Annotated in this window: 58 protein-coding genes (2 of these 58 cut by a window edge); 34 read left to right on the top strand and 24 right to left on the bottom strand. The window is 63.8% G+C overall.

The features are described from left to right. Window positions 1-624, bottom strand: partial view of a flavin-containing monooxygenase gene (locus ACWTU9_RS07365; RefSeq protein WP_455857729.1) — the start only. The gene continues 1,167 nt to the left of window position 1, outside the view; the window shows 624 of its 1,791 coding nt (coding positions 1-624); it begins with the start codon at window positions 622-624; the stop codon falls past the left edge of the window. 359 nt (window positions 625-983) lie between these two features. Here ACWTU9_RS07365 and ACWTU9_RS07360 point away from each other — a divergent pair, with 359 nt between their 5' ends. The 9 genes from ACWTU9_RS07360 (at window position 984) to ACWTU9_RS07320 (ending at window position 10,274) form a co-directional block, all read left to right on the top strand. Then, complete coding sequence (locus tag ACWTU9_RS07360; RefSeq protein WP_454585975.1) at window positions 984-1,073, top strand: K(+)-transporting ATPase subunit F; 90 nt, start codon at window positions 984-986, stop codon at window positions 1,071-1,073. A 34-nt stretch (window positions 1,074-1,107) separates the two neighbouring features. Continuing rightward, window positions 1,108-2,811, top strand: a complete 1,704-nt coding sequence (kdpA, locus tag ACWTU9_RS07355; protein ID WP_455857728.1) for a potassium-transporting ATPase subunit KdpA — start codon at window positions 1,108-1,110, stop codon at window positions 2,809-2,811. 1 nt (window position 2,812) lies between these two features. After that, entirely contained in the window at window positions 2,813-3,052 is a 240-nt protein-coding gene (locus ACWTU9_RS07350; RefSeq protein WP_455857727.1) for a hypothetical protein, read from the top strand. Beyond that, a complete protein-coding gene (gene kdpB / locus ACWTU9_RS07345) occupies window positions 3,049-5,142 on the top strand; it encodes a potassium-transporting ATPase subunit KdpB (RefSeq protein WP_455857726.1) in 2,094 nt (697 codons plus the stop codon). The genes ACWTU9_RS07350 and kdpB overlap by 4 nt, the downstream gene beginning before the upstream one ends. A 12-nt stretch (window positions 5,143-5,154) precedes the next feature. Next, window positions 5,155-5,718, top strand: coding sequence for a potassium-transporting ATPase subunit KdpC (gene kdpC, locus ACWTU9_RS07340; RefSeq protein ID WP_455857725.1), 564 nt, complete (start codon window positions 5,155-5,157; stop codon window positions 5,716-5,718). Between the two features lie 67 nt (window positions 5,719-5,785). After that, entirely contained in the window at window positions 5,786-8,521 is a 2,736-nt protein-coding gene (locus ACWTU9_RS07335; protein WP_455857724.1) for a DUF4118 domain-containing protein, read from the top strand. Further along, on the top strand, window positions 8,518-9,210 hold the full coding sequence (locus ACWTU9_RS07330; RefSeq protein ID WP_455857723.1) for a response regulator transcription factor: 693 nt from the start codon (window positions 8,518-8,520) through the stop codon (window positions 9,208-9,210). Before ACWTU9_RS07335 ends, ACWTU9_RS07330 begins: the two co-directional genes overlap by 4 nt. Window positions 9,211-9,372: 162 nt before the next feature. After that, complete coding sequence (locus ACWTU9_RS07325) at window positions 9,373-9,675, top strand: hypothetical protein (RefSeq protein ID WP_455857722.1); 303 nt, start codon at window positions 9,373-9,375, stop codon at window positions 9,673-9,675. Window positions 9,676-9,797: 122 nt separating this feature from the next. Next, window positions 9,798-10,274 carry an NUDIX hydrolase gene (locus tag ACWTU9_RS07320; protein ID WP_455857721.1) on the top strand — a complete coding sequence of 159 codons (477 nt, stop codon included), beginning with the start codon at window positions 9,798-9,800 and terminating at the stop codon, window positions 10,272-10,274. Between the two features lie 3 nt (window positions 10,275-10,277). Here the strand turns inward: ACWTU9_RS07320 and ACWTU9_RS07315 are convergent, their stop codons facing one another. From ACWTU9_RS07315 to ACWTU9_RS07295, 5 genes are all read right to left on the bottom strand, one after another. Next, window positions 10,278-11,129, bottom strand: a complete 852-nt coding sequence (locus ACWTU9_RS07315; protein ID WP_455857720.1) for a citryl-CoA lyase — start codon at window positions 11,127-11,129, stop codon at window positions 10,278-10,280. Beyond that, window positions 11,126-12,304, bottom strand: coding sequence for a CaiB/BaiF CoA transferase family protein (locus ACWTU9_RS07310; protein WP_455857719.1), 1,179 nt, complete (start codon window positions 12,302-12,304; stop codon window positions 11,126-11,128). The genes ACWTU9_RS07315 and ACWTU9_RS07310 overlap by 4 nt, the downstream gene beginning before the upstream one ends. Window positions 12,305-12,307: 3 nt before the next feature. Further along, a complete protein-coding gene (locus ACWTU9_RS07305) occupies window positions 12,308-13,831 on the bottom strand; it encodes a tripartite tricarboxylate transporter permease (RefSeq protein ID WP_455857718.1) in 1,524 nt (507 codons plus the stop codon). 4 nt (window positions 13,832-13,835) lie between these two features. Beyond that, entirely contained in the window at window positions 13,836-14,372 is a 537-nt protein-coding gene (locus tag ACWTU9_RS07300) for a tripartite tricarboxylate transporter TctB family protein (protein WP_455857717.1), read from the bottom strand. Between the two features lie 242 nt (window positions 14,373-14,614). Beyond that, window positions 14,615-15,592, bottom strand: a complete 978-nt coding sequence (locus tag ACWTU9_RS07295; RefSeq protein WP_454585988.1) for a Bug family tripartite tricarboxylate transporter substrate binding protein — start codon at window positions 15,590-15,592, stop codon at window positions 14,615-14,617. Window positions 15,593-15,797: 205 nt separating this feature from the next. On the opposite strand from ACWTU9_RS07295, the gene ACWTU9_RS07290 reads away from it, so the two are divergent. Both ACWTU9_RS07290 and ACWTU9_RS07285 read left to right on the top strand, forming a co-directional pair. Continuing rightward, window positions 15,798-16,550, top strand: coding sequence for an IclR family transcriptional regulator (locus tag ACWTU9_RS07290; RefSeq protein WP_455857716.1), 753 nt, complete (start codon window positions 15,798-15,800; stop codon window positions 16,548-16,550). A gap of 335 nt (window positions 16,551-16,885) precedes the next feature. Further along, window positions 16,886-19,372, top strand: coding sequence for an EAL domain-containing protein (locus ACWTU9_RS07285; protein ID WP_455857715.1), 2,487 nt, complete (start codon window positions 16,886-16,888; stop codon window positions 19,370-19,372). Window positions 19,373-19,397: 25 nt separating this feature from the next. Here ACWTU9_RS07285 and ACWTU9_RS07280 read toward each other — a convergent pair whose 3' ends face one another. Next, window positions 19,398-20,498 carry a DUF4892 domain-containing protein gene (locus ACWTU9_RS07280; RefSeq protein WP_455857714.1) on the bottom strand — a complete coding sequence of 367 codons (1,101 nt, stop codon included), beginning with the start codon at window positions 20,496-20,498 and terminating at the stop codon, window positions 19,398-19,400. Window positions 20,499-20,615: 117 nt separating this feature from the next. Next, on the bottom strand, window positions 20,616-21,155 hold the full coding sequence (locus ACWTU9_RS07275) for a GNAT family N-acetyltransferase (RefSeq protein WP_455857713.1): 540 nt from the start codon (window positions 21,153-21,155) through the stop codon (window positions 20,616-20,618). Window positions 21,156-21,400: 245 nt separating this feature from the next. Between ACWTU9_RS07275 and ACWTU9_RS07270 the strand changes: the two genes are divergently transcribed. The 4 genes from ACWTU9_RS07270 to ACWTU9_RS07255 all read left to right on the top strand — a co-directional run bounded on the left by ACWTU9_RS07270 (window position 21,401) and on the right by ACWTU9_RS07255 (window position 25,088). Next, window positions 21,401-21,856 carry a DUF2214 family protein gene (locus ACWTU9_RS07270; protein ID WP_455857712.1) on the top strand — a complete coding sequence of 152 codons (456 nt, stop codon included), beginning with the start codon at window positions 21,401-21,403 and terminating at the stop codon, window positions 21,854-21,856. A gap of 177 nt (window positions 21,857-22,033) precedes the next feature. Next, window positions 22,034-23,011, top strand: a complete 978-nt coding sequence (locus ACWTU9_RS07265) for a tripartite tricarboxylate transporter substrate-binding protein (protein WP_455857711.1) — start codon at window positions 22,034-22,036, stop codon at window positions 23,009-23,011. 97 nt (window positions 23,012-23,108) lie between these two features. Further along, the gene (locus ACWTU9_RS07260) at window positions 23,109-23,570 is read left to right on the top strand and encodes a tripartite tricarboxylate transporter TctB family protein (protein WP_455857710.1); all 462 of its coding nucleotides are present in this window, start codon (window positions 23,109-23,111) and stop codon (window positions 23,568-23,570) included. Between the two features lie 9 nt (window positions 23,571-23,579). Next, window positions 23,580-25,088, top strand: coding sequence for a tripartite tricarboxylate transporter permease (locus ACWTU9_RS07255; protein ID WP_455857709.1), 1,509 nt, complete (start codon window positions 23,580-23,582; stop codon window positions 25,086-25,088). Here the strand turns inward: ACWTU9_RS07255 and nth are convergent. After that, window positions 25,085-25,885, bottom strand: a complete 801-nt coding sequence (gene nth, locus ACWTU9_RS07250; RefSeq protein WP_455857708.1) for an endonuclease III — start codon at window positions 25,883-25,885, stop codon at window positions 25,085-25,087. The genes ACWTU9_RS07255 and nth overlap by 4 nt on opposite strands. Before the next feature lie 22 nt (window positions 25,886-25,907). Here nth and ACWTU9_RS07245 point away from each other — a divergent pair, with 22 nt between their 5' ends. Further along, window positions 25,908-26,402 carry a DUF2244 domain-containing protein gene (locus ACWTU9_RS07245; RefSeq protein WP_455857707.1) on the top strand — a complete coding sequence of 165 codons (495 nt, stop codon included), beginning with the start codon at window positions 25,908-25,910 and terminating at the stop codon, window positions 26,400-26,402. A 10-nt stretch (window positions 26,403-26,412) separates the two neighbouring features. Here the strand turns inward: ACWTU9_RS07245 and ACWTU9_RS07240 are convergent, their stop codons facing one another. Next, window positions 26,413-27,228: a class I SAM-dependent methyltransferase gene (locus ACWTU9_RS07240; RefSeq protein ID WP_455857706.1), complete on the bottom strand. Its 816-nt coding sequence runs from the start codon at window positions 27,226-27,228 to the stop codon at window positions 26,413-26,415. Window positions 27,229-27,391: 163 nt separating this feature from the next. Between ACWTU9_RS07240 and ACWTU9_RS07235 the strand changes: the two genes are divergently transcribed. From ACWTU9_RS07235 to ACWTU9_RS07220, 4 genes are all read left to right on the top strand, one after another. Next, window positions 27,392-28,297: a methylated-DNA--[protein]-cysteine S-methyltransferase gene (locus ACWTU9_RS07235; protein ID WP_455857705.1), complete on the top strand. Its 906-nt coding sequence runs from the start codon at window positions 27,392-27,394 to the stop codon at window positions 28,295-28,297. A gap of 152 nt (window positions 28,298-28,449) precedes the next feature. Then, window positions 28,450-29,358 (top strand): ribokinase, encoded by a 909-nt coding sequence (locus ACWTU9_RS07230; protein WP_455857704.1) that lies wholly within the window; start codon window positions 28,450-28,452, stop codon window positions 29,356-29,358. Between the two features lie 5 nt (window positions 29,359-29,363). Then, on the top strand, window positions 29,364-30,815 hold the full coding sequence (locus ACWTU9_RS07225; protein ID WP_455857703.1) for an amidase: 1,452 nt from the start codon (window positions 29,364-29,366) through the stop codon (window positions 30,813-30,815). 125 nt (window positions 30,816-30,940) lie between these two features. After that, on the top strand, window positions 30,941-31,555 hold the full coding sequence (locus ACWTU9_RS07220) for a LysE family translocator (protein ID WP_454573440.1): 615 nt from the start codon (window positions 30,941-30,943) through the stop codon (window positions 31,553-31,555). 153 nt (window positions 31,556-31,708) lie between these two features. Here the strand turns inward: ACWTU9_RS07220 and ACWTU9_RS07215 are convergent, their stop codons facing one another. Then, complete coding sequence (locus ACWTU9_RS07215; protein WP_455857702.1) at window positions 31,709-32,650, bottom strand: nucleoside hydrolase; 942 nt, start codon at window positions 32,648-32,650, stop codon at window positions 31,709-31,711. 144 nt (window positions 32,651-32,794) lie between these two features. Here ACWTU9_RS07215 and ACWTU9_RS07210 point away from each other — a divergent pair, with 144 nt between their 5' ends. Further along, a complete protein-coding gene (locus ACWTU9_RS07210) occupies window positions 32,795-33,220 on the top strand; it encodes an Hsp20 family protein (protein WP_023669741.1) in 426 nt (141 codons plus the stop codon). A gap of 65 nt (window positions 33,221-33,285) precedes the next feature. Continuing rightward, entirely contained in the window at window positions 33,286-33,543 is a 258-nt protein-coding gene (locus ACWTU9_RS07205; RefSeq protein ID WP_023683072.1) for a BQ00720 family protein, read from the top strand. 132 nt (window positions 33,544-33,675) lie between these two features. Here the strand turns inward: ACWTU9_RS07205 and ptsN are convergent, their stop codons facing one another. The 6 genes from ptsN to lptC all read right to left on the bottom strand — a co-directional run bounded on the left by ptsN (window position 33,676) and on the right by lptC (window position 38,940). Then, window positions 33,676-34,140 carry a PTS IIA-like nitrogen regulatory protein PtsN gene (gene ptsN, locus ACWTU9_RS07200; protein ID WP_454573438.1) on the bottom strand — a complete coding sequence of 155 codons (465 nt, stop codon included), beginning with the start codon at window positions 34,138-34,140 and terminating at the stop codon, window positions 33,676-33,678. Between the two features lie 82 nt (window positions 34,141-34,222). Beyond that, a complete protein-coding gene (gene hpf, locus ACWTU9_RS07195) occupies window positions 34,223-34,807 on the bottom strand; it encodes a ribosome hibernation-promoting factor, HPF/YfiA family (protein ID WP_455857701.1) in 585 nt (194 codons plus the stop codon). Window positions 34,808-35,101: 294 nt separating this feature from the next. Further along, window positions 35,102-36,628, bottom strand: coding sequence for an RNA polymerase factor sigma-54 (gene rpoN, locus ACWTU9_RS07190; RefSeq protein WP_455857700.1), 1,527 nt, complete (start codon window positions 36,626-36,628; stop codon window positions 35,102-35,104). 215 nt (window positions 36,629-36,843) lie between these two features. Continuing rightward, complete coding sequence (lptB, locus tag ACWTU9_RS07185) at window positions 36,844-37,662, bottom strand: LPS export ABC transporter ATP-binding protein (protein WP_454573435.1); 819 nt, start codon at window positions 37,660-37,662, stop codon at window positions 36,844-36,846. Continuing rightward, a complete protein-coding gene (locus ACWTU9_RS07180; RefSeq protein ID WP_455857699.1) occupies window positions 37,662-38,240 on the bottom strand; it encodes an LptA/OstA family protein in 579 nt (192 codons plus the stop codon). The genes lptB and ACWTU9_RS07180 overlap by 1 nt, the downstream gene beginning before the upstream one ends. Then, window positions 38,227-38,940 carry an LPS export ABC transporter periplasmic protein LptC gene (lptC, locus tag ACWTU9_RS07175; RefSeq protein WP_455857698.1) on the bottom strand — a complete coding sequence of 238 codons (714 nt, stop codon included), beginning with the start codon at window positions 38,938-38,940 and terminating at the stop codon, window positions 38,227-38,229. The genes ACWTU9_RS07180 and lptC overlap by 14 nt, the downstream gene beginning before the upstream one ends. A 295-nt stretch (window positions 38,941-39,235) precedes the next feature. Between lptC and sppA the strand changes: the two genes are divergently transcribed. The 4 genes from sppA to lhpI all read left to right on the top strand — a co-directional run bounded on the left by sppA (window position 39,236) and on the right by lhpI (window position 41,952). Further along, window positions 39,236-40,192: a signal peptide peptidase SppA gene (gene sppA, locus ACWTU9_RS07170; protein ID WP_455857697.1), complete on the top strand. Its 957-nt coding sequence runs from the start codon at window positions 39,236-39,238 to the stop codon at window positions 40,190-40,192. An 80-nt stretch (window positions 40,193-40,272) separates the two neighbouring features. Next, a complete protein-coding gene (locus ACWTU9_RS07165; RefSeq protein ID WP_006200394.1) occupies window positions 40,273-40,557 on the top strand; it encodes an integration host factor subunit beta in 285 nt (94 codons plus the stop codon). A 54-nt stretch (window positions 40,558-40,611) separates the two neighbouring features. Continuing rightward, on the top strand, window positions 40,612-40,956 hold the full coding sequence (locus ACWTU9_RS07160; protein WP_455857696.1) for a LapA family protein: 345 nt from the start codon (window positions 40,612-40,614) through the stop codon (window positions 40,954-40,956). A 30-nt stretch (window positions 40,957-40,986) separates the two neighbouring features. Further along, window positions 40,987-41,952 (top strand): bifunctional Delta(1)-pyrroline-2-carboxylate/Delta(1)-piperideine-2-carboxylate reductase, encoded by a 966-nt coding sequence (lhpI, locus tag ACWTU9_RS07155; RefSeq protein WP_455857695.1) that lies wholly within the window; start codon window positions 40,987-40,989, stop codon window positions 41,950-41,952. On the opposite strand, the gene ACWTU9_RS07150 is transcribed toward lhpI, so the two are convergent. The 4 genes from ACWTU9_RS07150 to ACWTU9_RS07135 form a co-directional block, all read right to left on the bottom strand. Further along, window positions 41,942-42,382 carry a VOC family protein gene (locus ACWTU9_RS07150; RefSeq protein WP_455857694.1) on the bottom strand — a complete coding sequence of 147 codons (441 nt, stop codon included), beginning with the start codon at window positions 42,380-42,382 and terminating at the stop codon, window positions 41,942-41,944. The two genes, lhpI and ACWTU9_RS07150, sit on opposite strands and share 11 nt — an antisense overlap. Before the next feature lie 80 nt (window positions 42,383-42,462). Continuing rightward, window positions 42,463-42,897, bottom strand: coding sequence for an EVE domain-containing protein (locus ACWTU9_RS07145; protein ID WP_455857693.1), 435 nt, complete (start codon window positions 42,895-42,897; stop codon window positions 42,463-42,465). After that, window positions 42,894-43,274, bottom strand: coding sequence for a VOC family protein (locus ACWTU9_RS07140; protein ID WP_455857692.1), 381 nt, complete (start codon window positions 43,272-43,274; stop codon window positions 42,894-42,896). Before ACWTU9_RS07140 ends, ACWTU9_RS07145 begins: the two co-directional genes overlap by 4 nt. 87 nt (window positions 43,275-43,361) lie before the next feature. Further along, the gene (locus ACWTU9_RS07135; protein WP_455857691.1) at window positions 43,362-44,060 is read right to left on the bottom strand and encodes a helix-turn-helix transcriptional regulator; all 699 of its coding nucleotides are present in this window, start codon (window positions 44,058-44,060) and stop codon (window positions 43,362-43,364) included. A gap of 129 nt (window positions 44,061-44,189) precedes the next feature. Here ACWTU9_RS07135 and ACWTU9_RS07130 point away from each other — a divergent pair, with 129 nt between their 5' ends. From ACWTU9_RS07130 to ACWTU9_RS07105, 6 genes are all read left to right on the top strand, one after another. Beyond that, window positions 44,190-45,266 (top strand): class I SAM-dependent methyltransferase, encoded by a 1,077-nt coding sequence (locus tag ACWTU9_RS07130; RefSeq protein ID WP_455857690.1) that lies wholly within the window; start codon window positions 44,190-44,192, stop codon window positions 45,264-45,266. Window positions 45,267-45,283: 17 nt separating this feature from the next. Beyond that, window positions 45,284-46,141 (top strand): TrmH family RNA methyltransferase, encoded by an 858-nt coding sequence (locus ACWTU9_RS07125; RefSeq protein ID WP_455857689.1) that lies wholly within the window; start codon window positions 45,284-45,286, stop codon window positions 46,139-46,141. Next, window positions 46,138-46,626 (top strand): signal peptidase II, encoded by a 489-nt coding sequence (gene lspA, locus ACWTU9_RS07120; RefSeq protein ID WP_454573423.1) that lies wholly within the window; start codon window positions 46,138-46,140, stop codon window positions 46,624-46,626. Before ACWTU9_RS07125 ends, lspA begins: the two co-directional genes overlap by 4 nt. 98 nt (window positions 46,627-46,724) lie before the next feature. Further along, window positions 46,725-47,714 carry an acrylyl-CoA reductase (NADPH) gene (gene acuI / locus ACWTU9_RS07115; RefSeq protein ID WP_455857688.1) on the top strand — a complete coding sequence of 330 codons (990 nt, stop codon included), beginning with the start codon at window positions 46,725-46,727 and terminating at the stop codon, window positions 47,712-47,714. Window positions 47,715-47,814: 100 nt separating this feature from the next. Then, a complete protein-coding gene (locus tag ACWTU9_RS07110) occupies window positions 47,815-50,106 on the top strand; it encodes a response regulator (RefSeq protein WP_455857687.1) in 2,292 nt (763 codons plus the stop codon). 176 nt (window positions 50,107-50,282) lie between these two features. Beyond that, window positions 50,283-51,158 carry a GNAT family N-acetyltransferase gene (locus tag ACWTU9_RS07105; RefSeq protein WP_455857937.1) on the top strand — a complete coding sequence of 292 codons (876 nt, stop codon included), beginning with the start codon at window positions 50,283-50,285 and terminating at the stop codon, window positions 51,156-51,158. A gap of 77 nt (window positions 51,159-51,235) precedes the next feature. On the opposite strand, the gene ACWTU9_RS07100 is transcribed toward ACWTU9_RS07105, so the two are convergent. Continuing rightward, window positions 51,236-51,868: a trimeric intracellular cation channel family protein gene (locus ACWTU9_RS07100; protein WP_455857686.1), complete on the bottom strand. Its 633-nt coding sequence runs from the start codon at window positions 51,866-51,868 to the stop codon at window positions 51,236-51,238. A gap of 105 nt (window positions 51,869-51,973) precedes the next feature. Further along, window positions 51,974-52,603: a nucleotide exchange factor GrpE gene (grpE, locus tag ACWTU9_RS07095; protein WP_454573419.1), complete on the bottom strand. Its 630-nt coding sequence runs from the start codon at window positions 52,601-52,603 to the stop codon at window positions 51,974-51,976. A 240-nt stretch (window positions 52,604-52,843) separates the two neighbouring features. On the opposite strand from grpE, the gene ACWTU9_RS07090 reads away from it, so the two are divergent. After that, on the top strand, window positions 52,844-53,044 hold the full coding sequence (locus tag ACWTU9_RS07090) for a hypothetical protein (protein WP_454586023.1): 201 nt from the start codon (window positions 52,844-52,846) through the stop codon (window positions 53,042-53,044). Between the two features lie 84 nt (window positions 53,045-53,128). Then, window positions 53,129-54,151 (top strand): fatty acid desaturase, encoded by a 1,023-nt coding sequence (locus ACWTU9_RS07085; protein WP_455857685.1) that lies wholly within the window; start codon window positions 53,129-53,131, stop codon window positions 54,149-54,151. Between the two features lie 50 nt (window positions 54,152-54,201). Here the strand turns inward: ACWTU9_RS07085 and ACWTU9_RS07080 are convergent, their stop codons facing one another. After that, a protein-coding gene (locus tag ACWTU9_RS07080; protein ID WP_455857684.1) for a DJ-1/PfpI family protein crosses the window boundary here: on the bottom strand, window positions 54,202-54,635 show its 3' portion. The gene runs 187 nt beyond the window's last position; the window shows 434 of its 621 coding nt (coding positions 188-621); its start codon lies beyond the right edge, outside the window — the gene reads right to left on this strand; its stop codon occupies window positions 54,202-54,204.

Raw genomic sequence — 54,635 nt, 5'->3', positions numbered from 1 at the left:
CGAGCGGTAGCGGTTGCGCCAGGAATCGCCGGGCCGCGCATTCTTCTCGATGATGATGGTGGGCACGCCGAGCTGCCTTAGCCGCGCGCCGAGCATGATGCCGCCCTGCCCGCCACCGATGACCAGGCAATAGGGCTGCTCGGTGGCGCCGAGATCGCGCGTTTCGCGCGCCCGCGCCTCCGCCCATGTCTCGCGCTCAGGATCGGCCTTGTGACGGATGCCGAGCGGCCGCGCCGGACCCTTTTGTTCCTCGAACCCTTTGAGCTCGCGCATCGCCGTGAACAGCGTCCGGCAGCGTCCGTCCCTGAGGCGCACGATCCCTTCGCCGCGCGCGACAGACGTTTCGAAGGTGAACCACGCCTCGACAGTACCTTCATCCGACGTCGCTTCGCCCGACAGGCTCCAGTGCGAGGGCTTCGCCGTCGCCAGCGTCGTCTTCAGCATGTCGCGGATGGCGTCCCGGCCTTCCATCGTCGTGATGTCCCAGGTGAAGGCGAGCAGATCGCGCCAGTAGCAGTCGTCGACGAACAGGTTGGCGGCGGCCTCGGCGTCATCAGCTTCCAGCGCCCGCGCAAGGGCGGAAAGCCAGGTGGACGCCTGTTTCGATGGAGCCATGTCGAGCATTCTGTTTCCCTCGTCTGAGGCGCTCATTGTTTCGAAAGACGGCGCCACCGCAAGAGGCTTCTGCGACCACATTGGCGCGAAATCTTTATAGGAATTTTATATCTTTCCTCCCGGCCCCGTCTCGAACGTTTATGGCGATCGGGTCCATATTCCGTGCCAAGAAAAACGCGCCGTACGCCGTGATCCCCAGGGAAACGGTGGATCGTTTTCATGGAAATTCTGGCCGCCATCCAATGGCGCTCAAGTACAAGGAACAACAAGAATGGACATTGTCGTGATCGGGATCGACGTTTTGTTTTTCGCCCTTTCCCTCGCCTACATCAAAGCCTGTGACGCGCTTTAGACGGAAGGACCGCACCATGCTTGTCGATTACATCCTCGGTGGCGGCGTGACCTTGCTCCTGCTCGTCTACCTGACATACGCCCTCGTTCGCCCAGAACGCTTCTGATCGCTCTTGGTGCAAGGCACGGAAAGCTATTCTCATGACACTGATTGGATGGATACAGATTCTCGTCTATTGCGGGATCGTCGTTTTGCTCGTGAAGCCGCTCGGCGGCTACATGTATCGCGTCTTCAACGGCGATCGCACCTTTCTCTCGCCCATACTTGGTCCGGTTGAACGCGGCCTCTACCGCATCTCGGGAACCAGCGAACGCGAAGAGCAGCACTGGACGACCTATGCGGCAGGCATCATCTTCTTCAGCCTCGCCAGCTTCCTGGTGCTTTATGTCCTGCAGCGCCTGCAAGGCGTCTTGCCTTACAATCCGGCGGGCATGACCGCTGTCGAGCCCAACCTCGCCTTCAACACCGCCGTCAGCTTCGTCACCAACACCAACTGGCAGAATTACGGCGGCGAAAGCACGATGTCCTATCTCGTGCAGATGGCCGGCCTGACGGTGCAGAATTTCATGTCTGCCGCGGTCGGCATCGCCATCGCCGTCGCGTTGATCCGCGGCTTCGCCCGCGCGTCGGGCAAGTCGATCGGCAATTTCTGGGTCGATCTCACCCGCTGCACGCTCTATGTGCTCCTGCCGACCTGCATCGTGCTGACGCTCGTCTATGTCTGGCTGGGCATCCCGCAGACGCTGGGCCCGTATGTCGACGCCACCACGCTGGAAGGTGCCAAGCAGACGATCGCGCTCGGCCCGGTCGCCTCGCAGATCGCCATCAAGATGCTCGGCACCAATGGCGGCGGCTTCTTCAACGCCAATGCCGCGCATCCTTTCGAGAACCCCAACGCGATCTCCAACTTCCTCCAGATGCTGACGATCTTCGCTCTCGGCGCCGCGCTGACCAACGTGTTTGGCCGCATGGTCGGCAACCAGCGCCAGGGTTGGGCGATCCTGGCCTCGATGGGCGTGCTGTTCCTCGCCGGCGTCATCGTCTGCTACTGGGCCGAAGCCGCCGGCAATCCACTGGTGCATGCACTGGGCATCAATGGCGGCAACATGGAAGGCAAGGAAACGCGCTTCGGCATCGCCGCCTCGGCGCTGTTCGCGGTCATCACCACCGCCGCCTCCTGCGGCGCCGTCAACGCCATGCATGATAGTTTCACCGCGCTTGGCGGCATGATCCCGCTCATCAACATGCAACTCGGCGAGGTCATCGTCGGCGGCGTCGGCGCCGGCTTCTACGGCATCCTGATGTTCATCGTGATCGCCGTCTTCGTCGCCGGACTGATGGTCGGCCGCACGCCGGAATATCTCGGCAAGAAGATCGAGGCCAAGGAGGTCAAGATGGCGATGCTGGCGATCCTGTGCCTACCGCTGGCTATGCTCATCTTCACCGCGATCGCGGTCGTCCTGCCGAGCGCCGTAGCCTCGATCGCCAATGGCGGCCCGCACGGCTTCTCCGAGGTTCTGTACGCCTACACCTCGGCGGCAGCCAACAACGGCTCGGCCTTTGCCGGCCTTTCTGGCAACACGCCCTGGTACAACATCACCATCGGCATCGGTATGCTGATGGGCCGCTTCCTGGTCATCATTCCGGCACTCGCCATTGCAGGCTCGCTGGTAGCGAAGAAGACGGCGCCCGCCTCCGCCGGCACCTTCCCGACCGACAGCACACTGTTCGTCGGACTGCTTGTCGGTGTCATCATCATCGTCGGCGGCCTCACCTTCTTCCCGGCGCTCGCCGTCGGCCCGATCGTCGAGCACCTGGCGCTGATCCACGGACAGACTTTCTGAGATGACCATGCCCCGCTTCAGCGACATACTTCGGCACGATCATCACCCGCCCGGTAGCGGAGCGCCCGACGATAACGGAAGGGACGAGAAGCCTCGTCCTTTCCCGACGCTTTCAACCTTTCTCGGCATGGCCGCCGTGCTGATCGTGCTGTGGCTGCTGGCCACCGGCCTTCCGCACCTGTTGCCGAAGACCGAACACCCGGCGCCGTCCAACATCACCGATACAGGATCCCAAAAATGAGCCAGCCCAAATCCGCAAGCATCATGGATGCCCGCATCCTGGTGCCCGCCATTGGCGGCGCTTTCCGCAAGCTCGACCCGCGCACCCTGGTCAGGAATCCAGTGATGTTCGTCGTCGCCGTCGTCTCGCTGCTCACCACCGTGCTGTTCGTCAAGGACCTCGTCGGCGGCGGCGGCGATTTCGCCTTCACCCTGCAGATCATCATCTGGCTGTGGTTCACCGTGCTGTTTGCCAACTTCGCCGAAGCCGTTGCCGAAGGCCGTGGCAAGGCGCAAGCCGACTCGCTGCGCAAGGCGCGCACCGAGACACAGGCCAAGCTGCTTGCCGGCGAGGACCGCTCCAAATTCAGGCTGGTGCCCGGCACCGGCCTGAAGATCGGCGACATCGTGCTGGTGGAAGCCGGCGACATCATCCCGTCCGACGGCGAAGTGATCGAAGGCGTGGCCTCGGTCAATGAGGCGGCGATCACCGGCGAGTCCGCACCCGTCATCCGCGAATCCGGCGGCGACCGCTCGGCCGTCACCGGCGGCACCCAGGTGTTGTCCGACTGGATCCGCGTGCGCATATCAGCCGCATCCGGCCACACCTTCCTCGACCGCATGATCTCGCTGGTCGAGGGTGCCGCGCGCCAGAAGACACCCAACGAGATCGCGCTCAACATCCTGCTCGTCGGCATGACGCTGATCTTCGTGCTCGCCACCGCGACGATCCCGAGCTTTGCCTCCTATTCCGGCGGCTATATCCCGGTGACCGTGCTGGTCGCGCTGTTCGTCACCTTGATACCGACAACCATCGGCGCGCTGCTGTCGGCCATCGGCATTGCCGGCATGGACCGCCTGGTGCGCTTCAACGTGCTGGCCATGTCCGGTCGCGCCGTGGAGGCCGCCGGCGACGTCGACACGCTGCTCCTCGACAAGACCGGCACGATTACGCTCGGCAACCGCCAGGCGACGGAATTCCGACCGGTCAAAGGCGTCACCGAACAGGAACTGGCCGACGCCGCACAGCTGGCCTCGCTCGCTGACGAGACGCCTGAGGGACGCTCGATCGTCGTGCTGGCCAAGGAGAAATACGCCATCCGCGCCCGCGACATGGCGACATTGCATGCCACCTTCGTGCCGTTCACCGCGCAGACCCGCATGAGCGGTGTCGACATCGATGGCTCTTCGATCCGCAAGGGTGCGGTCGATTCCGTGCTTGCCCATGTCAGCCAGGCGACATCGGTCAGCCATGGTGCAAGGCCGGCCACGGAAACGCTGCGCGACCTGCAGGCGATCGCCGACGAGATCGCCAAGGCGGGCGGCACGCCGCTGGCGGTCGAACGCGACGGGCGGCTGCTCGGCGTCGTCCACCTTAAGGACATAGTCAAGGGCGGCATTCGCGAGCGTTTCGCGGAATTGCGCAAGATGGGCATCCGTACCGTGATGATCACTGGCGACAATCCGATGACTGCGGCCGCGATCGCCGCCGAAGCCGGCGTCGACGACTTCCTTGCCCAGGCCACGCCCGAGGACAAGCTGAAGCTGATCCGCGACGAACAAGCCAAGGGCAAGCTGGTCGCCATGTGCGGCGACGGCACCAACGATGCGCCCGCTCTTGCCCAGGCCGATGTCGGCGTCGCCATGAACACCGGCACGGTCGCCGCGCGTGAGGCCGGCAACATGGTCGACCTCGATAGCGACCCGACCAAGCTGATCGAGATCGTCGAGATCGGCAAGGCGCTGCTGATGACGCGCGGCTCGCTGACCACCTTCTCGATCGCCAACGACGTTGCCAAATACTTTGCCATCATCCCGGCCATGTTCGCCGTCTTCTACGTCGCGCCGGGGCAGATGACCGGCCCGCTGCAGGCGCTCAACATCATGCATCTGGCGACGCCGCAGAGCGCCATTCTGTCGGCCATCATCTTCAACGCGCTGATCATCATCGCGCTGATCCCGCTGTCGCTGAAAGGCGTCAAATACCGCGCCATCGGCGCCGGCGCCCTGCTCAGCCGCAACCTGCTCGTCTACGGCCTCGGCGGCATCATCGTCCCGTTCGTTGGCATCAAGGCGATCGACATGATCGTCACTGGCCTCGGCCTCGCTTAAGGACCCAATTCCATGCTCACCCAGATAAGACCCGCAATCGTCATGATTGTCTTTTTCACCGTGCTGACCGGCCTGATCTATCCCCTGGGTATGACCGGCATCGCGCAGGCGCTGTTTCCGCACCAGGCCAATGGCAGCCTGATCGAAAAGGACGGCAAGGTGATCGGTTCCGAGCTGATCGGCCAGGGCTTTGCCGGCGACAAGTATTTCCATGGCCGCCCGTCGGCTGCCGGCGACGGTTACAACGCCGCCGCCTCAAGCGGCTCCAATCTCGGCCCGACCAACCCCAAGCTGATCGACCGCATCAAGGGCGACGCCGAAAAACTGAAGGCGGAAAACCCCAACCAGCCGGTGCCGATCGATCTGGTCACCGCCTCAGGCAGCGGCCTTGACCCTGACATCAGCCCCGAGGCCGCCTATTTCCAGGTCGCTCGGGTGGCCAAGGCCAGGGGCATCGACGAGGCCAGCATCAAGGCGCTTGTCGACAGCCACGTAGAAGGCCGCGAACTCGGCTTCCTCGGTGAGCCGGTCGTCAATGTGCTGGCGCTCAACCTGGCGCTGGACGATACCAAGTGAGAGACAGTCTTTGAAGCCTGGCGTCGGGGATCGACACCATCCCCGGCGCCGTTCATGATCGAGCCTGATGCCGGACGACAGAAGCAACGACAACAGACCCTCTCCGGACGCACTGCTCGAGCATGCGGAACGGGAAGAGCGCGGCCGTCTGCGGATATTTCTCGGCGCCGCCCCCGGTGTCGGCAAAACCTACGAGATGCTCATGGCCGGCCGCGCCAGGCTGGCTGACGGCGTCGATGTGGTGATCGGCATCGTCGAAACCCACGGCCGTAAGGAAACCCTGGCGCTGGTCGACGGCTACGAGGTCATCCCGCGCCAGAAGGTCAGCTACAAGGACCGCGTGCTGGACGAGATGGACATCGACGCCATCCTCGCCCGCCGTCCCGCGCTCGTGCTGGTCGACGAGCTCGCCCACACCAATGCGCCGGGCAGCCGCCACCCCAAGCGCTATCTCGACGTCCAGGAAATCCTGACACGCGGCATCGACGTCTACACCACGCTCAACATCCAGCATGTCGAGAGCCTGAACGACGTCGTGGCGCAGATCACCCGCGTCAGGGTGCGCGAAACGGTTCCGGACTCCATCATCGACCAGGCCGACGACATCGAGATCATCGATCTCACGCCCGACGACCTGATCAAACGGTTGAAGGAAGGCAAGGTCTATTTCCCCAACACCGCCCAGCGTGCGGTCGAAAACTATTTCTCGCCCGGCAATCTGACGGCGCTTCGCGAACTGGCGCTGCGCCGCACTGCCCAGCGCGTCGACGAACAGCTGCTCAACCACATGCAGTCGCACGCCATCCAGGGCCCGTGGGCGGCGGGCGAAAGGGTGCTCGTCTGCGTCGACGCGCGTCCGGGCGGAGCCGCCCGCATCCGTTATGCGCGCCGGTTGGCCGACCGGCTGCGCGCCCCCTGGACGGCGCTGCATGTCGACACGCCGCGTTCGGCCGCCATGTCGGAGGAGGACAAGGACCGGCTGGCGACGCTGTTGCGCCTGGCCGAGCAGCTCGGCGCCGAGGTGACGACCATACCGGGCCAGAACGTCGCCCAGGATATCGTGCGCCACGCCACCGCGAACAACTTCACCCATATCGTCGTCGGCAGGCCGACCCGTTCGCGCTGGCGCGAACTGATCGAGGGATCGCTCACCTACGATCTGATCCGCAACGCCGGCGACATCAGCGTCCATGTCATTTCGGGAAACGAGCGCGGCAACGACGCGGCCTCGCGAAACGTCAAGACAGCGGACGAGCAGTGGCAGTTCGATGCCTGGCACTATCTCAAGGCGACGGCCTTCGTTGCCGGCTCGCTCGGCTTCGCGGCCATTCTCGACCAGTTTCTCGACGTTCGCAATCTCGCGATCATCTTTCTGATCGGGGTGCTGACGTCAGCGGTGACCGGCGGTCTGTGGCCGGCTCTGTACGCCTGTCTCGTCAGTGCCCTTGCCTTCAACTTTTTTTTCCTGGAACCGCGCTACACGCTGACGATCCGGGATCCCGAAAGCATCGTGGCGCTCGCGGTCTTTCTCGTCGTTGCCGTCATCGCCAGCAATCTGACGGCACGCGTGCAGCGCCAGGCGGTCGCCGCCCGCTCTCGGGCCCGGGCAACGGAGGATATCTACCTATTCTCCAAGAAGCTCGCCGGCGCCGGTACGCTCGACGACGTGCTGTGGGCCACCGCCTTCCAGATCGCCTCGATGCTGAAGCTGCGCGTAGTGGTGCTGCTGCCGGAAGACGGCACGATCACCGTCAAGGCCGGCTATCCCCCCGACGACACACTGGCCGAGGCCGACATCGCCGCCGCCCGCTGGGCCTGGGAGCACAACCGTGCCGCCGGCCGTGGCGCCGACACGCTGCCCGGCGCCAAGCGCCTCTATCTGCCCTTGCGCACGGGCCGCACGGCCATCGGCGTCGTCGGCCTCGACAACGACAAGCAGGGGCCATTGCTGACGCCCGAGCAGCAGCGCCTGCTCGATGCGCTGGCCGACCAGGCGGCAGTCGCCATCGAGCGCATCCAGCTGGTCGCCGATGTCGATCGCGCCAAGCTGGCGGCCGAGGCCGACCGCTTGCGCTCGGCGCTGCTGACCTCAATCTCGCATGATCTGAAGACCCCGCTTGCGGCCATCATGGGCGCGGCCGGAACGCTGCGGGAATATGCACCCTCATTGCCCGAAAACGATCGGGCCGAGTTGCTGACCACCGTGCTCGATGAATCCGAACGGCTGAACCGCTTCATCGCCAATCTGCTCGACATGACCAAGATCGAATCCGGAGCCATGGAGCCGAATTTCGCCCTCCATTATGTCGGCGATGTCGTTGGCTCTGCCTTGCAGCGGGCGCGCAAGATCATTGCCGAACACAAGACCGAGATCGACATTCCGGCCGACCTGCCGATGCTGAAGCTCGATCCCGTCCTGTTCGAGCAGGCACTGTTCAACCTTCTCGACAACGCCGCAAAATACGCGCCACCGGGGTCAACCATCCGCATGCAGGGCTGGGTCGACAATGGCTCCGTCGTGCTTCAGGTCATGGATGAGGGACCGGGCATTCCACCCGGCGACCTCGAGCGGATCTTCGACAGCTTCTACCGCGTGCGCAAGCGTGACCAGGTCCAGGCCGGCACAGGGCTCGGCCTATCGATCTGCCGCGGCTTCATCGAGGCGATGGGCGGCACGATCACGGCGGCGAACCGCAGCGACCGGCCGGGCGCCGTTTTCACGATCCGCATGCCGAGGCCGGCACAATCGCCCGGCATGGACGAACAGAGTGCGGACGGGCAAACATCTGGTGATCCGGCATGACAAATTCCAACGTCAGCATATTGGTGGTCGATGACGAGCCGCCGATCCGCAAACTGCTGCGCGTCGGACTCGGCAGCCAGGGCTATGCGGTCAGCGAGGCGCCCAACGCAAAGGCTGCGATTGAACTCGTCGATGTGGAAAAGCCGGATCTGATCTTGCTCGATCTCGGCTTGCCCGGCATGGGCGGCCTCGACCTTTTGAGCAAATGGCGCGACGACGGGCTCGACGTTCCCGTGGTGATCCTGTCCAGCCGCACCGATGAGGCCGGCATCGTCGCCGCACTGGAACTGGGCGCCGACGACTATGTCACCAAGCCGTTCGGCATGAACGAACTGGTCGCCAGAATCCGCGTCGCGCTGCGCCACAAATTTCAGCAGCAGGGCGAAAAGCCGGTGTTCCAAACCGGCGATCTCAGCGTCGATCTGGTCAAGCGCATCGTCAAGGTCGAGGGCAAGGAGATCAAGCTGTCGCCGAAGGAATACGACATACTGCGCATCCTGGTGCAGCATGCCGGCAAGGTTCTCACCCACCATTTCCTGCTGAAGCAGGTCTGGGGCGACTCCACCGACGTGCAGTATCTCAGGGTCTATGTCCGCCAGCTCCGGCAGAAGATCGAAAAGTCGCCCGACCAGCCGCGCTACATCACCACCGAGACCGGCGTGGGGTATCGGCTGCGCGAGGTTGAATGACCGGGCCTCAAGCCGGCCGCCATTGAGCCCGAGGACCGCGCCCGACAGAGCGGTCAATCGAGTGCGGGCCGGTCGCTTCCTCATGGGATTTTGCCGGCCCATGGCAGATCGGGACGAACGCCCTATATAGAGGGAGGTCATGTTTTGGACGGGAATGAACGCATGTCGGTGCTTAGCCTTTCGACAGTTCTGACGGCTGCACTGCTGGCGGCGGCGACGCTGCCGGGCATGGCGCAATCTGCCTCGGCGCAGGCCGTCAACCCCAGCGCCAACCGGCTGATCCAGCAGAACCAACTGCAGCAGTTGCGCAACAGCTTTCAACGCCAGCAGTTCCAGCAACAGCAGCAGCAATACCGCGAGCAGGATCGTCGGATCGTGCCACAACCCCGCCCTGAAGTGCCGGTCGTGAGGCAAAGCTGCCCGATTCAGATTGTCGGCAACCAGATTGTGCGTGTTTGCCGTTGATATCGGTCGCTTGCAATTTACTTAGTCGACTTATTTAATAAAAAATGCCCCATTGCCCCGCGGGCATTTTTGGGGTTTGCAGGCGGCGTGCGGCGGTGCGCCCGTCGACCGGGTTTTCAGCAATGGCAACGACGAAGAAAAAGGCGGTACGCAAGGCAAGGCGAGGCGGACGCATTCGCCAGGTCGCCGCCATCCCCTTTCGCCTGGACGAAAACGGCAATTTAGAAGTGATGCTGGTGACGTCGCGCACAACGAAGCGCTTCATCGTGCCCAAGGGCTGGCCGATGAAAGGCAAGAGCGGGCGCAAGGCCGCCACCATCGAGGCGCGGGAAGAAGCCGGCGTGCTCGGCAAGACACGCAAGGCACCGGCCGGCAGCTATTCCTACTGGAAACGGCTGGAACACAATTTCGTGCGTGTCGACGTCGTCGTCTACCTCTTGGAAGTGTCTGAGGAACTGGCCAACTGGCAAGAGGCCAAAAGCCGCCAGCGCGCCTGGCTCAAGCCGCAAGACGCGGCTTTGCTCATCGATGAACCGGATCTCACGACGCTTTTGACGAGCCTCGCGGTGCCTCTGCCCGCGGCGCCGGACCCGGCCTGAGCCTCACTTGCCCTCGTCACCTTCAGCGGGAAACGGCCGCACGGGCGTGCCGGTATAGGCCCACAGCCATTCGCGCGGCAGCGGCCCCTTGTTGCGGTCGCTCTGCTGCGACTGCTCCCACGCATGCGCCAGGATGCCAACCGAACGTGACAACACGAACAGACCGCGCGTCAGCGGCGGCGGAAAGCCGAGTTCGCCATAGATCACGGCCGTGGCGCCATCGATGTTGAGCGGGATCTTCTTGCCCTTGCGCCGTGCGACCTCCGCTTCGACAGCCTCGGCGATGTCGGCGAAGCGCCCGCTGACGACACCGCGCGCGGCAAAATCGCGCGTCACCTCGATCAGCCGCGGCGCGCGCGGATCGACCGGGTGGAAGCGATGGCCGAAGCCCGGCACATAGCCCTTCTCCTCGGCGAAGAAGCGATCGAGCCGCGCCGAGACCGCCTCATCCAGCGTCGCACCCGTGTCGAGCGCCACGGCGATGTCGCCGTAGAAGGACAGCGCCTGTTCGCCCGCGCCGCCATGGACGTCGCCCAGCACATTGACCGCCGAGGCCATGGCGCTGTTGATGCCGACGCCGCAGGTGATGGCCATGCGGGCAATGGCGATCGACGGCGCCTGCGGCCCATGATCGACGGCGGCCCCCAGCGCAATGCCAAGCAGAGCCGCCTGCTCTTCGCTTGGCAGCTCACCGCGCAGCATCAGCCAGATCGTTGCCGGGAAGCTGACGCGGCCGATCAGATCCTGGATTTCATAGCCGCGCAGCCGGATGATGCCGGGGCTCATCTCGATGATGCCGGTCTGCCACCACTCCTCGCCGCGCTCGCGGCCGGTTTTTTTCTCGAGCTCGCTCACGCCCGCCTCCTGGCGCGCGGCGGCAAGTCGGAAAAAACCTCGTCCATGTGTTCGCCGAGCACAGGTGGCGGCAGGACCGGCAAGGGCGCCGCACCATCGACCATGAAGCCGCCGCGCACGACGGTCAGCGGCTGCTCCATGCCGGGCAACCCCTGGAAACGCGTGGTCATGTCGCGCTCGACCACCTGGCGCTCGCCAAGCACCTGCGGGATCGTCAGCACCCGGCCCGCCGGTACGCCGGCGCGGTTGAATTTGTCCTCCCAGGCAGCAGCCGAGGCGCTCGCGAGCGCTGCCTCGATCAGCACCTTCAGCGCTGCGCGGTTCTGCTTGCGGGTCTCGCGTTCGGCAAAGCGCGCATCCTCGGCCAGTTCTGGCTGGCCGATCAGCCGGCAGAGCGTGACGAACTGCTCCTGCTTGTTGGCGGCGATGTTGAGCAGGCCGTCGCCGGTGCGGAACGCACCGGAGGGAGCCGCCGTTATGTTCTCATTGCCCATCGGCTTCGGCTCGACGCCGGCGGTCAGGTAGTTGGACACCGGCCAGCCGAGCGCCGACAGTGTGCATTCGAGCATCGAGACATCGAGAAACGCGCCCTTGCCCGATGTCTTCTGCTTCACCAGCGCGGCGGCAATGGCAAAGGCTCCTACCAGCCCGCCCAGAGTGTCGGCGACGGGATAGCCCACCCGCAAGGGTGCGGTCTCCGGTGTGCCGGTGATGCTCATGATTCCCGACAGCCCCTGGATGATCTGGTCGTAGGCCGGATTGTCGCGCATCGGCCCGGTCTGGCCGAACCCCGATATAGCGCAATAGACGAGACCGGGACGGACTTCCCTCAATGCCTCATAACCGAGGCCGAGCCGATCCATCACGCCTGGTCGAAAATTTTCGACCAGCGCGTCGGCCGAGGCAACCAGGTCGAGGAAGCGCTCTCGATCGGCTTCGTTCTTCAGATCGAGCATCACCGATCGTTTGCCGGCGTTCTGCGCCAGGAACGACGCGCCCATGCCGGCCTTGTTGAGCGCCGGCGAGGCGCCGAGCTGGCGCGCCAGATCGCCACCCTGCGGCGCCTCGACCTTGATGACGTCGGCGCCGAGCAGCGCCAGCTGGTAGGCGCAGTACGGCCCGGCCAGAACATTGGTCAGGTCGAGCACGCGAATGCCGGCAAGCAGATCGGTCATCTCTCAGGCATCGCCCGGCACATGCTCCGGTCCGCGCCGACGCCGATGCTCGATGAAGGCCCAGATATGCGGACCGGCCAGCCCGATAAAGGCGAGCGTCAGCAGCGTCAGCGACAGCTTGTGGGTGTAGAACACCGACCAGTCGCCATTCGAGATCGTCATCGCCCGGCGGAACTGGGTTTCGGCAAGCGGCCCGAGGATCATGCCGATGATGACCGGTGCGGTCGGGAAATCGAAGCGCCGCATCAGGAAGCCGGCGGCCCCCAGCAGATAGAGGATGATGAGGTCGATCGGCGACTGCGAGATGCCGTAGGTTCCGACGGTCGCGAACACCAGGATGCCGGCGTAGAGCTGCGGCGCCGGGATCTTGAGCAGCCGCACCCACAGCCCGATCAGCGGCAGGTTGAGGATGACCAGGATGACATTGGCGATAAACAGGCTGGCGATCAGGCCCCAGACCAGATCGGCCTGCGTCGTCAGCAGCAGCGGTCCCGGATTGATGCCGTAGCTCTGGAAGGCCGACAGCATGATCGCGGCCGTCGCCGAGGTCGGCAGGCCGAGGGTGAGCATCGGCACCAGCACGCCGGCGGCCGAGGCGTTGTTGGCGGCTTCGGGGCCGGCAACGCCCTCGATGGCGCCGACCGTGCCGAACTCCTCCTTGTGCTTCGACAGCTTCTTTTCGATGGCATAGGACAGGAAGGTCGGGATTTCGGCGCCGCCGGCCGGCATCGCGCCGATCGGGAAGCCGATGAGAGCGCCGCGCAGCCACGGCTTCCACGAGCGCCCCCACTCGGCCGCGGTCATGTAGAGCGAGCCTTTGAGCGGCACGATCTCGTCCTTGCCGGCATAGCGGCGCGAGGCCATGTAGAGCGTTTCGCCGACGGCAAACAGGCCGACCGCGGCAATGATGACATCGACGCCGTCGAGCAGTTCGTTCATGCCGAAGGTAAAGCGCGGCTGGCCGGTCTGCAGGTCGACGCCGATCATGCCGATGACGAAGCCGATGAACAGGCTGGTGAGGCCGCGCACCGACGACGAGCCGAGCACTGCCGACACCGTGATGAATGCGAGCACCATCAGCGAGAAATATTCGGCCGGCCCGAACGCCAGCGCGAACTTCACCACCACCGGCGCCAGGAAGGCGACGCCCATCGTGCCGATGGTGCCGGCAACGAACGAGCCGATCGCCGACGTCGCCAATGCCGCGCCGCCGCGACCGGAGCGGGCCATCCTGTTGCCTTCCAGGGCGGTGACGATGGTGGCGCTTTCGCCCGGCGTGTTGAGCAGGATCGACGTAGTCGAACCGCCATACATGGCACCGTAATAGATGCCGGCGAACAGGATGAAGGACGCCTCCGGCGCCACCTGGTAGGTGATCGGCAACAAAAGCGCGATGGTCAGTGCCGGCCCGAGGCCTGGCAGCACGCCGATGGCGGTGCCGAGCGTGGTGCCGACCAGGCACCACAACAGGTTCATCGGCGAGAAAGCGACGGCAAATCCGTGACCGAGATGGCTGAGAGTCTCCATCGCGTCAGCCCCTCAACGTGGTGATGATCGCATCGATCACCGTGTTCAGCTGGTTTTCGATGAAGCCGGCGCCGATGTTGACGCCGAGCGCCCTGGCGAAGCCGAAATAGGCGGCAAGCGCCAGGATCAGCCCGGTGAGCGCATCACGCAGCGTGTGCTTGCTGCCGAAGCCGTAACAGACGAGCACGAACATGATGACGGAGGCGGCGGTGAAGCCTAGCGGCTGGATCAGCACCAGATTTGCCACCAGCCCGGCAACGACGATGCCCATCGCCTTCCAGTCGGTCGGTGTTTCCTTTTCCTCCTGCGGCTGCCAGCCTCCGCGCAGCGCGGCGAGGATGAGCAGCAGCGAAAGCACGATCATGCCGGTCATGGTGATATAGGGGAACACGGTCGGCCCGACCTTTGAATAGAGCGGCGACACCGGGATCGCCAAGGTCTGCCAGGCAACGGCCGCGGCGCAGGCGAGAAGCCCGATGCCGATCAACAATTCGGGCATGGCAAGGCGCGGGGGCGCCGGCTGCTGGTCGCTGCTGCTCATCAATGTCCTCCCAATATGGCCGGCATCCTCCCGCCGGCCGCATCCGCAGTTTCACCCCCACCGCATCATATGTCCATGCGGCAGGTGAAAGTCGGAAGGGGGCGGCGCAAGCCTGCTTCGAGACGCCGCCCCCTCAAGCAATTCCAAGAAAAGTGTGAAGCGGTTTTCCGTCCGGAATTGCGTTAAAATAAAAGTTGGAGCGGATCGCCGTTTCCGTGAAACGGTGAGCCGCTCTTTAAGTGTCAGGCGAGGCCGAGATCCTTGAGGATCGCGGTGATGCGTGCGGTGTCGTCGGCGAGGAATTTTGCATAGTCGTCGCCGGTCAAAAGGATGGGCGTCCAGTTGCGGTTCTTGCACTCGGTTGCCCAGGCGTCGCTCTTGGCCATGGTCTCGATCATCGTGACCATCGCCGCCTTGTCGGCGTCGGAGACGCCGGGCGGTGCAAAGACGCCGCGCCAGTTGAACAATTCGACATCGATGCCGGCTTCCTTCATCGTCGGTGCGTCGATGCCGTCCTGGCGCTTGTCGGCGGAGATCGCCAGCAGCCTGAGCGCGCCTGCCTTGACCTGTTCGGAGAACTCGCCGTAGCCGGAAATGCCGGCTGCGACCTGGTTGCCGAGCAGCGCCGACAGCGCCTCGCCGCCGCCGGCGAACGGCACGTAGGAAAGGTTGGTTGCCGGAACGCCCACCGTCTTGGCGATCAAGCCGAACAAGATGTGGTCGGAACCGCCGGCCGAGCCGCCGGCCACCGGAACCTTGGTCGGATCCGCCTTGAGCGCGGCGACGAAATCGCCGGCCGTCTTGAACGGCGAGTCTGCCGGCACCACCAGCGCCTCGAACTCGCCGGTAAGGCGGGCGATGGGCGTGACTTCTGAAAGATTGTTGGCCGATTTGTTGGCGATGATGGCGCCCACCATGACCATGCCGGCAACCATCAGCGAATTGCCCTTGCCCTTCCACTGGCTGATGAACTGCGGCAGGCCGACCGTACCGCCGGCGCCGCCGACATTGGTGATCTGCGAACCGGAGATCAGTTTTTCACTGCGCAGCACCTGGTCGATGGTGCGTCCTGTCTGGTCCCAGCCGCCACCGGGCGCGGCCGGCACGAAGATCTGGATCTGCGGTGCATCTTGAGCGAAGGCGGGCGTCAAATGCGTTGCGACGAAACCGGCAGCGCCTGCGGCCGCGGTGCTCATCAAAAATCTGCGTCTGTTCAGCATGGGATTCCTCCAAATCACGACACCTCCTCCGGTGCCTGCCAGAAACGTAGCCTGAAAACAGACCCGCTCGGCAAAAATTCATGCAGATTTCGAAACGTTCTGTCAACAGGAACGCCGTTCTACTAGACAGAATACGGGATATGCGGCACAATCCCTTCGATCGGCTTTGATCCGAGCGGGTAACTGGAATGAAACCGTCAAGCAGATGACCGAAGCGCGATCCCAGCCGTTACAGGCCGATGGCGTCGCTGCGCTCGACCGCGCGATCGCCATTCTCGACGCTTTCGCGACCGCCGACCGCTCGCTCAGCCTGGCCGAAATCGCGGCGCGCACCGGGCTTTACAAGAGCACCATATTGAGGCTGGCGAACTCGCTGCTGCGCGGGCAGTTGCTGGAGCGGCTCGACGATGGCCGCTACCGCATCGGACCGGCCACTTTCAGGCTCGGCGCGCTCTACCAGCGCTCCGTGGTCGCGGTCGACATCCTGTTGCCGATCATGCGCGATCTCGCCGAGCGGAGCTGGGAAAGCGTGGCCTTCTATGTCCGCTCGGGTGACGCCCGCACCTGCCTCTATCGCGTCGAATCCAAACATCCTATCCGCTACACCATCCAGGAAGGCGACCTGTTGCCGTTGCTCGCGGGCTCGGGTGGCCGCGTGTTGGCAGCGTTTTCAGGCCAGCCGGGCGAGCCTTACGAGACCATTCGCCAGGCCTGCCACTATCTGTCGATCGGCGACCGCGACCCGGAGACGGCGGGCGTGTCGGCCCCGGTGTTCGGACCGGGCCGCGTTCTGCTCGGCGCCTTGACGCTCGCCGGTCCGTCAACGCGCGTCGATACGGCCTTCCTGCGTCGCATGACGCCGGCTTTGCTGGAAGCGGCCGCCCGCGCCACCCGCGCTTTCGGTGAAGACGCTTCAGCCCTTGAACGTGCGGGCGTGAAAGCAGGCAGCCCTACGTAGGGCAATCCAGCTCCGCGATGCGATCAAGCACGTGCGGGTCACATGGTGTTTCCACTCGCCCTTGCAGGCATCCGGTCCCGAATGTATTCTTGTAATTTAATCGAATACAATCCAATTTTGGCGAAAGATTGGGTCCTAACGCGGCGTCAGCAAATTCTACAGAAATAGGGCAAATAAGGAAGCAAATATCCCAGGAATTTATTGGCTGTTAATGCCGGTAGGCTAGTCAGTCAATTGTCGCCAGGTATAGGTGACATGGGGGAGAAGGCGTCACCTGACCGGCATCTGGCCGGCAGGCAATTCGCGGGAGCCATGGCTATTTCCATGGAAGCTTGATGAGGCTGTCACCAACAGACACCAGCCCCCGTCTTCTCGGGTTGGTCTGGCCATTCATCCTCGTGGTTCTTGTCCAGGCCCTGGTTGCCAGCGGCAGCCTTTACACGCTCTCCGCGGTCCGCGCCTATGTCGGCGGCGAGAGCCACTGGTCCAAGGGACAGAAGCAGGCCATCTACTTTCTCGGTCTCTATGCCGATACCGGCAAGGAAGAATTCTTCAACGAGTATCGCGAAGCCATCGCCATTCCGCTCGCCGATCGTTCGGCTCGACTTGCACTTGAGCAATCAAAACCCGACACCAATGCGGCGCGTGCCGGCTTCCTCCAAGGGCGCAACCACCCTGACGATCTGACGGGGATGATCTGGCTGTTCCAGAACTTCCGCCATGTGAGCTATCTCGACATTGCCATCCAGCATTGGACGGCTGCCGACAGCATGATCGTTGAAATCGATCGGCTCGGCACCACGATCCACCAAGGATTTGCGGAAGGTGCGGTTTCGGCCGCGCAAATCAGCACCTGGAAAGCGGAAATCCATCAGCTCAACCATCTGATCGGCCCCCTTTCCAAGGCCTTCTCCGACAGCCTCGGCGAGGGATCCCGTTTCATCAAGATGGTGCTGACGATCGCCAACCTGGTTACGGCTGGCTTGCTTATCCTGCTCGCCGTGTGGCGCACCCGCAAACTGCTGGCGCAGCGCCGAGCTTTCCAATCCGCCCTCAACGCCGAACGCGAGCGCGCCCAGATCACCCTTGCCTCGATCGGCCAGGCTGTCATCAGCACTGGAGCGGGCGGACTGTTGGACTATATGAACCCCGTCGCGGAGCGACTGCTGGCACACTCGCTCGACATGGCCAGGGGCAAGCCGATCGCATCGCTGTTCCGCTTGCTGGACAAGGATACCGGTGTCGAGGAACTCGGATTGGTGGAGCGTCTGCTGGCTGGCGAGCCACGCCGCCCCAACGTCCGCCCGCAACTGCTGCAGCGCGCTGACGGCTCGGTCGTACCTGTGGCGCTGACCGGTGCACCGCTGTTCATTTCCGGCCGTGTGGTCGGCGCGGTGCTGGCTTTCCACGACATGACGCGCGAGCAGGACTACATCGAGCGGCTCTCCTGGCAGGCTTCCCACGATGCATTGACCGGACTTGCCAACCGCCGCGACTTCGAAAGCCGGCTGGAGTCGGAAATCGCCGAATTGCGTCACAAGTCCCGTCAGCACGCGCTGATGTACCTGGATCTCGATCAGTTCAAGCTTGTCAACGATACGTGTGGTCATGCGGCCGGCGATCAGTTGCTGCGGCAGATTTCCGTTCTCCTCGGCAATGCGTTGCGACCGGGCGACATGCTGGCGCGGCTGGGTGGCGACGAGTTCGGCGTTCTGCTGTTCGATTGCAGCCCGGATCTCGCTGTCGACATCGCCGAACGCCTGCGCGCAACGGTGCAGGACCTGCATTTCACCTGGGAAGCCAGGCCTTTCAACAGCAGCGTGAGTATCGGCATGGTTCAGATCACCAATCCCGAAATCACGCTTGAAGAGACCCTGCGGGCCGCGGATGTCGCCTGTTACATGGCCAAGGAAAAAGGCCGCAACCGGGTTCAGCTGCACAGCGACAGCGATGTCGCCTTGCGCGAACGCTTCGGCGAGATGGCCTGGGTTCAACGCCTGCATGCTGCGCTGGAAGAAAACCGCTTTACGCTTCACGCCCAGGAAATCTGGCCGCTGAACGAGGCGGCCTCCGAAGCCGGCGCGCATATTGAGATCCTGCTGCGGCTGACCGGAGAGGACGGTCTCGTCGTCTCGCCCGCCAGCTTCATTCCCGCTGCCGAGCGCTACGGGCTGATGCCGTCGATCGACCGTTGGGTCGTACGCAACACCTTCGGCGTCCTGGCGGCACGCCTCGCCGATCCGTTGGCCTCTCCCATCGCAACCTGTGCCATCAATCTCTCCGGCACGAGCTTCGGTGACGAGACCTTCCTCGGCTTCTTGCGCGAGCAGTTTCTTGCCTATGGCATTCCGCCGAAAACGATCTGTCTGGAGATCACGGAGACCAGCGCCATCGCCGATCTCGCCAATGCCATGCGCTTCATTGCCGATCTGCGCGGGTTGGGTTGCCGCTTCGCCCTCGATGACTTCGGCTCCGGCATGTCGTCGTTCGCCTACCTGAAGCACCTGCCCGTCGACTATCTGAAAATCGACGGCAGCTTCGTCAAGGACATGCTGGAGGATCGTATCGACCGCGCCATGGTCGAGATGATACATCATATCGGCAAGGTGATGGGCAAGCGCACCATTGCCGAATTCGTCGAAAGCGACGGCATCATCGCGGCACTGAAGACCATCGGCGTCGACTATGCGCAAGGCTATGCGATTGCCCGGCCGCAACCTTTCAACGCCTCTGTGACGCTGCTGAATCCGGCGGCGCCGGGAAAGCGGACGGACAAGGATCGTTGGAACGGCCTTGCGCGAAAATTGCGCCAGGCCGGATGACAGGGCAAACGGTCGCCGGGTTTCGTCAGTTCGCCTTGACCAGCACCACGCGGCGGTTCTTGGCGCGGCCGGTTTCGTCGTCATTGCTGGCGACGGGCGCCATCATGCCGGCGCCGGCGGCCGTCATCCGCCCACCGTCAATGCCGTATTTCGAAACAAGCGCTGCCCTCACCGCTTGCGCCCGGCGCGAGGACAGATCGATGTTGTAGTCGAAGGCGCCCTGGTTGTCGGTGTGACCGACCACGATCACCGCCATGCCGGGCTCGTTGGTCAGAAGCGTCGAAATTTCCTTCAGAGTCGGTTCCGATTCCGGCTTGATGTCGGCCTTGTCGGTGTCGAAGAAGATGCCGTAGAGCGAGATCGAGCCGGTGGCCGACAGCGAATCCGCCATCTTGGCCGCTTCCACCACCACCATCTTCTTGTCGCGCGCCTTCGGCTCCAGCACCTGAACCACAGCTATAGTGCGGCCATTGAGTTCCTTGCAGTAGAGGTCGTCGATCAGCGAATAGGCCTGCACCGTGACATAGGCATCGCCGCCATCCTGCGGCACCTTGGCGGCGAAGAAGCGCTGGTCGTTGATGCCCGTGGTCACCGCGCAGGCGCCATTGGAAAAGGCCGCATCCTTGATGTCGCTTTCATGAAAGAAATACATCATCATGCTCATGTCGCCGCCGCCGCCGCTCGACGACCGGTCGGCAGCGCCGCCGCACTCTTCCTTCTTGCAGTCGAACAGCACTTCGCCGCCGGCGGCCTCGATCACGTCCTGATAGTTGCGCAGCACTTCGAGCGGCGAGCGCTCGGCCGGCAGCACATAGGCAATGCGGGTGAGCTGCCCTTCGACCTCGACCTTCTTGTCCGGCGCATAGATGCGATTGTTCATCGAATCGCGCGCGTCCGCATCCGCACTCGGCTTCAACGGCGACAGCGGCACGGTGAAATCGGTATAGGCGAATTTCTCGTAGGAGACGATGAACGACCCCTCATAGCGCTTGGCCAGATGATTGTCGGCCGCACCCTCGATGTCGGCGGTCGGCACCGTCGCATCGGCGCCCGCCAGTCGCACGGCTGCAAACAGCAGCAGCACCGCCCAGAAAAGCTTCAGAAGTATCGCATTGATCGCACGCATTGGCCGGCTCCCCCATGAGCAATTCCAGGAAAAGTGTGAGCGGTTCCCACAGGAATTGCGTCGCTAGATCAGGATGGCAATTTTTGCAGAACGAGGCAATTGCGTCGATGAAGTGCTTCACGTCAGCCGTTCGAGCAGGATGGTCGGCCCATCGTGATAGGTCGTTTCCAGCACCTTCGTGTAGCCGCACTTTGCGGCGACGTTGAGTGAGCCGGTGTTTTCCGGATCGATGATGCAGACGGTTCTGGCGCCGGCAAACGTTTCATCGCCCCAGGCCAGCGCCCGCTTGACGACTTCGCTGGCGAGACCCTTGCCATGCGCCTGCGGCGCCAGCGCCCAGCCGGCTTCCGGAATGCCTTCGAGGGACGGCTCGATATCGCGCTTGAGATCGTGGAACCCGGCCTCGCCGATGAAACGTCCGCTGGCCTTGTCCTCGATCGCCCAGAAACCGTAGCCCAGCAGCGACCACAAGCCGGCGTGCCTGAGGAACCTCATCCAGCTTTCCTCGCGCGTGCGCGGCTTGCCGCCGATGAAACGAGTGGTGACGGGATCGGCCCACATGACGACATAGTCGTCGAAATCATCGATCCGGTGCGCCCGCAGGATGGTCCGCTCCGTTTCGAGAACCGGAACGCCGGCTGCTTTTGGATTGCCCATGAAACTCTGCCTCCGTTGACGGTCGTCGCTTAACAGACCGACGCTCGCCAACAAGGGCCAAGGCGGATCATCATGCGGCCAGGCAAGCTTTCTCGATCAATCGAGCTTGCTGTCAGGATGTGGCGTCAATGACGCTGATGACTGGACTGGAAGCAGCCTGCCTCTGGGAATTCCGCCGAACGATGCTACCTTCCGCGACCGGTCCGGTGAGGGCCGGACTCATACCCCAACGGGAGGAGCGCGCCATGGACACCACCGATCTTGTGCTTGCCATTTTCCATCATCTGCTGGTGTTCTCGCTGGCCGGCATTATCGGCGCCGAATTCGTCCTGATCCGCGGCGATCTCTCTGCCGCCACGCTCAAGCGGCTTGCCGGCATCGACCGCCACTATGGCATCATCGCCAGTCTGATCATCATCATCGGCATCGGCCGCGTCATCTATGGCCTGAAGGGCTGGGAGTTCTACGTCTACAACTGGGTGTTCTGGGCCAAGATGGCGGCGTTCGGCATTGTCGGCCTGCTGTCGATCATCCCGACCATCCGCTTCATCTCCTGGAACCGACAGGCCAGCGCCAGTCGCGGCTTCCAGGTGCCGGCGACGGAGCTCGCCTCCGTGAAGACCTATGTGCGCGCCGAAGCCTTCATCTTCCTGCTGATCCCGGTCTTCGCGGCGGCCATGGCGCGCGGCTACGGTTACTGAAGCTACGCCAACACGAAACCCCATCTCCGCCCGTCATACCCCCCATTGATCGCAATGATTGCGGACGACTGTGTTTTGCAGTTTGCGTCAGGCGACAATCTGTTAGCCTGCCTATGTTGCACATCGCTGGCGGGTTCCGGGCAACGGTTGAAACTGATATCCTGGGAGGAGATCACGATGAGAAAATTTGTTGCCGCCCTGGCCGCTGCCGCGGCGGTCACGCTTTATTCATTCACCGCCAGCGCGCAGACCTATCCCGAGCGCACCATAACCGTGGTAGTGCCGTTTGCGGCCGGCGGTCCGACCGACACGGTAACGCGCCTCGTCGCCGAAGCCATGTCGAAGGATCTCGGCCAGCAGATCATCGTCGAGAATGTCGGCGGCGCCGGCGGGACGCTGGGCGCCGGCCGCGTCGCCAGCGCCGACCCGGACGGCTACACGCTGCTCCTCCATCACATCGGCATGGCGACAAGTGCGACGCTCTACAGGAAGCTCGCCTACGACACGCTGAATGCCTTCGAATATGTCGGCCTCGTCACCGAGGTGCCGATGGCCATCGTCGCCCGCAAGGATTTGGAGCCGACCGATCTGAAAGGGCTGGTCGAATACGCCAAGGCCAACAAGGACTCCATCACCGTCGCCAATGCCGGCATCGGGGCGGCCTCGCATCTGTGCGGCATGCTGTTCATGAGCGCCATCGGCACGCCGCTGGTCACCGTGCCTTACAAGGGCACCGGGCCGGCCATGACCGACCTTCTCGGCGGCCAGGTCGACATGATGTGTGACCAGACCACCAACACCACCAAGCAGATCCAGGGCGGCACGATCAAGGCTTATGCCGTCACCACGCCGGAACGCCTCGATGTGCTGAAGGACGTACCGACCACCATCGAAGGCGGCCTGCCCGCGGTGCAGGTCGGCATCTGGCACGGCCTCTATGCGCCCAAGGGCACGCCGGCCGCGGTCACCGACCGCCTGTCGAAATCGCTGCAGGTCGCGCTGAAGGATCCCAATGTCATCGCCCGCTTCGCCGAACTCGGCACCAAGCCGTCATCGGAAGCCGACGCGACGCCGGCGGCGCTGAAGGCCAAGCTGGAAGGCGAGATCACGCGCTGGAAGCCGATCATCGAAGCCGCCGGCCAGTACGCCGATTGATGGCTTGAACGGGGCGCTTCCGGCGCCCCGTTTTCGCTTCGACATCCGTTTTACATTTGCAGCGGCAGGCCCGCCGCGAGGGTTTGGGAGGACCGTCATGAAACCTTTCGCTATCGACAGGACAAACGGCCTGTGCGCCGCGCTGTTCATCTTTTTCGGCGCCTTTTTCGCAATACAATCTCTCGGACTTGAGATCGGCACCGCCTTCCGCATGGGACCGGGTTATTTCCCGCTGGTGCTGGCAATCGTGCTGATCGTGCTTGGCGCCATCATCCTCGTCCAGGCGGTGCGCGTCGAGGGCGAGCCGATCGGCCCGATTGCCTGGCGCGGCATGTTCTTCATCCTGCCGGCGCCGATCTTCTTCGGCCTGACGGTGCGCGGCCTCGGCTTCGTCCCGTCGATCTTCCTGACGTCGCTGATCGCCGCCTTTGCCAGCGGGCGCATGAAGCCGCTGACCGCACTTGTGCTGTCGGCCGGCCTGACACTGTTTTCGGTGCTGGTCTTCAGCTACGCGCTCGGGCTGCCGTTCCAGCGCTTCGGCCCCTGGCTGCCATTGTGAGGTGACGGGATGGACCTTCTCAAAAACCTCGAACTCGGCTTTTCGACGGCCACAACGCCGGCAAATCTCGGCTTCTGCCTGATCGGCGTCCTGCTCGGCACGCTGATCGGCGTCCTACCCGGCATCGGCGCCACCGCTACCATCGCCATGCTGTTGCCGATCACCTTCCAGATCGGCGACCCGGTCTCCTCGCTGATCATGCTTGCCGGCATCTATTACGGCGCCCAGTATGGCGGCTCGACCACCGCCATTCTCATCAACATGCCCGGCGAATCCTCCTCGGCCGTAACCGCCATAGACGGCTACCAGATGGCCCGCAACGGCCGCGCCGGGGCGGCACTGGCGATCGCCGCGATCGGCTCGTTCTTCGCCGGCACGGTGTCGACCTTCCTGGTCGCCGTCTTTGCTCCGCCGCTGACGGCGATAGCGCTGCAATTCGGAGCGGCGGAGTATTTTTCGCTGATGATCGTCGGCCTCGTCTCGTCCATCGCGCTCGCCCATGGCTCGATCGTCAAGGCGCTGGCGATGGTCGTGCTCGGCCTGCTGCTCGGCATTGTCGGCACCGACATCTACACCGGCACGCCGCGCTTCACGCTCGGCATCCGCGAATATGCCGACGGGCTGAACTTCGTCGCGGTGGCGGTCGGCGTCTTCGGCGTCGCCGAGATCCTGCGCAACCTCGAAAACGAGCATGAGCGCTCGGTGATGATCAAAAAGGTCTCCGGACTGATGCCTACCCGCGACGACTTCAAGCGCATGGCCGCGCCCATCGTGCGCGGCACCATCATCGGCTCGGCGCTCGGCATCCTGCCTGGCGGCGGAGCGGTGCTTGCCGCCTTTGCCTCCTATACAGTCGAGAAGCGTGTGTCGAAAAATCCCGGAGAATTCGGCAAGGGCGCCATCGCCGGCGTCGCTGGACCGGAATCGGCCAACAATGCCGGCGCCCAGACCTCTTTCATCCCGATGCTGACGCTTGGCATTCCGGCCAATCCGGTTATGGCGCTGATGATCGGCGCCATGATCATCCAGGGCATCGTGCCCGGTCCCAATGTCGCGACCGAACAACCGGCGCTGTTCTGGGGCATCATCGCCTCGATGTGGATCGGCAATCTGATGCTGATCGTGCTCAACCTGCCGCTGATCGGGCTGTGGGTGAAGCTCCTGACGATCCCCTACTATGTGCTCTTCCCGATCATCATGGCGTTCTGCTCTATCGGCGTCTACAGCGTCAACACCAACGCCTTCGATCTGCATGCCGTCGCCTTCTTCGGCCTGCTCGGCTACGTCCTGACCAAGCTGCGTTGCGAACCCGCTCCGCTGCTGCTCGGCTTCGTGCTCGGCCCGCTGCTCGAGGAAAACCTGCGCCGCGCCATGATCCTGTCGCGCGGCGACCCCTCGACCTTCGTGACACGGCCGATCAGCGCCGGCCTGCTGCTCGTTGCGCTGGCCGTGCTCGTCGTCGTCTTCCTGCCGTCGGTCAAGAAGAAGCGCGAAGAGGTGTTCGTGGAGGAGAACTAGTTATCCGGGGCGTCGGAGGGGCCGAGCGTCGCGATTTCCACCAGCGGCGCCGGCACGTCTGTCGTCTTCTCCGCCGCCTTGCAGATATCGGCGATGACGCAGGCCGAGCAGTCCGGCTTGCGCGCCTTGCAGACATAGCGGCCATGCAGGATCAGCCAGTGATGCGCATGGCGCATATATTCGTCGGGAATAGTCCTCAGCAGCCCTTGCTCGACCTGCTCCGGCGTTTTGCCGGGCGCCAGGCCGAGCCGGTTGCCGAGGCGGAAAATGTGGGTGTCGACCGCCATCGTATGCTGGCCAAAGGCCATGTTGAGCACGACATTGGCGGTCTTGCGCCCGACCCCCGGCAGCTTGACCAGTTCGTCGCGTTCACCGGGCACCTCGCCACCATGGTCGCGGATCAGCGCTTCGGACAGCGCAATGACATTCTTGGCCTTGTTGCGCCAGAGCCCGATGGTTTTGATGTACTCGCCGACCTTGGCCTCGCCCAGCGCCAGCATTTTTTCAGGCGTGTCGGCGACCTTGAACAGCGCCCGCGTCGCCTTGTTGACGCCGGCGTCGGTGGCCTGCGCCGACAGCACCACCGCCACCAGCAGCGTAAACGCGTTGACGTGCTCGAGTTCGCCCTTCGGCTCGGGCCGCTGCACCGAAAACCGCCGGAAGATCTCATGCACTTCAGCTGCGCTGTAGAGCGAGCGGGCCGGCCGTGGCCGCGGCTTGGCGTTCGAGCCATCGCGCCGGCCGGGCAGGAGTTCACTTTTGGGTAGCGGAAGATTTTTGGACTTGGGGGTCGCCATTCCCTTCCTATAATATCCCCGCATGAGCGACACAAACGCCTCGTTTCAGGCTGACGAGCCCTTCTTTCACGCATTGCTGACCCCACACCGGTCGCTGGGCAAGACGGGCTTCCTGATCCTGATGAGCACGCTGCTGTTCGGCTGGGCGGTGACAGGCGCATTCTTCCTGTCGCGCGGCGCCTGGCCGGTGTTCGGCTTCTTCGGCCTCGACGTGATCGCCGTCTACATCGCCTTCCGCGCCAACTACCGCGCAGCTCGCGCCCGCGAGGAAGTCTCGGTGTCGCGCACCAGCCTCGACATCCGCAAGACCGCACCCTCGGGCAAGTCGGAAGCGCACCGCTTCAATCCGTTCTGGGCGCGCTTTTCCGTCGCCCGCCATGCCGAGATCGGCATCACCAAAATGGTGGTGGAGGCACAGGGGCAGAATGTGCCGATCGGGTCATTCCTGGACCCCGACTCTCGCGAGAGTTTTGCTACGGCTTTTTCGCGGGCGCTGACGAAAGCCAGGATGCGCTAGAGCTGGCGCCTCAGAACCGAAAGCGCAGAATCCTGCCGACCTTGCGCAATGCAGGAATGTTTCTCCAGAGCGCGATGAACAGCTTTGAAAACCAGCCCATGTGAGCTGTGCGTTCAGCGCTGTAGGCCGAGATATCGTCGACAAAACGCAGCTTCGGAACAGCGCGCTCCAGTTCGTGCGGATCGTCGATCGCCCAGTGGACCTCGGCCCCCGTCGCCCTGATGGTCGGGTTGAGACGCAACATCTTCAGGCCGAAGCGGCTGTAGGCGTCGAACATCAACTCGCCGCCGGAGAGATGCGAGACAAGGCGCGCCAACAGGCGTGGCCCCTCCTCTGCCGGGAGATAGGGCGTCAGTCCTTCCATCACCACCACGGCCGGGCGGTTGCGGGGCACCTCAGCGAGCCAGTCCGGATCGGTCACCGAAGAGCCGACCAGGTGGTAGTGCTCCCGGGACGGGTAGAGCTTGCGTCTGATCGCGATGACATCCGGGAAGTCGACGTCGAACCACTCCACGCCGTCTGGCGGATCGACACGGAAGATGCGCGTGTCGAGCCCGCAGCCGAGATGCAGCACGATGGCGCCGGGATTCCTGGCGATGAAGTCCTGCACGCGGACGTCGTACGTTTTCGCCCGGATCGCCAGCCCGATGCCCAGATTGGTGTCGACCTTGAGCCGCGAAAAATCATAGTCGATCTTGCGCACAGCATCATCCGCGAAACGGTCTCTGAGCAGCGAATTGGGCTGCCGGCTCTCCAGCGCCTTGCCGTAGAGCGTCATCAGCAAGGTTTCCCTTGCCCCGGTCAGATTCACCTTTTCGCCGGCCATCGGCATCTCCCGGTTCGCAATCCAGTGTCTATCTCGGCCAGTGTCTATCTCGGCCAGTGTCTATCTGGGCCAGCTTCTATCTGGGTTTAAGCCGCAACAAGGCAAGTTTCGGGTGGTTGCAAAGGGCGGGAAGACCGATATTCGCGGTCAAGGAGATATTGCCATGAACGCCCAGATGACCATGAATACGCAGATGGAACCGACAGCGATCCTGCAGCACGACATCACTCCTGGAGGCAGCGACTATGAGGTCGTGCGGCGCGCCATCGAGAAGATCAGCCTCGACTATCGCGATCAGCCGTCGCTGGAAGCTCTGGCCGCCGATGTCGGCGAGACGCCGACCGGGCTGCAGAAACTCTTCACCCGCTGGGCCGGCCTGTCACCCAAGGCCTTCCTGCAGGCGGTCACGCTCGACCATGTGCGCAAGCTGCTCGATTCCGGCATGCCGCTGCTCGAAACGTCGTTCGAGCTCGGCATGTCCGGCCCCGGCCGGCTGCACGATCTGTTCGTCACCCACGAGGCGATGTCGCCGGGCGACTACAAGACCCGCGGCGCCGGGCTGACCATCCGCTACGGCTACCACATCTCGCCCTTCGGCATCGCGCTGATCATGGTCACCGACCGCGGTCTTGCGGGGCTGGCCTTCAGCGATCCCGGCGGCGAACGGGCTGCCTTCGCCGACATGTCGGGCCGCTGGCCGAACGCGACCTATGTCGAGGATATGAGCGCCACTCGGCTCTATGCCGCGCGCATTTTCGATCCGACGCTGTGGCGCGCCGACCAGCCGCTGCGCGTGGTGATGATCGGCACCGACTTCCAGCTGCGCGTCTGGGATGCGCTGCTGAGGATCCCGATGGGCAGGGCCTGCACCTATTCCTCGATCGCCGCCGGCATCGGTGCACCGAAGGCAAGCCGGGCGGTGGGTGCGGCAGTCGGCGCCAACCCGTTGTCCTTCGTCGTGCCTTGCCACCGGGCAATCGGCAAGTCCGGCGCGCTGACCGGCTATCATTGGGGCCTGACACGCAAGCGCGCCATCCTCGGCTGGGAAGCGGGCCAGACCGCCTCCTGATGAAGCACCCCGCGCAAACAACACCGGCGAAAACCCTTCGCCGGTGTTTTTCTTTTCTGCGAGCCCTCGGAAATCGCGCAAAAATTCTGCCTGCTCTGGCAAGCCGCCGGCTTACAGGTTAGCTTCCCGCGCATTCCGCAGGAGGCATTTTCTTGATCATCGTTGTCGGCTCGATCAACCTCGACCTCATCGCCAATGTCGACCGCTTGCCTTCGCCGGGTGAAACGGTCCGCGGCTCCGGCTTCACCACCGCGCCCGGCGGCAAGGGCGCCAACCAGGCGCTGGCCGCGGCGCGCGCCGGCGCCAAGGTGCGCATCGTCGGCGCCGTCGGCAAGGACAACTTCGCCACCGAGGCGCTCGCCCTGCTTGTGGCCGGCATGGTCGATCTCTCCGGCGTCGGCCAGAGCTTCGCTTCCACCGGCACGGCGCTGATCCTGGTCGGCGCCGACGGCGAGAACGTGATCGCCGTGGTGCCAGGCGCCAATGATTCAGTGCTGCCCGGCGATCTCGCCAAGGCTTTCCTTGCGAAGGGCGACGTCGTCCTGCTGCAGCACGAAATCCCGCTGCAGACTGTCGAAGCCGCTCTTGACGCCGCGCGCGCCGCCGGTGCGGTCACCGTGCTCAACACCGCGCCCTTCCGCGCCGAGGCCGCTGCCTTTCTCGGCAAAGCCGACTACGCCGTCGCCAACGAAACCGAATTCGACCTTTACGGCGAGGCGCTGTCGCTGAAAGGGCGCGACCGCCCGGCGCGCATGCGCGACTTCGCCGGCAAGACCGGCCGCACCATCGTCGTCACGCTCGGCGGCGATGGCGTGCTGGCGGCGACGCCGGACGATTTCCTGACCGTGCCGGCGCTGAAGATCACGCCGGTCGACACGGTCGGCGCAGGCGACACGTTTTGCGGCTATCTCGCTGCCGGGCTGGCGTCCAACCTGCCGCTCGAACAGGCTCTCACCCGCGCCGCAGCTGCCGGTTCGCTCGCCTGCCTGAAGCCCGGCGCCCAGCCGGCGATTCCTCTGGCTGCGGATGTCGATGCCGCCCTGCGAAACAACGCCGGTTGACGGCCATGCGCCCCGCCACGAAGCACGACGTGCCGCCGGCCGGCGACATCTGCCGCCTGTCCGCCATCGACCTTGCCGAGGCAATCAGACTGCGTCGCCTGTCCGCGCGCGAGGTGGTCGCGGCATTCCTCGACCGTATCGACGCGGTGAATCCGCTGGTCAACGCCATCGTCTCGTTGCGCCAGCGCGCCGACATTTTGCGTGAGGCCGACGCGGCGGACGCGCATCTGGCTCGGGGCAAGCCGGCCGGCTCGCTGTTCGGCCTGCCGATAGCGATAAAGGACCTCGCCATGACCAACGGCTTGAGGACCAGTTTCGGTTCGCCGATCTTTGCCGATTTCGTGCCGCAGGAGGACGATTTCTTCGTCGAGCGCATCCGCAATGCCGGCGCCATCATCATCGGCAAGACCAACGTTCCCGAATTCGGACTGGGATCCAACACCTACAACGACGTGTTCGGCCCGACGTTGAACGCTTTCGATCCGGCGCTGACCGCCGGCGGCTCGAGCGGCGGTGCCGCGGTCGCCCTTGCGCTGGACCTGGTTCCTGTCGCCGACGGCAGCGATTTCGGCGGTTCGCTGCGCAATCCGGCTGCCTGGAACAATGTCTATGGCTTCCGCCCGTCGCAGGGCCTTGTCCCCGGCGGACCCGACGTCGAGGTCTTTCATGCCCAGATGGGCGTCGACGGGCCGATGGGCCGCAGCATCGGCGACATGGCGCTGCTGCTCGATGTTCAGGCGGGCTACCATCCGCAGGCGCCACTGTCCTGGGAGAAGCCCGGCCCGTTCCTCGAAGGGTTGACCACGCCGGCAACCGGCGGCCGCATCGGCTGGCTCGGCGATCTCGGCGGCCATCTGCCGGTTGAAACAGGCATCCTCGATCTATGCGAATTTGCACTCGGGCGCTTCGCCGAGGCATCCTTCGTGACCGAGCCCTTGTTGCCGGATGTCGATTTCGAAGCGCTGTGGCAGGCCTTCGTGACCCTCCGCCAGGCAAGCAGCGGCTCGGCACTCAAAGTTCACTATGACGATCCGTACAAGCGCGGCCTGCTGAAGCCGGAAGCCGTGTGGGAGGTAGAGAACGCCATGCGGCTGACGGCGCCGCAAATCCGCGCGGCCTCGGTCGTCCGTACGTCCTGGCACCGGACGTTGCTGGCGCTGTTCGACCGCTTCGACCTCATCGCACTGCCGACGGCACAGGTGTTTCCTTTCGAAGTCGGCATCCACTGGCCGCGTGAGGTCGCCGGGCGCGCCATGGACAGCTACCACCGCTGGATGCAGGTATCGGCCTTTGCCACGCTCGGTGGCTGTCCGGCGCTCAACGTGCCGGTCGGCTTCGACGACAAGGGGCGGCCGATGGGCATGCAACTGATCGGGCGGCCTCGCGGCGACCTTGCGGTGCTGCGCACGGGTGCGGCCTATGAGGCGGCTCTGCCGTGGCAGGTCGGAGCGAGCTGACGTCAATTCGCGACCGAAGGCGACCTGTCCTGACGGCTTGCACCAGAGTCGCTGGCGTGCATTGATCAGCACCTGACGCGCCGTACGAGGCGCATTCTGCCTGAGGAAATCCCCGAGGAATCCCAATGTCGCTGGAACTCTACGCCGCCTATGTCCTTGCTTGCATCGTCATCATCCTGGTGCCCGGTCCGACGGTGACGCTGATCATCGCCAACAGCATTCGGCACGGCGCGCGCGCCGGACTTGCCAATGTCGCCGGCACCCAGGCCGGGCTTGCCGTGATGATCGCCATCGTCGGCATTGGCCTCAACACGCTGATCGCGGGCATGGGCCACTGGTTCGAATGGGTGCGCCTGATCGGCGCCGCCTATCTCATCTGGATGGGCGTGCAGATGTTCCGCTCCAGGGGCACGCTGAACGCCGACGGCACGGCGAGAAAGCCGCGCGGCGGCTTCTTCCTGCAGGGCTTGGCTGTGGCGCTGAGCAACCCGAAGACGCTGGTGTTCTTCGGCGCCTTCTTCCCGCAGTTCATCGCCCCGCAGGGCAATTACACGCTGCAGATCGTCGTCATGGGCTTCACCGCCATGATCTTCGCCGCCGTCTCGGACTCGACCTATGCGCTCGCCGCCAGCCGCGCCGGACGCCTGCTCTCAGCCAGCCGCATCAAGCTGATGTCCAGGATCAGCGGCAGCTTTTTGGTCGGCGGCGGCCTGTGGCTGGCGTTTTCGAAGGCGAAGTAACAACCTCTTCCCTCGCCCCGCTTACGGGGAGAGGGTGGTCGCGCAGCGACCGGGTGAGGGGCAGCGCTGAGGGTGCAGACGAAGTATCTACGTTCGCGCCGCCCCTCATCCGCCTGCCGGCACCTTCTCCCCGTGAGCGGGAGAAGGAAACGTTCAAAGCCGCGCCAACCTCTCCGTCAGGAGCGCGAAAAAGGCCTCATGGTCGATGTCGCGCATCACCATGGCGTTCTTCGGCCGCTTGGTCACGCCCCACCAGTCGATCACGGTCATGCCCATGGTGAGCTCGGAAGCCGTTTCGACGGTGACGTTGCAGTTGCGGCCCCTGAACAGCTCCGGCTTCAACAGATAGGCGATGACGCACGGGTCGTGCAGCGGTCCGCCATCGGTGCCGTATTTCTCCTCGTCGAAGCGTTCGAAGAATTCCAGCATCTCGGCCGTGGCGGTGCCGACCCTGGTGCCGAGCTTGCGGATGGCCTGCGTGCGCTTGGCCGTGGTCAGCGCCTTGTGGGTGACGTCGAGCGGCATCATGACGATCGGAATGCCCGATTTGAACACCAGGTCGGCGGCCTGCGGGTCGACATAGATGTTGAACTCTGCGGTCGGGGTGACATTGCCGCCCTCGAAGAAACCGCCGCCCATCAGCACGATTTCCTTGATGCGCGGTGCGATCTTCGGTTCGCGGATCAGCGCCAGCGCGACATTGGTGAGCGGACCGAGGGCGCACAGCGTGATCGTGCCGGCCTCTTCCTTCATCAGCGTCTCGACGATGAAATCGACTGCATACTGGCCCTGCAGTTTCATCTTCGGATCGGGCAGTTGCGGGCCGTTGAGGCCGGTCTTGCCATGCACTTCCTCGGCGGTGACGAGTTCGCGCGCCAGCGGGCGGATGGCGCCGGCATAGACCTTGATCTCGGGCCGACCGGCCAGTTCGCAGATTTTTCTGGCGTTCTTTTCGGTCAATTTCAGCGGCACGTTGCCGGCAACAGCGGAGATGCCGACGATCTCCAGCTCGGCGCTGCCGAGCGCCAGCAATATGGCGACGGCATCATCCTGGCCGGGATCCGTGTCGATGATGATCTTGCGGGTCTGGGGCATTTCATTTCCTTGTGCGGGGGAGTCTTTTTGGCGGGGGTGTTCGGCGGCTTGAACTTGGCCGCGGCGCGGACCATATCAAGACCATCGGGAAAAATGCCATCCGGGTTTTTCCAGTTTATGTCGCTCCAAAGAGGACAGTGTAACATGAGCCGAATGACGCCCTTCTCCAGCCCGCTTCTCCTGGGTTTCGATGCCATGGAAAAGACGCTGGAACGATTGGCGAAATCCGGTGACAGCTATCCTCCCTACAACATCGAGCGCCTCAGCGGTGCCGACGGCAAGGCCGAAAGGCTGCGCATTACGCTCGCTGTAGCGGGATTCGCCGAAAGCGATCTCGATGTCACCACGGAGGAAAACCAGCTGGTCGTGCGCGGCCGTCAGACCGACGACACCGAGCGCGAATTCCTCCACCGCGGCATCGCCGCGCGCCAGTTCCAGCGCTGTTTCGTGCTGGCCGACGGCATGCGGGTGATCGCAGCGGAACTGAAGAACGGCCTTTTGTCGATCGATCTCGATCGGCCTGATACCGAACGGCTGGTACGGAAAATAAATATATCGGTGAAAGACTGATCTTTACCGATGGCTCTCATGCGGGATGGCCTTGAGCGGCGTCCTCGCGCCAAGGAGGCTTTGAAATGACCAGAACTGACGAAACCATCACCATGACCAGCGGCGAATTCGCCCATCTCGGCGAAGGCTCGGTCGCTTACCTGCGCAAGGTCTCGAGCGACGAACTGCTGGGACGTTTCCCCAATCTCGGCGAAATCGCGCCCGGCATGGTCCTGTGGGCCTTGTTTGCCGCCAACGGCCAGCCGATCCTGCTTTCAGACGCCAAGGACCGGGCTTTGGCCGGCGCCATGGAAAACGACCTGACGACTGTCGCCATCCACTAAAACCATGATCCCGAAAAGTGGGAACCGGTTTTCGGGCAAGATCATGGTCGACCGATAGAAATAGGCGACTGTCAGGATCGGAAATGCAAAGGGCCGCCTTTGGCGGCCCCTGGAAGCTTAATCCATAAAACTTCAGGCTGCGTGCGAAGCCTGCGTGTCCGACAACAGCGCGTGGATGGCGACCGCATCGCGCGTGCCTCGGATCTTCGCCACCGTGTCGGCGTCGCGCAACACCCGGGCGATGCGCGACAGCGCCTTGAGGTGATCGGCGCCGGCGCCTTCCGGGGCCAGCAGCAAGAACACCAGATCGACCGGCTGGTCGTCCAGCGCCTCGAAATCGACCGGCGTCTCCAGGCGGGCAAAGACGCCGGCGATGCGATTGACCCCGGCGAGCTTGCCGTGCGGAATGGCGATACCGTTGCCAACGCCGGTGGAACCCAGCCGTTCGCGTTGCAGGATGGTGTCAAACACTTCGCGCTCCGGAATGCCGGAAATCGCCGCCGCTCTCTCGGACAGCAATTGCAGAAGCTGCTTTTTGGAGTTCGCCTTCAACGCCGGCAAGATCGCCGGAACGTTGATAAGATCGCTCAGATCCATGCTTGAAAATCCCTTATTCGCCTGCCGTCGCCAGTCCTCGCCCCTCGCGCGGCTGGCTATTATCTCTGTGCGACCATTGTCGTCACGCCCGTGCGACTTTGGTCGTGGACGGGTCGATCCAGCCGATATTTCCGTCCGGCCGCCGATAGACGATGTTGAGGTGGTCGTTTCCGGCGTTGCGGAAGACGAAGACCGGGCTCTCCTTGGTGTCGAGCTCGATGACTGCCGACGCCACCGACATGGTCTGCAGCGTCATGGTTGATTCGGCGACGATGGCCGGGGCGAAATCCTCCGGAATCTCCTCGTCGTCGTCGGCTAGCGGCGCCATCACCGTATAGGCGATGTCGGTGATGTCGCCATTTCCATTGCCTGAATTGTGCGATTTCAGACGGCGCTTGTAGCGCCGAAGCCGGGTTTCGAGGCGATCCGCAGCCGCCTCGAAGGCAAGCGTTGGATCCTGGGCGTCGCCGGTCGCCTGCAGCGAAGCGCCGGAATCCAGCCTGATCATGCAATCGGCCGAATAGCGCGACCCCGATTTGATGACGGTGACGTGCCCTGAAAAACCGCGATCGAAATATTTGCCGATCGCCTCGCCGACACGATCGGTGATGCGCGTACGAAACGCATCGCCGATATCCATGTGCTTTCCCGATATGCGCAGCTTCATCTGAAAACTGACCTTCCTTGCTCAGGCTTCAAACTGGCCAGAGTTTATACTCGTGATCCGTGCGCACAAGCTTTGCGGCGTCAACTCGCGCCGATTTTAGATCCGAACTTTCCGGTTGATCACAATCCGCCTTCTTGGCCGTCCCGTGGCCTTCATCGTGACGGACCATCCGCATGCGGGTCTAGAAGCCCGTCTCATGCGGGCGGGCTTCTAGACACTTCATTGCAGCTTGTCAATGAAGGTCTGGAGTTGTGGAAATCCAGCCATAGCAAAAGCCCTGCCGGGCAAGCAGAACTAGCGCCCGGCGCTGGCCAAAGCGCGCTTTTCACGCCGCCGCTGCACCGACGAGGGAATGTTCATGCCTTCGCGGTATTTGGCCACGGTGCGTCTGGCAATATCGACGCCGCTTTCCTTCAACATGTCGACGATGGCGTCATCGGAAAGCACGTCGGCGGGCTTTTCCTCGTCGATCAGCTGCTTGATGCGGTCGCGCACTGCTTCCGAGGAATGCGCGTCGCCGCCGCCCGACGCCGCGATCGAGGCGGTGAAGAAATAGCGCAGCTCGAACACGCCGCGCGGCGTCAGCATGTATTTGTTGGCCGTCACCCGGCTGACGGTCGATTCGTGCATGCCGATGGCATCGGCCACCGTGCGCAGGTTGAGCGGCCTGAGGTGACGCACGCCATGAACGAGAAAAGCGTCCTGCTGGCGCACGATTTCCGACGCCACTTTCAGGATTGTCTTTGCCCGCTGGTCGAGGCTGCGCGTCAGCCAGTTGGCGTTCTGCAGACATTCGGCCAGGAAGTCCTTCTCCGCCTGGCTCTTGGCCTGCGGCGAGACCTGGGCGAAATAGATGTGGTCGACCAGAACCCGCGGCAGCGTCTCGGCATTGAGCTCGACCGTCCAGCTGCCGTCATTGGCCGCGCGCACCTCGACATCGGCGACGATGGCGTCGCTGGTGCCGCCCGAAAATGCCGTGCCCGGGCGCGGGTCGAGCGCGCGGATTTCGGCCAGCATGTCGAGGAGATCCTCCTCGTCGACCCCGCAAAGCCGTTTCAGTGTCTGGAAATCGCGCCGCGCCAGGAGTTCCAGGTTGCCGACGAGCGTCTTCATCGCCGGATCGAGGCGATCGCGCGCGGCAAGCTGCAGCGACAGGCACTCGGCAAGGTCGCGCGCAAACAGGCCGACCGGCTCGAATGTCTGGCAGGCCACCAGCACCTTGGCCACCATGGCCTGATCGGCGCCCAGCCGTTTCGCGATCTCGACAGGGTCAGCACGCAGATAACCGGCCTCGTCCAGGCCATCGGCCAGTTCGCCGGCAATCAGCCTTGCGGCCGGATCGGCAAAGGCAAGCGCGATCTGCTCGCCGACATGCTGGCGGAGCGTGATTGCCGCGGCAGCCATGTCGCCGACGTCGAAGCCTTCGGACGAGCCGGACGAACCATTGCCGGTGGCCGACTTCCACTGCGCCGTCAGGTCGGGACCGAGCCGCTCGCTGGTGCCGGGATCATCGGGAAACAGGTTTTCCAGCGAGCTGTCGAGCTTGTCCGAGATCGCTTCGGCGCTCCACACCGTCTCGCTCTCGAACCAGTCGCCCTCGGCGGCAGGCTCAGGCGCGGTGTCGCCCTTCTGCACCTGATCGCTTGCCGCATCTTCCTGGGGCTCGGCGCGCTCCAACAACGGATTGCGCTCGATCTCGTCGTCGATGAAGTGGTCGAGCTCGATATGGGTGAGTTGCAGCAGCCTGATCGACTGCATCAGCTGCGGCGTCATCACCAGCGACTGGGATTGTCGTAGCTGTAATTTCGCCGCCAGCGCCATGGTTCGGTTTCAAACGCCCTTCTGTACCCGGAAGCCTACACATCAGAAGCTGCCGGAAAATGAATTTTTCCGACCCTTCATAGAAACTGGCCCAGCTTTTGCTTGTCAAGGCGAATGGCGGCAAAAGGGCCCTAACCGGAGCATTATCTCACGCAAAATCGGAGAAAAAGGCTGGCGGGGCGGCAAAGAGTAGCGTCAGGAAACAAATTTCACGCTCAGAGGGTGAAACCCTCACCGAGGTAAAGCCGCCGCACATCGGGGTTCGCCACCACTTCGTCGGCGCGACCATGCGTCAGCACCTGGCCGGCATGGATGATATAGGCGCGGTCGATGAGGCCGAGCGTTTCGCGCACATTGTGATCGGTGATGAGCACGCCGATGCCGCGCGCCGTCAGATGGCGCACAAGCTGCTGGATGTCGGCCACCGCAATCGGGTCGATGCCGGCGAAAGGCTCGTCGAGCAGCATGTAGGCCGGCCGCGTCGCCAGGGCGCGGGCGATTTCCAGGCGCCGCCGCTCGCCGCCGGACAGCGACATGGACGGCGACTTGCGCAGATGGCTGATGTGGAATTCCTCGAGCAGTTCGTCGAGATTGCGCTCGCGCACCTTGCGGTCCTTCTCGACCACTTCGAGCACGGCGCGGATGTTCTGCTCGACATTGAGGCCACGGAAGATCGACGCTTCCTGCGGCAAATAGCCGATGCCGAGGCGGGCGCGGCGATACATCGGCATCGAGGTGACGTCGAAACCGTCGATCTCGATCGTGCCTTCGTCCACAGGCACAAGGCCGGTGACCATGTAGAAACAGGTGGTCTTGCCGGCGCCGTTCGGGCCGAGCAGCCCGACAGCCTCGCCGGCGCGCACACCGATGGTGACGCCGCTGACCACCTTGCGACCCTTGTAGCTCTTGGTCAGACCCTTGGCGATCAGGGTGCCCTTGAACTTCGTGGACTCGACGGTGACCGTGTCGGGTGTGGCAACTTTGCTGGCTGCCCGTCCCGGAAGACGGGTCAGCAGCGACGATACGCCGGCCATCAGTTCTTCGGCGCCTCGGATTTCGGCGGCGGCGTCATCGACATGATGACGCGCTTGCCGCAACCGTCGACCTGAGCCAGGCCGCTCTTCATCTGCACGGTGAGCTTGCAGCCCTTGAGCACGTTGGGGCCCTGGGACAGCACGACTTCATTGCCTGATAGGACCAGAACCTGCGTCTTCATGTCGAACGTGGCGTTGTCGCCAGTGGCAATCTGGTCGTTCGACTTCATGTAGACCTTGTTCTTGACCACCAGGTGATCGATGTTAGCCGAACCTGTCATCGCAGACGCGCCGGCGGCCGCACCCTTGGCGGCATTTGGGTCCTTGACGTAGTAGACCTCCATGCTGCCAGCCTTGAGCAAAGTCGGACCTTGCGTAACGGTGACGTTGCCGCTGAACAGCGCCATGCTGTCAGCCTGGCGGACCTCGAGCTTGTCGCTTTCGATCTGGATCGGCTGGTCGCCGGACAATTTGAGCCCGGACTGGCTGGTGGCGCTGGACTGGGCCCAGGACGGCGCCATGCCCAGCAACAGCAAGGCTGAAGCGGCGACAAGCCGTGCCGAATTACTGGGACGCATTCGATTCTCCGCTCTTTGCCTCTGCCGCCTTCATAGTGGCCGGATCGATGTGGACGCTTACCTTGTTTTCGAAAACGACAACCTTGCCATTTTCCTCGACCGCCATCGAACCCGCCGTGATCCGCGAACCGTCACGGCTGACATCGACCGGATCACCTGTCTTCATAGAGCCTTTGCCCATATCGAGGAAGACCGATTTGAACTTCGCCTCGACACCGTCGGTGGTGGTCACGGTGACGTCGCTGGTCATGTCCATCGTGTTGGCGTTTCGGTTGTAGATGCCGCGCTTGGCCTCGACCGTTGCCACATTGTCGGCCGTCAGCGGCAGTTTGGCATGGATGCCTTCGAGTTCGATGATGTCCTGCTTGCCGACGTCCTGGATGGCGCGCAGAGCCGTCAGCGAATAGGGCAGCTTGCTCTTGGTGAAGCCGTTGAGCTTGGGATTGGCCATCACCAGCTTGCCATCGGAAAAGGCGGTGCCGTCGGCCTGTATCGAGATCGAGACCGGCGCTGCGAGATAGGAATACACCGGAAAGGCAACCGCGATGCCAGCGGCAAGCAGCGGCACTGCGAATTTCAGCACGCGCACGCGGCGCGAATGGCGCTGGGCACGGTCGAAGGCGTCGCCGCGCGTGCTCGCTGGCGCCGTGGGCGCCAAGGCCGCATCGGCGTTGGTCGTTTCGTTCGATCGCGCTAGCATGACTGTCTTCTAATAACCCTTGTCCGCCAAAACACCTGCTATAGGTGGGTTGCCGGCCCCCGCAAGCAAGCACAAGCGGAGGAAAACCGCAAAAATGTGACGGCCGCTGTTTTACAGACGGAAATCAGGCGACACAATTTCGGCACTTCATAGCAGAAACGAACGCGCCGCGTAATTATTTCCTGAAATGCTGGCGGCCGTGAAGGTCGCTTCGTCGCAGGCCCGTGAGGAAGAGGTAGCCGGGCGCGGATGCTTGCTTTAAAAGCATCGCTTCCCACCGACCATGAGGCAGACCATGGCACTGAGAGCCGACGACCTGATCGACCGCCGCCGCTTGCGGCGCAAGCTGACCTTCTGGCGTGGCGCGGCCATCGTCATCGTGGCGCTCGGGGTGGTTGCGCTTGCAAGCTGGTTTTATGGCGAAGACATCGGCGGTACTTCCGTCGACCACATCGCCAAGGTCAGGATCGAAGGCACCATCACCGAGGACGAGGAACTGATCAAGCGGCTGGAGACCATCCGCACATCCTCGCAGGTCAAGGGAGTCATCCTGGTCATCGATTCGCCCGGCGGGACCACGGTCGGCGGCGAATCGATCTACGAGGAGGTGCGTAAGCTCGCCGCCGACAAGCCGGTGGTGGCCGAGGTCGGCACGCTGGCAGCGTCGGCCGGCTACATGATCGCCAGCGCTAGCGACCATATCGTCGCTCGCAAGACCTCGATCGTCGGCTCGATCGGCGTGCTGATCCAGTATCCCGATCTCAGCGGCCTGATGGACAAGGTCGGCGTCAAGCTCGAAGAGGTGAAATCCTCGCCGCTGAAAGCCGCGCCCTCACCCTTCAAGCCGACCAATGACGACGAGCGCGCCATGGTCCGCAAGCTCATCCTCGACAGCTATGACTGGTTCGTCGGCATCGTCGCCGAGCGCCGCAAGATGACCCGCGAGCAGGCACTCGCCCTGGCCGACGGTTCGATCTTCACCGGCCGCCAGGGACTTGCCAACGGCCTGATCGACGCTGTCGGCGGCGAAAGCGTGGCCATCGACTGGCTGGCGACCAAGGGCGTCGACGCAAAGCTCAAGGTGGTGGAATGGAAGGACACCGAACGGCGTGGCGGCTTCCTGTTCTCGAAGGCAATAGCGCGCAGCGTCGGCAGCGCGCTCGGCCTGTCGGACGCCGGCAGCGACGTCCTTCACGAAATCGGCGCGGATCGCTTGTTTCTTGACGGTCTCGTTTCCGTCTGGCACCCTTGATCTGCCGTTTGGGGCGAGTAAAAAAGCAAATAAAATCATCCTGATAATTTGACCGCAGCGCTTTCACGGGGACCTTTCTGATGATCAAATCCGAGCTTGTACAGATCATTGCCACGCGCAACCCGCATCTTTTCCTGCGCGACGTCGAAAACATCGTGGGGGCGATATTCGACGAGATCACCGATGCCCTTGCCGAAGGCAACCGGGTCGAGTTGCGCGGCTTCGGCGCTTTTTCGGTGAAAAATCGCCCTGCCCGAACCGGCCGCAACCCGCGCACCGGCGAATCCGTCGAGGTCGAGGAGAAGTGGGTGCCGTTCTTCAAGACCGGCAAGGAATTGCGTGAAAGGCTGAACGGCGGCAAATAAGCGCGGACTTGACGCGTCGGCCTTCTCAAGGCTCTGCCTTCCCAGGGAATCTCCATGTTCAACCGCTTCATACTTATCGTGGTCTTCGTGCCGCTGGCCGTCATCCTGATTGCGCTGGCCGTCGCCAACCGCGAGCTGGTCGCCTTCACGCTTGACCCGTTCAACCCCGGCAACCCGAAGCTGACGCTGAACCTACCGCTGTTCATCTTCCTGTTCGTGGCACTGGCCATCGGCATGGTCATCGGCAGCCTGGCGACCTGGGTCAAGCAGGGCCGCTACCGCAAGCTGGCGCGCCAGCGCGGTGTCGAGGCCGAAAATTTGCGCCAGGCGGTCAGCCGTGTGCCGGCCGCGCCGCAAGGCTCTGCCGCAGGGACGGCGCTGCCGAAGCCAACGGCCTGAGCCAGCGCTTTTATCTTCGCGGAGTTTTGCATGCTGACCATTTCGGCCGACGCTGTCGACCAGGCGCTGACCTTGCCAGGGCTGGTCGAGACATTGCGCGCGGCCTTCCGCGACGGCGCCGTGCAGCCGGTCCGCCATCACCATGCAGTCGAGCGGCCCGACGGTGCGGCTTCCACGCTGCTTTTGATGCCGGCCTGGACCGACTTCCATGCCGCCGGCACATCGGCGGGCGGCCATATCGGCGTCAAGATTGTCACCGTATCGCCCGACAACAACGCCATCGGCAAGCCGGCGGTGATGGGCCTCTACCTCCTGCTCAACGGCGCCACCGGCGAACCCGAGGCGCTGATCGACGGCCAGCGGCTGACACAGTGGCGCACCGCCTGCGCCTCGGCGCTGGCCGCCTCCTATCTCGCCCGCGAGGACGCCTCGCGGCTCTTGGTGGTCGGCGCCGGCGCGCTATCGCCGTTCCTGGCCAAGGCGCATTCGGCAGTGCGGCCGATCAAGACCATCCGCATCTGGAACCGCACGCAGGCCAATGCCGAAAAGGTCTCGGCTGATTTGCGCGGGGATGGTTTCAACGCCGAAGCCGCAAGCGATCTCGATGCCGAGCTTGCCGAAGCCGACATCGTCTCCTCGGCGACGATCACGACGACGCCACTGATCAAGGGCGCATTGCTGAAAGCAGGCGCGCATGTCGATCTGGTCGGCGGCTTCACGCCGACCATGCGCGAAAGCGACGACGACGCGATCAGTCGCGCCCGCGTCTATGTCGACACCCGTGCCGGCGCCACCAAGGAAGCCGGTGACATCGTCCAGCCGCTCGCCTCCGGCGTGCTGAAGCCGGAGGCCATCGTCGCCGATCTGCACGAACTGGCGCGCGGCGAGAAAAAGGGCCGGCAGAGCCCCAGTGAGATCACGCTGTTCAAATCGGTCGGCGCCGCGCTCGAGGATCTCGCCGCCGGGATTGCCGTCTACAACGCGCTCAAGTCGTAGCGTCTGGCCGTGCCGGCGCCACGGCACCAGCCTTGCGATCGAACTTCCGGATCGCTTCCGCGCTGACCGGGGTGAAGAAGTTCACCAGATTGCCATCGGGATCGCGCAGCAGCAGCGATCTGTTGCCCCATGGCATCGTCGTCGGCGTCTGTACGAAGCCGCCGATGGTTTTCGCCAGCCTGCTGTACTCCGCATCGACATCGCCGACGCGAAACTCGATGATCGCCGAGCGATTGGCGGCCGGCTGCGCCACATCCACCCCGAACAGCGTCAGCGTGCGCGTGCTGCCGATCGCCAGCGTGCAGGAGGGCGTTGCCAGTTCCGCGAAATCCGGCGTGAACCAGGTCGCGGTCAGGCCGGTGATGGCCTCGTAGAAGGCCACCAGAGGCTTGATCTGGTCGGTAATGATGCGGATCGAGACGAAGTCCATACTATTTTCCTTTGAACAAGTGCGGCGGTTCAGACCACCATGGTATTGTTGTCGGACAAGCCTGCTGATGGCTTGGCGCCTCACGCCGCCTCGGCGATTTTGACGTCCATCGCCTGCGCGATAAGCAGGAAATCGTGCTGGCCGATCTCGAACAGGCCAAAGCGCAGCTGATAACCCCAGTTCGACTTGCCCTTGGTGAAATCAAGCTTATCGAGCAGCGGCCTGATCGGCGCTTCCGCCCCGTTCGACCAAGCAACGTCGCGCCGGAACGGCGCGAAGCCGCCGCCCATCTCGCCCTGATAAGGTTCGCCGTCGCGCATCGTGCCGATGGCGGTAAAGGCCCGCAGCCCGTCCTTCTCGCCGAGCACGGTGCTCGGCGAATAATAGACCACACCGTCGCCGGGCTTGATTCGGCGCAGCGGCGCCGCCTTACCGTGGTTGACCTGCATGAAGCCGTCAGCGCGGCCGCGTCGAACATGTTGGGCGGAAGCCACAGCGATCCAATGGGCGGTCATCCCTGGGCTCCTTCGAACGGCCAATAGACACGCAGGCGATGGTTGTCCGGATCGAGAGCAACGAAGGTGCGGCCGAAATCCAGATCAGTGGGCACCTGCAGCATGTCGAGGCCGCGGCTCGCCCAATCCGCATGCGTGGCGTCCACCGCTGCCGCGTTTTCGACTGCCAGCACAAGTTCGCCGCCTCCGCCCGTCGCGGCGGCCGCCGGCTCCACGGTATGGCGCGACCAGAGGCCGAGCTTGAAGCCCTTGTCGAGAACGAACAGCACGAAGGTCGGCGACGTCTCCACCGGCTGGCGTCCGAGGAGCGCGCTGTAGAAGGCGCCGCTCCGCTCCGGGTTGTCGACATAGAGGATGACGAAATTGGGGGTGTGCATGTCTGCTCTCCAAGGGTTTCGACGGGAAGAGCGTAGACGGCACTACTGTCAATTTCTGGCAGCAGCGATTTCAAAGCGTTTAAAAAATCACACGTCGGTTTGGCGCTTCGACGCATCCATCATCGTCCGCCATTCCTTCAGCAGCACCTGCCGACGACGCGGATAGCGGATAGCGGTGGTGTTGAGATCGGACATGCGGTCGGCGCGAAAATGGCGGAAATCCTGCCGCGTCTCGCACCACGCCGCCACCACCCGCACCTTGTCGAAGAAGCCGAGCGCAAACGGCCAGACCAAGCGCTGGGACGCGGCGCCGACGGCGTCACGATAGAGAAAGCCGAGTTTTCGCTCGTCGCGGATCGCCTGGCGCACCACGCCGAGGTCGATGCTTTCGACCAATTCGCTGCGTGGCCCGACCAGGAGCGCGGTGGCATCGAGATCCTCGCGCAAGTCGTCCGGCAGAACGGCGGCGATCTTGGCCAGCGCATCGGTGGCTGCTTCAGACAGCCGCTTGTCCGGTTGTCTGGCAACCCAACGCGATCCGAGCACAATGGCCTCGATCTCTTCGTCGGTGAACATCAGCGGCGGCAGCATGAAGCCGGGCTTCAGCACATAACCCAGCCCCGCCTCGCCCTCGATCGGCGCGCCCTGCCCCTGCAGCGTGGCGATATCGCGGTAAAGCGTGCGGATCGAAACGCCCATCTCGCCGGCAAGCGTGCGCCCGCTGACCGGCCGGCGATGCCGGCGCAGGGTCTGGATCAGGTCGAGCAGGCGTTCGGAACGGGACATGATCCCAGATTTGCCTGTTTCCTCAGGGGAGGTCCACCACCTCAGACATTCGGTATGCTGGACCATTTTGTTTGCGCAGCCGGTGACCCTATGTCAAAAGCGGCCTGCCGCCTCCGGAGACGCTCCTGCTTGAAGTCTTTTCGCGACAAACGCCGCGACAACCGTCCGCCCGCAAAGGGCAGGGCCGAACACGCGCGGCCGCGGCCGGACACAGTCCGATCGGAAGCCAAATCGCAGCGGAATGAGGCAAAACCGGACGACCGGTCTGATCCCAAGCCGGCGCCTCGCATCCTGGCGCGCCGCGATGGCGCCCTGCCCGCCGAACGCCTGCCGGTGATCCTGGAAGTGGCGCCCAATCAGGATTATGCGTTGCTCGACAGCGGCGCCGGCGAAAAACTCGAACAATACGGGCCCTACCGCATCGTGCGGCCGGAGGGTCAGGCGATCTGGCAAAGGGCCCTGCCGGCGAGGGACTGGGACCGCGCCGACGCCATCTTCACCGGCGACACCGACGAAGAAGGCATCGGCCGCTGGCGCTTTCCCAAAACGCCGCTCGGCGAGACCTGGCCGATGAAGCATGACGGCATCGACTATCTCGGCCGCTTTACCTCGTTTCGCCATGTCGGCGTGTTCCCCGAACAGGCTTCGCACTGGGACCACATGGCAGGGCTGATCGCAGCGGCGAAGCGCCCGGTCAAGGTGCTCAACCTGTTCGGCTACACCGGGCTCGCGTCTCTGGTGGCCGCCCGCGCGGGCGCTGAGGTCACCCATGTCGACGCCTCAAAAAAGGCGATCGGCTGGGCGCGCGAAAACCAGGAAATGGCCGGCCTTGGCTCGAAGCCGATCCGCTGGATCGTCGACGACGCAGTGAAATTCGCCGAGCGCGAGGAGCGCCGCGGCAGCCGCTACGACATCATCCTGTTCGACCCGCCGGCGTATGGCCGCGGCCCCAAGGGCGAGGTCTGGCAATTGTTCGAGGATCTGCCTGGGCTGACCGACCTCTGCCGCGCGATCCTGACGCCGAAACCGCTGGCCGTGGTGCTGACCGCCTATTCGATCCGCGCCTCCTTCTTCGCCATCCATGCCTTGATGCGCGACACCTTTGCCGGCATGGGCGGCACGGTTGAGTCAGGCGAACTGATCATCCGCGAGCAATCCGCTGGGCGGGCACTGTCGACGTCGCTGTTTTCGCGCTGGGTGGCCTGAATGCCGGGGAGCCATAAATGAACGAGCGGCACGCCGGCGCGCCGGGGCAGGTGAAGGAAGTCACCAGCCTCGCCAACCCGCTGATCAAGGACATCAAGGCACTGGCGCAGAAGAAATTCCGCGATCAGCAGAACGCCTTCATGGCCGAAGGGCTGAAGCTGGTGATCGACGCGCTCGACCTCGGCTGGTCGATCAGGACGCTGGTCTTCGCCAAGGCCGGGCGCGGCAACGCGGCCGTCGAGAAGGTGGCGGCGCGCACAGTTGCCGCCGGCGGCACGGTGCTCGAAGTGTCGGAAAAAGTGCTGGTCGCCATCACCCGCCGCGACAACCCGCAAATGGTAGTCGGCGTCTTCGCCCAGAAGATGCTGCCGCTGAAGGACATCCGCGCTCATGACGGTGACGTCTGGGTGGCTCTCGACCGGGTCCGCGATCCCGGCAATCTCGGCACTGTCATCCGCACTGTCGATGCCGTCGGCGCCAAGGGCGTTATCCTGGTCGGGGAAACCACCGACCCTTTTTCGGTCGAAACCGTGCGCGCCACCATGGGCTCGATCTTCGCGGTGCCGGTAACCAGGGCCACGCCGGAAGCGTTCCTGGCCTGGCGAAACAGCTTTTCAGGCCTCGTCGTCGGCACCCATCTCAAGGGTGCGGTCGATTACCGCTCGGTCGATTTCTCCCGAGGCCCGGTGCTGCTGATGATGGGCAACGAGCAGCAGGGTCTGCCCGATAGTCTGGCCGAAAGCTGCGACCGGCTGCTCCGGATTCCGCAGGCCGGCCGCGCCGATTCGCTCAACCTGGCGGTCGCCACCGGCGTCATGCTGTTCGAGATCCGCCGCGGCGCCCTGAAGCTTGCCCCCGAGGATACCAAACCGTGAAATCATGGTCCCCCTACGTCCTGCTGGCCATCGTCGCCTTTGCGCTCGATCAGTGGATAAAATATCTGGTCGAGACCAGCCTCGCCTTTCAGGAGAAGATTGATCTGGTACCGTTCCTGGCGCTGTTTCGCACCTTCAACACCGGCATTGCCTTCTCGATGTTCGAGTCCTTTGGCGACACCGGCCTGGTGGTGATTGCGGTTCTCGTCGTCGCTTTCGTGCTATATCTCGCGACGCGTACGCCGCCCGGCCATGTGCTTGCCCGCATCGGCTTCGCGCTGATCGTCGGCGGCGCGCTCGGCAATCTCGTCGACCGCGCTACGTATGGCCACGTCATCGACTACATCCTGTTCCACACGCAGACTTGGTCCTTCGCCATCTTCAACCTCGCCGACGCCTGCATCTCGGTCGGCGCCGTGCTGGTCGTCTTCGACGAACTCATCGGCTGGCGGCGCGAGGCTAAGCCGCAAAGTCCCGACGCTTGAACGCCCGACTCTTTTGACCAATTGACCTCGCCGGACCGCCGCCGCACAGTCCGGCCAGTTTTGCCAGTCTTCGCAGCTGCTCGCCCGAGGAGAAAAAAGTGTCCGAGACGTTCAAAGCCATCCTCGTTTCGCGCGATGCCGAAAAGAAGCAATCGGTCGAGATCGTCGATTTCACCGAAGCCGATCTGATGGAAGGCGATGTCACCGTCGCGGTCGAGGCGACGACGGTCAACTACAAGGATGGGCTCGCTCTATCAGGCAAGGCGCCGGTGATCCGCCGCTGGCCGCTGGTGCCGGGCATCGATTTTGCCGGGACCGTCATGTCCTCATCTCATGCCGACTGGCGCAAGGGCGACAAGGTCATCCTCAATGGCTGGGGCGTCGGCGAAACGCATTTCGGTGCCTTTGCCGGGCGCGCCCGCGTCAACGGCGACTGGCTGGTGCCGCTGCCCGACGGCATCAGCGCCCACGATGCGATGGCAGTCGGCACCGCTGGTTATACGGCCATGCTGAGCGTGATGGCGCTGGAGCGGCACGGCATCCTGCCGGATCGCGGCCCGGTGGTGGTGACGGGGGCAGCCGGCGGCGTCGGCTCGGTCGCGGTCTCGATCCTGTCCAGCCTCGGCTACCACGTCATCGCCTCCACCGGCCGCAACGCCGAGAGCCCCTATCTGATCGACCTCGGTGCTGCCGAAGTGATTTCGCGCGAGGAACTCTCCCTGCCGGCCAAGCCGCTGGCCAAGGAGCGCTGGGCCGGCGGCATCGATGCCGTCGGCAGCCATACGCTGGCCAATGTGCTGTCGATGACCGCCTATGGCGGCGCGGTCGCCGCCTGCGGCCTCGCCGGCGGCATGGACCTGCCGTCGAGTGTCGCCCCGTTCATCCTGCGCGGCGTCTCGCTGCTCGGCATCGATTCGGTGATGGCGCCCAAGGCCGTGCGACTGGAAGCATGGCGCCGCATCGGCACCGATCTCGACCTGGGAAAGCTCGCCGGCCTGTCGACGACCATCGGCTTCGACGGCATCATCGCCGCCGCCCACGACATCGTCGACGGCAAGATCAGGGGCCGCGTGGTCGTGGATATGTGAGACCCCGAAGCCACCGGAACGGCGGCAAAAATGCATGACCGCTAAAATTCGAACGATCCGCCGCGCTTTTCCATAATCTATGTCTGACAAGGATTTCCGCATGATCGCGGAGTCCGCCAGGAAAGAGAAGAACCGTGCCGAGAGCGTCGCCGGGCCGAGCCCGGCGACGCCCAAGCGGCTGCTTGTTGCCCCACCACCGCTGGCCCCGGATTTTCCGCGCGCCACGCACGAGGGCCTGCTGTTCCTGACGGTCGTCGCCAGTGTCGCCCTGGCGGGCCTGTCCCACCTCAGCGGCGCGCCAATCTTCATCACGCTCGGCCTGCTGGCGATCGGGCTTGCCGGCGTCGCCATGCACCTGCGCAGCCGCCGCACGGTCCACCGCGCGACGGCCTTGCTTGACGAAACCGCCGCCCGCAGCCGCGCCGAGATCGAGACGCTGGCCGACCGCATGTGGGAAATGCAGGAGAGCGAGGAGCGCTTTCGGGGCTTGATCGATGCGCTCGGCGATCTCGTCGTCCACCGCGACCGCGACGGCCACATCGTCTATGCCAACAAGGTTTTCGCCGGCCTCGTCGGAACCGATCAGCGCGACCTTGCCGGCAGGACGCTGGCTGACCTGGGCATCGATGTCGGCATCGTTCCCGACGCCGCCTTTTCGGATCACGAATGCCTGAGTTCCACCGACGTCTCCATCCGCACACCGAGCGGCCCGCGCTGGTTCTCGTGGATCGAACTGTCGGTGCGCGACAAGGACAGCGGCGCCGTTTCACACCGGGCGATTGCCCGCGACATCACCGCCCGCAAACGCGCCGAATCCTCTCTGATTACCGCGCGCGAGCGTGCCGAATACGCCAGCCAGGCCAAGTCGCGCTTCCTCGCCACCGTCAGCCATGAGATCCGCACGCCGATGAACGGCATCATGGGCATGGCCAAGCTTCTGGCCGACACCAACCTGTCGCCCGAGCAGCGCACCTATGTCGGTGCCGTCTCGACCTCGGCCAGCGCCCTTTTGGCGCTCATCGAAGACCTGCTCGATTATTCCAAGATCGAGGCCGGCCGCTTCGACCCGGAACCGCAGCCGACATCTTTGCGCGAGATTGCCGACAACATCATTGAACTGATGGCGGCGAGAGCCTTCGCCAAGAATATCGGCCTTGGCTGTCATGTCGAGCCCGACGTGCCGCAGATGATCATGGCCGATCCGGGAAGAGTCAGGCAGGTGCTGCTCAACCTGATCGGCAATGCGATCAAGTTCACCGATACCGGCGGCGTGCTGGTTTCGGTTGCACGGGCCTGCACCGAGACCAGCGACCGCATCTGCTTCACCGTCGCCGACACCGGCCCTGGCCTGCGCGAAGAGGACATGGAGCGCATCTTCGAGGAATTCGAACAGTCCGACGGCACCTCGACCCGCACCCATGGCGGCGCCGGCCTCGGCCTTGCCATATCGAGGCGACTGGTCACCGCCATGGGCGGCGCAATTTCGGTGTCGAGCCGGCTTGGCGAGGGATCGGAATTCGTCTTCGAGCTCCCGGCCACAGGGGCAACCGAAGCGCCGCAGAACCGGCAGAACATCCTCGCCGGCCGGCGCGCCGTGATCGTGTCGAAGAACCCCGTCGAGGCCGACGCCATCGCCCGCACCATCCGTGCCCATGGCGGCACCGTCGATGTCGCCGCGACCGCTTCCCAGGCGGCGCCTCTTACCGACCACTGCGACGTGCTGTTGATCGATGCCGCCATGGAAGACAGCGACGGCAGGCTGCTCAAGCGCCTGCGCCAGAGCGGTTTTGCCGATTGCGAGGCGATCACGCTGATCGCGCCGACCGACCGCGGCATGCTTGGCGAATTCCGCGCCAGCGGCTACGCCACCTTCCTGGCAAGGCCGGTGCGCGGCGAAACGCTGCTGCGCGTGCTGCTGACCAGCTACGCTCCTGCTTTACCCCTGCCCAAGAAGCCGGAAAAAAGCGGCGCGTCGTCGCTTCGCGCCGCAGGCGCACGCCAGCATGGCCTGTCGGTGCTGATCGCCGAAGACAACGACATCAACGCCATGCTGGCCCGCGCCACGCTTTTGAAGGCAGGGCATCGCGTGAAGGTTGTCGGAAACGGCAAGGCGGCTGTCGAGGCAATCACCGAAGCCGGGCTGAAACACCGTTTCGACGTGGTGCTGATGGATCTGCACATGCCGGTGATGGACGGGCTGGACGCAATCGCCGCCATCCGCCGCCACGAGGAAGAAATGGCCGTGCCGCCGGTTCCGATCATGGTGCTTTCGGCCGACAGCCAGGAAAAGACGCGCCACACCGTGCTCGCGCACGGGGCCAGCGGCTTCGTCACCAAGCCGCTCGACCCCGAGGCTCTGGTCCATGCCGTCGAGGGCCAGGTGGCCGCCTGAGGCCGCCTCGGCATGCTCTCTGCCATCCCGTAAGGTAGCCGGTTGAGGGTTTTCGCCAGCCGACGAAGTATTGCCCGCAACGCCGTATCACGGTACTGTCACAATCCTGTTGCACCTACACCGTATCCCCGTGCCAAGAGGGATGGCTCGAAGGAGAATCACTCGTGCATACAGTTATGCCGGAATGTGACACTCGGCCCAACGCAGGCGGCGCTTTGCTCGCTGCGCGTAACGCCGATGCCGTCGCAACAGGCGCACCGCTGGGCCGGATCGGCAATCTCGAAGTGCGGCTTGCCCGCAACGAGGCCGAGATCGCTGCCGCACAGGAAGTGCGCTACCGGGTATTCTATGACGAGCTTGGCGCTAGAAAGGACCTGTTCCAGGCGCAGGACCGGCGCGACGCCGACCGTTTCGACCCGCTCTGCGACCATCTGCTGGTGCTGGACACCTCGATCTCCGGCCCCGAGCACCGCCGCATCGTCGGCACTTATCGCCTGTTGCGACAAGAAATCGCGGCGACCGCCGGCGGCTTCTATTCCGAAGGCGAATTCGAGCTGACCAAGCTGATTGCCCGGCATCCCGGCCAGCGCTTCCTTGAACTCGGCCGCTCCTGCGTTCTTAAGGAATACCGCTCCAAGCGCACCATCGAGGCGCTATGGCAAGGCATCTGGGCCTACATCAAACACTATGAGATCGGCGTGATGACCGGCTGCGCCTCGTTCCACGGCACGGTGCCGGCGGCGCATGCCGAGGCGCTCACCTACCTTGCCTATCACTGCCGCACCAATTCGGCCTGGGATGTGCGGGCGGTCTCCGGACGCTATTGCTCGATGGACCTGATGCCGATCGAGGCGGTCAACGCCAAGGCGGCGATTGCGGCCATGCCGCCGCTGGTCAAGGGCTATCTGCGCGTCGGCGCCCGCATCGGCGACGGCTGCGTCATCGACCGCGAATTCTCCACCGTCGATGTGTTCGTGGTGATGCCGGTCAAGGAAATCGGCGCCCGCTACGTGAATTACTATGGTGGGGAAGCCCAGCGCTTTGCGGCGTAGCGAATAGTGAGAGAGCTACGCGGCGATCCGCGGAGTGCCAATTCCTATTCGCTACTCACTATTCGTTATTCGCTCTCTCACGGAATATCCTCCGGCCGCCGCCCTGGGCGGCTCTTGTAGGACGGAAATGTCCAGCCGAACTTGAGCGCGCCGCCGCGCACCAGGAAAGCCGCGACGAAACCGGCGATATCAGACGCGAGCGGCGGCAGTCCGGCGAGGTCGCCAAGCGTGTAGAGGCCGGCACCCGCAAGCGCCGCGGTGACGTAGATTTCGGGCCTCAGCAGCACCGATGGCTCGCCCGCCAGCAGATCGCGCAGGATGCCGCCGAATGTGGCGGTCAGCACGCCCATGACAACGGAGACGACCGGCGAGCCGGTAATGGCCAGCCCCTTGGCCGCGCCCATCACCGAAAAGGCTGCCAATCCGATGGCGTCGAGCCAGAGCAGCCATTTCCAGCGGGATTCGACGCGGTGGGCAATGAAGAAGACCAGCACCGCAACCACTGCGCAGATCAGCACATAGCCGGAGTTGCCGACCCAAAAGACGGGCAGGTTGAGGATGACGTCGCGAAGCGTGCCGCCGCCGATGCCGGTGACGCTGGCCAGGAACAGGAAGCCGATAATGTCGAGTTGCTTGCGCGAGGCAGCAAGTGCCCCGGTCGCGGCAAAGACAGCGACGCCGGCGTAGTCGAGGAGGTCGATGGGATTCATGGGCTGAGCGAATAGTGAGTAGCGAATAGTGAGTAGCGGAATAGCACGACGCCGCAGATTAGTATCAGTCCCCTACTCGCTACTCCCTATTCGCTACTCGCTCTCTCAAGCGTCCTTCTCAGCCTGCTCATTCACCGGACCCGGCTCGACAGGCGCCTCGGCGGCCGCGATCTTGGGGCCGCCCTTGGCGACGCCGACCATGGCTGGCCGCAGCACCCGCTCGCCGATCGAATAGCCCGGCTGTACGACCTGGACCACGGTGTTGGCTGGCACGTCGGGATTGGGCACCTCGAACATCGCCTGGTGGAAATTCGGGTCGAACTTCTCGCCTTCCGGCTCGAGCTTCTTCACCCCGTGCCGCTCCAGCGTCGACAGCATGGCGCGCTCGGTGATCTCGACACCGTCGATCAGCGCCTTGAAGCCGGCGTCGCCGGCTGCCTTGGCCTCGGCCGGGATGGCGTCCAGCGCACGGCGCAGATTGTCCGACACCGACAGCATGTCGCGGGCGAAATTGGCCACCGCATAGGCGCGCGCATCGTGCACGTCGCGCGCGGTGCGGCGGCGCAGATTCTCCATTTCGGCCGCGACGCGCAGCGCGCGGTCCTTCAGTTCCTCGTTTTCCTTCAGCAGCCGCACCAGCGCTTCATAGTCGCCGTCGACGCCGCCTTGCGCACGCTCGGCCTCGTTCGTTTCGATATCCTCGGGCGCGCGTTCGTCTTTTGCCTGGTCGCTCATCGCCGTTTCCCGTCATTCGAATGGTTTGGATTTGCGCTCGATATCGAGGTTTGGCGGTCAAAAATCAAGGGGCAAGCGATGCTTGGAGCCGTTCGGAGGACTTTGGCACGGATCGCAAAGATCTCTCGAAATTAATTCAAATTTTACCGTGATCGCCGGCTTTGCTTGCCAATATCCCGCTATGGGGGAACCATTCCGTGGCCGGAGGAGTTTCGAAGCCAACACAGGATTTTTGGGACAATGACAGGCAATAGCGGCAACAGGAGCGAAGGACTCGCCGCCGATATCAGGCGCCAGTTCGGCACCGAGGCAACGAAGCGTTTCCTGCGCAGCTTGCCGGCATTCACCACCGAGGCCGACATTCCGGAGCATTTTCGGGACCTGCTCGACCGTCTGGACGGCATAGAAGCCAGCGTGGCGGGCGACCAACGCCGGCAATAGCGACGCAATCGCGCGACAATTATGCGCAGTAATTTTGCGTGAGCCGTGCCTTGCGGCAACGGCAAGCCAAACCTATGCTTCCTGATGAACATGATTTCCCCTGAGACGGCCGCCAACAGCAAGCGCGCCTGGTTGAAGATTCTGGCGCGCTACAAGAAGCCCGACCGGCGACGTAGCGCCCTCGAACTGGCCATCACCCTCATTCCTTTCGTCACGCTGTGGGCGCTCTCTTCGGCCGCCTATTCCTACGGCCACTGGTGGGGCCTGATCCTCATCCTTCCCGCCGCCGGCTTCCTGGTGCGGATCTTCATGATCCAGCACGATTGCGGCCACGGCTCCTTCTTCGCCAACCGCACCGCCGACGACTGGATCGGCCGCGCGCTCGGCGTGCTGACGCTGACGCCTTATGATTGCTGGCGGCGCGCCCATGCGACGCATCACGCCAGCGCCGGCAATCTCGACGAGCGCGGCATGGGCGACATCAGGACGCTGACGGTTGCCGAATACCGGCAGCTGTCATGGCGGGGACGCCTTGCCTATCGTCTTTACCGCCATCCGCTGGTGATGTTCGGCCTCGGGCCGATCTGGCTGTTCATCTTCGAGCAGCGACTGCCGATCGGCATGATGCGCGGCGGCTTGACGCCCTGGGTGTCGACGATGACGACGAATCTCGCCATTGCGATTGCCGCGGCTCTGCTCATCTGGTGGATCGGCCCCGGCGCTTTCCTGGTTGTCCATCTGCCGATCGTTGTCCTCGCCGGTTCGGCCGGCATCTGGCTGTTCTACGTCCAGCACCAGTTCGAGGAGACGGAATGGGCGAAGGACGAAGAGTGGGAGTTCCAGCGTGCCGCGCTGCACGGCTCGTCCTATTACGACCTGCCGCCGGTGCTGAACTGGTTCACCGGCAATATCGGCGTCCACCACGTCCACCATCTCTCGGCCAAGGTGCCGGGCTACCGGCTGCAGGAAGTGCTCCGCGACTATCCGGAACTGCGCGGCATCGGCCGCGTCACGCTGCTCGACAGCCTGCGCTGCGTCAAGCTGGCGCTGTGGGACGAGAAAAGCCGCAAGCTGATCTCGTTTCGCGAAGCGCGCGCCACCGCCTGAAATAATCCCCACCGCGCCAGAGGCGCGGCGGTATTTTCTCCAGAAGCTGCTTAAGCAGCCTTGCGCTCGTCGCGCATCAGCGCCTTGCCATCGCGGATCTCCGTGCCGAGCACCTTCAGGCATTCGCGCATGAAGGCGGCGAGGCCAGGCCAACCCTTGGCCGACACCAGGTTGCCATCGACATGGGCGCCGGTCGGCGCGACATCGATGTAGATGCCTCCGGCCAACGTCACTTCCGGCTCGCAATATTGCAGCGCCGCGACTTCCCGGCCGCGCACCACGCCATCGACCGCGATCAGGATCTGCACGCCATGGCAGATGGTGAAGATCGGCTTGCCGGTCTCGTGGAAATGCCTGACCAGCGCCTGCACCCTTTTGTCGATGCGGATATATTCGGGTCCGCGCCCGCCGGCGGCGTAGACGGCATCGTATTGCGCCGGGTCGACCTCGGAAAACGTGTTGTTCAGGATGTAGTCGTGGCCGA

Source organism: Mesorhizobium sp. 128a, assembly GCF_053848025.1.
This window is presented reverse-complemented; position numbering and strand designations above follow the sequence as displayed.

What these genes read in the sequence shown, in the direction of transcription:
- ACWTU9_RS07360 (WP_454585975.1), top strand. Translation starts at nt 984, where the DNA reads ATGCTTGTCGATTACATCCTCGGTGGCGGCGTGACCTTGCTCCTGCTC.
- kdpA (WP_455857728.1), top strand. Translation starts at nt 1,108, where the DNA reads ATGACACTGATTGGATGGATACAGATTCTCGTCTATTGCGGGATCGTC.
- ACWTU9_RS07350 (WP_455857727.1), top strand. Translation starts at nt 2,813, where the DNA reads ATGACCATGCCCCGCTTCAGCGACATACTTCGGCACGATCATCACCCG.
- kdpB (WP_455857726.1), top strand. Translation starts at nt 3,049, where the DNA reads ATGAGCCAGCCCAAATCCGCAAGCATCATGGATGCCCGCATCCTGGTG.
- kdpC (WP_455857725.1), top strand. Translation starts at nt 5,155, where the DNA reads ATGCTCACCCAGATAAGACCCGCAATCGTCATGATTGTCTTTTTCACC.
- ACWTU9_RS07335 (WP_455857724.1), top strand. Translation starts at nt 5,786, where the DNA reads ATGCCGGACGACAGAAGCAACGACAACAGACCCTCTCCGGACGCACTG.
- ACWTU9_RS07330 (WP_455857723.1), top strand. Translation starts at nt 8,518, where the DNA reads ATGACAAATTCCAACGTCAGCATATTGGTGGTCGATGACGAGCCGCCG.
- ACWTU9_RS07325 (WP_455857722.1), top strand. Translation starts at nt 9,373, where the DNA reads ATGTCGGTGCTTAGCCTTTCGACAGTTCTGACGGCTGCACTGCTGGCG.
- ACWTU9_RS07320 (WP_455857721.1), top strand. Translation starts at nt 9,798, where the DNA reads ATGGCAACGACGAAGAAAAAGGCGGTACGCAAGGCAAGGCGAGGCGGA.
- ACWTU9_RS07310 (WP_455857719.1), bottom strand. Translation starts at nt 12,304, where the DNA reads ATGACCGATCTGCTTGCCGGCATTCGCGTGCTCGACCTGACCAATGTT.
- ACWTU9_RS07305 (WP_455857718.1), bottom strand. Translation starts at nt 13,831, where the DNA reads ATGGAGACTCTCAGCCATCTCGGTCACGGATTTGCCGTCGCTTTCTCG.
- ACWTU9_RS07300 (WP_455857717.1), bottom strand. Translation starts at nt 14,372, where the DNA reads ATGAGCAGCAGCGACCAGCAGCCGGCGCCCCCGCGCCTTGCCATGCCC.
- ACWTU9_RS07295 (WP_454585988.1), bottom strand. Translation starts at nt 15,592, where the DNA reads ATGCTGAACAGACGCAGATTTTTGATGAGCACCGCGGCCGCAGGCGCT.
- ACWTU9_RS07290 (WP_455857716.1), top strand. Translation starts at nt 15,798, where the DNA reads ATGACCGAAGCGCGATCCCAGCCGTTACAGGCCGATGGCGTCGCTGCG.
- ACWTU9_RS07285 (WP_455857715.1), top strand. Translation starts at nt 16,886, where the DNA reads ATGAGGCTGTCACCAACAGACACCAGCCCCCGTCTTCTCGGGTTGGTC.
- ACWTU9_RS07280 (WP_455857714.1), bottom strand. Translation starts at nt 20,498, where the DNA reads ATGCGTGCGATCAATGCGATACTTCTGAAGCTTTTCTGGGCGGTGCTG.
- ACWTU9_RS07275 (WP_455857713.1), bottom strand. Translation starts at nt 21,155, where the DNA reads ATGGGCAATCCAAAAGCAGCCGGCGTTCCGGTTCTCGAAACGGAGCGG.
- ACWTU9_RS07270 (WP_455857712.1), top strand. Translation starts at nt 21,401, where the DNA reads ATGGACACCACCGATCTTGTGCTTGCCATTTTCCATCATCTGCTGGTG.
- ACWTU9_RS07265 (WP_455857711.1), top strand. Translation starts at nt 22,034, where the DNA reads ATGAGAAAATTTGTTGCCGCCCTGGCCGCTGCCGCGGCGGTCACGCTT.
- ACWTU9_RS07260 (WP_455857710.1), top strand. Translation starts at nt 23,109, where the DNA reads ATGAAACCTTTCGCTATCGACAGGACAAACGGCCTGTGCGCCGCGCTG.
- ACWTU9_RS07255 (WP_455857709.1), top strand. Translation starts at nt 23,580, where the DNA reads ATGGACCTTCTCAAAAACCTCGAACTCGGCTTTTCGACGGCCACAACG.
- nth (WP_455857708.1), bottom strand. Translation starts at nt 25,885, where the DNA reads ATGGCGACCCCCAAGTCCAAAAATCTTCCGCTACCCAAAAGTGAACTC.
- ACWTU9_RS07245 (WP_455857707.1), top strand. Translation starts at nt 25,908, where the DNA reads ATGAGCGACACAAACGCCTCGTTTCAGGCTGACGAGCCCTTCTTTCAC.
- ACWTU9_RS07240 (WP_455857706.1), bottom strand. Translation starts at nt 27,228, where the DNA reads ATGGCCGGCGAAAAGGTGAATCTGACCGGGGCAAGGGAAACCTTGCTG.
- ACWTU9_RS07235 (WP_455857705.1), top strand. Translation starts at nt 27,392, where the DNA reads ATGAACGCCCAGATGACCATGAATACGCAGATGGAACCGACAGCGATC.
- ACWTU9_RS07225 (WP_455857703.1), top strand. Translation starts at nt 29,364, where the DNA reads ATGCGCCCCGCCACGAAGCACGACGTGCCGCCGGCCGGCGACATCTGC.
- ACWTU9_RS07220 (WP_454573440.1), top strand. Translation starts at nt 30,941, where the DNA reads ATGTCGCTGGAACTCTACGCCGCCTATGTCCTTGCTTGCATCGTCATC.
- ACWTU9_RS07215 (WP_455857702.1), bottom strand. Translation starts at nt 32,650, where the DNA reads ATGCCCCAGACCCGCAAGATCATCATCGACACGGATCCCGGCCAGGAT.
- ACWTU9_RS07210 (WP_023669741.1), top strand. Translation starts at nt 32,795, where the DNA reads ATGAGCCGAATGACGCCCTTCTCCAGCCCGCTTCTCCTGGGTTTCGAT.
- ACWTU9_RS07205 (WP_023683072.1), top strand. Translation starts at nt 33,286, where the DNA reads ATGACCAGAACTGACGAAACCATCACCATGACCAGCGGCGAATTCGCC.
- ptsN (WP_454573438.1), bottom strand. Translation starts at nt 34,140, where the DNA reads ATGGATCTGAGCGATCTTATCAACGTTCCGGCGATCTTGCCGGCGTTG.
- hpf (WP_455857701.1), bottom strand. Translation starts at nt 34,807, where the DNA reads ATGAAGCTGCGCATATCGGGAAAGCACATGGATATCGGCGATGCGTTT.
- rpoN (WP_455857700.1), bottom strand. Translation starts at nt 36,628, where the DNA reads ATGGCGCTGGCGGCGAAATTACAGCTACGACAATCCCAGTCGCTGGTG.
- lptB (WP_454573435.1), bottom strand. Translation starts at nt 37,662, where the DNA reads ATGGCCGGCGTATCGTCGCTGCTGACCCGTCTTCCGGGACGGGCAGCC.
- ACWTU9_RS07180 (WP_455857699.1), bottom strand. Translation starts at nt 38,240, where the DNA reads ATGCGTCCCAGTAATTCGGCACGGCTTGTCGCCGCTTCAGCCTTGCTG.
- lptC (WP_455857698.1), bottom strand. Translation starts at nt 38,940, where the DNA reads ATGCTAGCGCGATCGAACGAAACGACCAACGCCGATGCGGCCTTGGCG.
- sppA (WP_455857697.1), top strand. Translation starts at nt 39,236, where the DNA reads ATGGCACTGAGAGCCGACGACCTGATCGACCGCCGCCGCTTGCGGCGC.
- ACWTU9_RS07165 (WP_006200394.1), top strand. Translation starts at nt 40,273, where the DNA reads ATGATCAAATCCGAGCTTGTACAGATCATTGCCACGCGCAACCCGCAT.
- ACWTU9_RS07160 (WP_455857696.1), top strand. Translation starts at nt 40,612, where the DNA reads ATGTTCAACCGCTTCATACTTATCGTGGTCTTCGTGCCGCTGGCCGTC.
- lhpI (WP_455857695.1), top strand. Translation starts at nt 40,987, where the DNA reads ATGCTGACCATTTCGGCCGACGCTGTCGACCAGGCGCTGACCTTGCCA.
- ACWTU9_RS07150 (WP_455857694.1), bottom strand. Translation starts at nt 42,382, where the DNA reads ATGGACTTCGTCTCGATCCGCATCATTACCGACCAGATCAAGCCTCTG.
- ACWTU9_RS07145 (WP_455857693.1), bottom strand. Translation starts at nt 42,897, where the DNA reads ATGACCGCCCATTGGATCGCTGTGGCTTCCGCCCAACATGTTCGACGC.
- ACWTU9_RS07140 (WP_455857692.1), bottom strand. Translation starts at nt 43,274, where the DNA reads ATGCACACCCCCAATTTCGTCATCCTCTATGTCGACAACCCGGAGCGG.
- ACWTU9_RS07135 (WP_455857691.1), bottom strand. Translation starts at nt 44,060, where the DNA reads ATGTCCCGTTCCGAACGCCTGCTCGACCTGATCCAGACCCTGCGCCGG.
- ACWTU9_RS07125 (WP_455857689.1), top strand. Translation starts at nt 45,284, where the DNA reads ATGAACGAGCGGCACGCCGGCGCGCCGGGGCAGGTGAAGGAAGTCACC.
- ACWTU9_RS07110 (WP_455857687.1), top strand. Translation starts at nt 47,815, where the DNA reads ATGATCGCGGAGTCCGCCAGGAAAGAGAAGAACCGTGCCGAGAGCGTC.
- ACWTU9_RS07105 (WP_455857937.1), top strand. Translation starts at nt 50,283, where the DNA reads ATGCCGGAATGTGACACTCGGCCCAACGCAGGCGGCGCTTTGCTCGCT.
- ACWTU9_RS07100 (WP_455857686.1), bottom strand. Translation starts at nt 51,868, where the DNA reads ATGAATCCCATCGACCTCCTCGACTACGCCGGCGTCGCTGTCTTTGCC.
- grpE (WP_454573419.1), bottom strand. Translation starts at nt 52,603, where the DNA reads ATGAGCGACCAGGCAAAAGACGAACGCGCGCCCGAGGATATCGAAACG.
- ACWTU9_RS07090 (WP_454586023.1), top strand. Translation starts at nt 52,844, where the DNA reads ATGACAGGCAATAGCGGCAACAGGAGCGAAGGACTCGCCGCCGATATC.
- ACWTU9_RS07085 (WP_455857685.1), top strand. Translation starts at nt 53,129, where the DNA reads ATGAACATGATTTCCCCTGAGACGGCCGCCAACAGCAAGCGCGCCTGG.